The organism is Sedimentimonas flavescens (assembly GCF_019264375.1).
Lineage (GTDB): Bacteria > Pseudomonadota > Alphaproteobacteria > Rhodobacterales > Rhodobacteraceae > Rhodobacter > Rhodobacter flavescens.
The window spans coordinates 1-57,294 of the sequence record NZ_JAHVAI010000003.1 but is presented as its reverse complement, the minus strand read 5'-3'; the positions used below and the strand labels follow the sequence as shown (position 1 = coordinate 57,294).

53 protein-coding genes (1 of these 53 only partly in view) are annotated in these 57,294 nt (G+C 63.4%); 26 read left to right on the top strand and 27 right to left on the bottom strand.

Annotated features, from left to right (window positions below; translation table 11 throughout):
* The 7 genes from KTQ37_RS05525 to KTQ37_RS05495 form a co-directional block, all read right to left on the bottom strand.
* Positions 1-337, bottom strand: partial view of a C45 family autoproteolytic acyltransferase/hydolase gene (locus KTQ37_RS05525; protein WP_218629497.1) — the beginning only. It extends 662 nt beyond the left edge of the window; the window shows 337 of its 999 coding nt (coding positions 1-337); it begins with the start codon at positions 335-337; its stop codon lies beyond the left edge, outside the window.
* Positions 337-1,797, bottom strand: coding sequence for a biotin carboxylase (locus KTQ37_RS05520; RefSeq protein ID WP_218629496.1), 1,461 nt, complete (start codon positions 1,795-1,797; stop codon positions 337-339). The genes KTQ37_RS05525 and KTQ37_RS05520 overlap by 1 nt, the downstream gene beginning before the upstream one ends.
* Positions 1,798-1,810: 13 nt before the next feature.
* Positions 1,811-4,543 (bottom strand): aminotransferase class I/II-fold pyridoxal phosphate-dependent enzyme, encoded by a 2,733-nt coding sequence (locus tag KTQ37_RS05515; protein ID WP_218629495.1) that lies wholly within the window; start codon positions 4,541-4,543, stop codon positions 1,811-1,813.
* 65 nt (positions 4,544-4,608) lie between these two features.
* On the bottom strand, positions 4,609-5,586 hold the full coding sequence (locus KTQ37_RS05510) for a carbon-nitrogen hydrolase family protein (RefSeq protein WP_218629494.1): 978 nt from the start codon (positions 5,584-5,586) through the stop codon (positions 4,609-4,611).
* Between the two features lie 53 nt (positions 5,587-5,639).
* Positions 5,640-6,071 carry a universal stress protein gene (locus KTQ37_RS05505; RefSeq protein ID WP_218629493.1) on the bottom strand — a complete coding sequence of 144 codons (432 nt, stop codon included), beginning with the start codon at positions 6,069-6,071 and terminating at the stop codon, positions 5,640-5,642.
* Between the two features lie 10 nt (positions 6,072-6,081).
* The gene (locus tag KTQ37_RS05500; protein WP_218629492.1) at positions 6,082-8,844 is read right to left on the bottom strand and encodes a TRAP transporter permease; all 2,763 of its coding nucleotides are present in this window, start codon (positions 8,842-8,844) and stop codon (positions 6,082-6,084) included.
* Positions 8,845-8,965: 121 nt separating this feature from the next.
* Positions 8,966-9,922: a TAXI family TRAP transporter solute-binding subunit gene (locus KTQ37_RS05495; RefSeq protein ID WP_218629491.1), complete on the bottom strand. Its 957-nt coding sequence runs from the start codon at positions 9,920-9,922 to the stop codon at positions 8,966-8,968.
* A 262-nt stretch (positions 9,923-10,184) separates the two neighbouring features.
* Between KTQ37_RS05495 and KTQ37_RS05490 the strand changes: the two genes are divergently transcribed.
* From KTQ37_RS05490 to KTQ37_RS05480, 3 genes are all read left to right on the top strand, one after another.
* Entirely contained in the window at positions 10,185-10,871 is a 687-nt protein-coding gene (locus KTQ37_RS05490) for a cupin domain-containing protein (protein WP_236021095.1), read from the top strand.
* 392 nt (positions 10,872-11,263) lie between these two features.
* Complete coding sequence (locus KTQ37_RS05485; RefSeq protein WP_218629490.1) at positions 11,264-11,593, top strand: hypothetical protein; 330 nt, start codon at positions 11,264-11,266, stop codon at positions 11,591-11,593.
* An 89-nt stretch (positions 11,594-11,682) separates the two neighbouring features.
* A complete protein-coding gene (locus KTQ37_RS05480) occupies positions 11,683-12,114 on the top strand; it encodes a c-type cytochrome (RefSeq protein WP_218629489.1) in 432 nt (143 codons plus the stop codon).
* 40 nt (positions 12,115-12,154) lie between these two features.
* On the opposite strand, the gene KTQ37_RS05475 is transcribed toward KTQ37_RS05480, so the two are convergent.
* On the bottom strand, positions 12,155-12,934 hold the full coding sequence (locus KTQ37_RS05475; RefSeq protein ID WP_236021094.1) for a helix-turn-helix transcriptional regulator: 780 nt from the start codon (positions 12,932-12,934) through the stop codon (positions 12,155-12,157).
* A gap of 124 nt (positions 12,935-13,058) precedes the next feature.
* On the opposite strand from KTQ37_RS05475, the gene speB reads away from it, so the two are divergent.
* Positions 13,059-14,033: an agmatinase gene (gene speB, locus KTQ37_RS05470; RefSeq protein WP_218629487.1), complete on the top strand. Its 975-nt coding sequence runs from the start codon at positions 13,059-13,061 to the stop codon at positions 14,031-14,033.
* 22 nt (positions 14,034-14,055) lie between these two features.
* On the top strand, positions 14,056-15,150 hold the full coding sequence (locus tag KTQ37_RS05465) for an extracellular solute-binding protein (RefSeq protein WP_218629486.1): 1,095 nt from the start codon (positions 14,056-14,058) through the stop codon (positions 15,148-15,150).
* Positions 15,151-15,181: 31 nt separating this feature from the next.
* On the opposite strand, the gene KTQ37_RS05460 is transcribed toward KTQ37_RS05465, so the two are convergent.
* A complete protein-coding gene (locus KTQ37_RS05460; protein ID WP_218629485.1) occupies positions 15,182-16,231 on the bottom strand; it encodes a helix-turn-helix domain-containing protein in 1,050 nt (349 codons plus the stop codon).
* A gap of 321 nt (positions 16,232-16,552) precedes the next feature.
* Here KTQ37_RS05460 and KTQ37_RS05455 point away from each other — a divergent pair, with 321 nt between their 5' ends.
* The 14 genes from KTQ37_RS05455 (at position 16,553) to KTQ37_RS05390 (ending at position 30,940) form a co-directional block, all read left to right on the top strand.
* A complete protein-coding gene (locus KTQ37_RS05455; RefSeq protein WP_218629484.1) occupies positions 16,553-17,140 on the top strand; it encodes a porin family protein in 588 nt (195 codons plus the stop codon).
* Positions 17,141-17,275: 135 nt separating this feature from the next.
* Positions 17,276-17,776, top strand: coding sequence for a DUF1254 domain-containing protein (locus tag KTQ37_RS05450; RefSeq protein ID WP_218629483.1), 501 nt, complete (start codon positions 17,276-17,278; stop codon positions 17,774-17,776).
* A gap of 29 nt (positions 17,777-17,805) precedes the next feature.
* Entirely contained in the window at positions 17,806-18,591 is a 786-nt protein-coding gene (locus tag KTQ37_RS05445; RefSeq protein ID WP_218629482.1) for a transporter, read from the top strand.
* A gap of 295 nt (positions 18,592-18,886) precedes the next feature.
* On the top strand, positions 18,887-19,153 hold the full coding sequence (locus tag KTQ37_RS05440; RefSeq protein ID WP_218629481.1) for a glycine zipper 2TM domain-containing protein: 267 nt from the start codon (positions 18,887-18,889) through the stop codon (positions 19,151-19,153).
* Positions 19,154-19,638: 485 nt separating this feature from the next.
* Positions 19,639-19,995, top strand: a complete 357-nt coding sequence (locus tag KTQ37_RS05435; protein ID WP_218629480.1) for a hypothetical protein — start codon at positions 19,639-19,641, stop codon at positions 19,993-19,995.
* A 92-nt stretch (positions 19,996-20,087) separates the two neighbouring features.
* Positions 20,088-20,714, top strand: a complete 627-nt coding sequence (locus KTQ37_RS05430) for a hypothetical protein (RefSeq protein WP_218629479.1) — start codon at positions 20,088-20,090, stop codon at positions 20,712-20,714.
* A gap of 67 nt (positions 20,715-20,781) precedes the next feature.
* Positions 20,782-22,254: a c-type cytochrome gene (locus KTQ37_RS05425; RefSeq protein WP_218629478.1), complete on the top strand. Its 1,473-nt coding sequence runs from the start codon at positions 20,782-20,784 to the stop codon at positions 22,252-22,254.
* A gap of 14 nt (positions 22,255-22,268) precedes the next feature.
* Positions 22,269-24,833, top strand: coding sequence for a molybdopterin-containing oxidoreductase family protein (locus KTQ37_RS05420; protein WP_218629477.1), 2,565 nt, complete (start codon positions 22,269-22,271; stop codon positions 24,831-24,833).
* 15 nt (positions 24,834-24,848) lie between these two features.
* Positions 24,849-25,517 (top strand): 4Fe-4S dicluster domain-containing protein, encoded by a 669-nt coding sequence (locus tag KTQ37_RS05415; RefSeq protein ID WP_218629476.1) that lies wholly within the window; start codon positions 24,849-24,851, stop codon positions 25,515-25,517.
* A complete protein-coding gene (locus KTQ37_RS05410) occupies positions 25,510-26,283 on the top strand; it encodes a TorD/DmsD family molecular chaperone (protein WP_218629475.1) in 774 nt (257 codons plus the stop codon). Before KTQ37_RS05415 ends, KTQ37_RS05410 begins: the two co-directional genes overlap by 8 nt.
* Positions 26,277-27,266 (top strand): 4Fe-4S binding protein, encoded by a 990-nt coding sequence (locus KTQ37_RS05405; protein ID WP_218629474.1) that lies wholly within the window; start codon positions 26,277-26,279, stop codon positions 27,264-27,266. The genes KTQ37_RS05410 and KTQ37_RS05405 overlap by 7 nt, the downstream gene beginning before the upstream one ends.
* Positions 27,263-29,173: a sensor histidine kinase gene (locus KTQ37_RS05400; protein ID WP_218629473.1), complete on the top strand. Its 1,911-nt coding sequence runs from the start codon at positions 27,263-27,265 to the stop codon at positions 29,171-29,173. The genes KTQ37_RS05405 and KTQ37_RS05400 overlap by 4 nt, the downstream gene beginning before the upstream one ends.
* Entirely contained in the window at positions 29,170-30,513 is a 1,344-nt protein-coding gene (locus tag KTQ37_RS05395) for a sigma-54-dependent transcriptional regulator (protein ID WP_218629472.1), read from the top strand. Before KTQ37_RS05400 ends, KTQ37_RS05395 begins: the two co-directional genes overlap by 4 nt.
* An 85-nt stretch (positions 30,514-30,598) precedes the next feature.
* Entirely contained in the window at positions 30,599-30,940 is a 342-nt protein-coding gene (locus KTQ37_RS05390) for a hypothetical protein (protein WP_218629471.1), read from the top strand.
* Between the two features lie 59 nt (positions 30,941-30,999).
* Here KTQ37_RS05390 and KTQ37_RS05385 read toward each other — a convergent pair whose 3' ends face one another.
* The 10 genes from KTQ37_RS05385 to glpD form a co-directional block, all read right to left on the bottom strand.
* On the bottom strand, positions 31,000-31,734 hold the full coding sequence (locus KTQ37_RS05385; RefSeq protein ID WP_218629470.1) for a hypothetical protein: 735 nt from the start codon (positions 31,732-31,734) through the stop codon (positions 31,000-31,002).
* Between the two features lie 133 nt (positions 31,735-31,867).
* Complete coding sequence (locus KTQ37_RS05380) at positions 31,868-33,016, bottom strand: iron-containing alcohol dehydrogenase (protein ID WP_218629469.1); 1,149 nt, start codon at positions 33,014-33,016, stop codon at positions 31,868-31,870.
* A gap of 25 nt (positions 33,017-33,041) precedes the next feature.
* On the bottom strand, positions 33,042-34,526 hold the full coding sequence (gene glpK / locus KTQ37_RS05375) for a glycerol kinase GlpK (protein ID WP_218629468.1): 1,485 nt from the start codon (positions 34,524-34,526) through the stop codon (positions 33,042-33,044).
* Positions 34,527-34,627: 101 nt separating this feature from the next.
* Positions 34,628-36,340, bottom strand: coding sequence for an ABC transporter substrate-binding protein (locus KTQ37_RS05370; RefSeq protein WP_218629467.1), 1,713 nt, complete (start codon positions 36,338-36,340; stop codon positions 34,628-34,630).
* An 83-nt stretch (positions 36,341-36,423) separates the two neighbouring features.
* A complete protein-coding gene (locus KTQ37_RS05365) occupies positions 36,424-36,696 on the bottom strand; it encodes a DUF2160 domain-containing protein (RefSeq protein WP_218629466.1) in 273 nt (90 codons plus the stop codon).
* Positions 36,697-36,720: 24 nt separating this feature from the next.
* A complete protein-coding gene (locus KTQ37_RS05360; protein ID WP_218629465.1) occupies positions 36,721-37,590 on the bottom strand; it encodes a carbohydrate ABC transporter permease in 870 nt (289 codons plus the stop codon).
* Positions 37,591-37,592: 2 nt separating this feature from the next.
* Positions 37,593-38,462 carry a carbohydrate ABC transporter permease gene (locus KTQ37_RS05355; RefSeq protein ID WP_218629464.1) on the bottom strand — a complete coding sequence of 290 codons (870 nt, stop codon included), beginning with the start codon at positions 38,460-38,462 and terminating at the stop codon, positions 37,593-37,595.
* Between the two features lie 94 nt (positions 38,463-38,556).
* On the bottom strand, positions 38,557-39,633 hold the full coding sequence (locus tag KTQ37_RS05350; RefSeq protein WP_218629463.1) for an ABC transporter ATP-binding protein: 1,077 nt from the start codon (positions 39,631-39,633) through the stop codon (positions 38,557-38,559).
* 11 nt (positions 39,634-39,644) lie between these two features.
* Positions 39,645-40,733, bottom strand: coding sequence for an ABC transporter ATP-binding protein (locus KTQ37_RS05345; RefSeq protein ID WP_218629462.1), 1,089 nt, complete (start codon positions 40,731-40,733; stop codon positions 39,645-39,647).
* Positions 40,734-40,746: 13 nt separating this feature from the next.
* Complete coding sequence (glpD, locus tag KTQ37_RS05340; protein WP_218629461.1) at positions 40,747-42,345, bottom strand: glycerol-3-phosphate dehydrogenase; 1,599 nt, start codon at positions 42,343-42,345, stop codon at positions 40,747-40,749.
* A 252-nt stretch (positions 42,346-42,597) separates the two neighbouring features.
* Here glpD and KTQ37_RS05335 point away from each other — a divergent pair, with 252 nt between their 5' ends.
* Complete coding sequence (locus tag KTQ37_RS05335; protein ID WP_218629460.1) at positions 42,598-43,359, top strand: DeoR/GlpR family DNA-binding transcription regulator; 762 nt, start codon at positions 42,598-42,600, stop codon at positions 43,357-43,359.
* A gap of 38 nt (positions 43,360-43,397) precedes the next feature.
* Here the strand turns inward: KTQ37_RS05335 and KTQ37_RS05330 are convergent, their stop codons facing one another.
* The 4 genes from KTQ37_RS05330 to KTQ37_RS05315 form a co-directional block, all read right to left on the bottom strand.
* On the bottom strand, positions 43,398-44,606 hold the full coding sequence (locus tag KTQ37_RS05330; RefSeq protein WP_218629459.1) for an HlyD family secretion protein: 1,209 nt from the start codon (positions 44,604-44,606) through the stop codon (positions 43,398-43,400).
* Positions 44,599-44,982, bottom strand: coding sequence for a hypothetical protein (locus KTQ37_RS05325; protein WP_218629458.1), 384 nt, complete (start codon positions 44,980-44,982; stop codon positions 44,599-44,601). The genes KTQ37_RS05330 and KTQ37_RS05325 overlap by 8 nt, the downstream gene beginning before the upstream one ends.
* A gap of 642 nt (positions 44,983-45,624) precedes the next feature.
* Positions 45,625-45,858, bottom strand: a complete 234-nt coding sequence (locus tag KTQ37_RS05320) for a hexameric tyrosine-coordinated heme protein (protein ID WP_218629457.1) — start codon at positions 45,856-45,858, stop codon at positions 45,625-45,627.
* A gap of 401 nt (positions 45,859-46,259) precedes the next feature.
* Positions 46,260-46,676, bottom strand: coding sequence for an RrF2 family transcriptional regulator (locus KTQ37_RS05315; protein WP_218629456.1), 417 nt, complete (start codon positions 46,674-46,676; stop codon positions 46,260-46,262).
* 258 nt (positions 46,677-46,934) lie between these two features.
* On the opposite strand from KTQ37_RS05315, the gene KTQ37_RS05310 reads away from it, so the two are divergent.
* The 3 genes from KTQ37_RS05310 (at position 46,935) to KTQ37_RS05300 (ending at position 48,921) form a co-directional block, all read left to right on the top strand.
* Positions 46,935-47,279, top strand: coding sequence for a carboxymuconolactone decarboxylase family protein (locus tag KTQ37_RS05310; protein ID WP_218629455.1), 345 nt, complete (start codon positions 46,935-46,937; stop codon positions 47,277-47,279).
* 202 nt (positions 47,280-47,481) lie between these two features.
* Entirely contained in the window at positions 47,482-48,177 is a 696-nt protein-coding gene (locus KTQ37_RS05305) for a 5-formyltetrahydrofolate cyclo-ligase (protein ID WP_218629454.1), read from the top strand.
* Between the two features lie 351 nt (positions 48,178-48,528).
* Entirely contained in the window at positions 48,529-48,921 is a 393-nt protein-coding gene (locus tag KTQ37_RS05300) for a cupin domain-containing protein (protein WP_218629453.1), read from the top strand.
* A 555-nt stretch (positions 48,922-49,476) separates the two neighbouring features.
* Here the strand turns inward: KTQ37_RS05300 and KTQ37_RS05295 are convergent.
* The 4 genes from KTQ37_RS05295 to KTQ37_RS05280 all read right to left on the bottom strand — a co-directional run bounded on the left by KTQ37_RS05295 (position 49,477) and on the right by KTQ37_RS05280 (position 54,218).
* Complete coding sequence (locus KTQ37_RS05295; protein ID WP_218629452.1) at positions 49,477-51,804, bottom strand: heavy metal translocating P-type ATPase; 2,328 nt, start codon at positions 51,802-51,804, stop codon at positions 49,477-49,479.
* Positions 51,788-52,177: a hypothetical protein gene (locus KTQ37_RS05290; protein WP_218629451.1), complete on the bottom strand. Its 390-nt coding sequence runs from the start codon at positions 52,175-52,177 to the stop codon at positions 51,788-51,790. Before KTQ37_RS05290 ends, KTQ37_RS05295 begins: the two co-directional genes overlap by 17 nt.
* Before the next feature lie 126 nt (positions 52,178-52,303).
* A complete protein-coding gene (locus KTQ37_RS05285) occupies positions 52,304-53,782 on the bottom strand; it encodes a multicopper oxidase family protein (protein ID WP_218629450.1) in 1,479 nt (492 codons plus the stop codon).
* 73 nt (positions 53,783-53,855) lie between these two features.
* On the bottom strand, positions 53,856-54,218 hold the full coding sequence (locus KTQ37_RS05280) for a hypothetical protein (RefSeq protein WP_218629449.1): 363 nt from the start codon (positions 54,216-54,218) through the stop codon (positions 53,856-53,858).
* A gap of 104 nt (positions 54,219-54,322) precedes the next feature.
* On the opposite strand from KTQ37_RS05280, the gene KTQ37_RS05275 reads away from it, so the two are divergent.
* The 3 genes from KTQ37_RS05275 to KTQ37_RS05265 form a co-directional block, all read left to right on the top strand.
* A complete protein-coding gene (locus KTQ37_RS05275) occupies positions 54,323-54,772 on the top strand; it encodes a c-type cytochrome (protein ID WP_218629448.1) in 450 nt (149 codons plus the stop codon).
* A gap of 836 nt (positions 54,773-55,608) precedes the next feature.
* Positions 55,609-56,940 carry an FAD-binding oxidoreductase gene (locus KTQ37_RS05270; protein ID WP_328799697.1) on the top strand — a complete coding sequence of 444 codons (1,332 nt, stop codon included), beginning with the start codon at positions 55,609-55,611 and terminating at the stop codon, positions 56,938-56,940.
* 36 nt (positions 56,941-56,976) lie between these two features.
* The coding region (locus KTQ37_RS05265) for a nuclear transport factor 2 family protein (protein WP_218629446.1) at positions 56,977-57,294 on the top strand (318 nt) is incomplete at its 3' end.

The following is a 57,294-nucleotide window of genomic DNA, read 5'->3' as shown; positions in this document are numbered from 1 at the left end:
ACGCGCGCGGGTCATAATCATAGTTGCGCACCAGCACGGGCTCCTTGCCCGGCCAGATCGCCTGACTGCATCCCGATAGATAGGGTGGCGGGCGATAGAAGCTGAGAAACCGCGCCGCCAGATCACCGCCCCCCGCAAGGGCGCAGAGCTGCTCGTAGATCGGCACGATCTCGGGCATGTGCCGCTCAAGCGCACGCAGGCATTCAAGGTAGGTCGGCCGCGCATCCTCGCCCTCTCGCAACCACCAAGCCTTGTAGGCGGGCCAAAGCTCAGCGAAAAGCCCGGCCCATTTCGGGCCAGGCTCCGCCTCTCTTATGGCGCGCCACCAAAGCTCCATCAGAGGATCTTGAACGCCGGATCTGCCAGCGCCGGGCCGGCCTCGGCCATCGGCAGGGGCTGCGCGGCGAAGGCCGACTTGATGCCGTGGATCCACTTCTTCGCGCGTTCGTTCAGCTGGAAGCCGTTCGTCATCGAGCGCCCGCGCGTCACCAGAATGCCCAGATCGGCGCCCTCATAGCGGTAGTCGCCCGGCTTGAGGATGCGCAGGAAGAAGGCCTCGTTCTCGGATTCGACCGCGCGGCGGTGATAATCGAAGCGGTCGAAGACCACGCGCCCGTCTTCCAGCATCCGGTAGATCCCGGATTGCGGAGCGGCGGTGACGATATCGACATTGTCCTCGGTATGCTTGATGACCATCTGACTCCAGCTGTCGATCATGTCGGGATCGGCCCAACGGGCGTTCAGCTCATCCACATCCAGCTTGAACTTCGCTTTCGAGAACTCGAGCAGGTGGAACAGGAAGAGCGGCGCATCGGCATGGGCGAAAGCCGCGTGGTTCGTCATGGATGAGGCGCCGGTGATGCGCGGGTTCAACTCACCCAGCCAGATATCTCCGGATTTCTTGTCGATCAGGAAATCGAGTTCGAAATAGCCCCGATAGCCCTCCTTGCGCAGTTGCTCGCCGAATTTGAAGGTCAGATCGCGGGCCTTCTGACGCACCTTGGGCGGAAAGGCGGTCGAGAAGATCTCGTTGCCGCACCAACCGCCGCGATAGGGCGTCAGTTCCTTGAAGCCAACCAGTTCGGTCATCAGCGGACCGACGATGGTGCCCTTGCTGGTCGCGCAACCCTCAATCGCCGACCCGCGACAATCGATGCGCTTCATGATCTTGATCTCGCCCTCGCCGACAATTTCATGCTCATGACGGCGGAAATCGGCCTCGGATTTGATGAAAAACGTCGTGTGGCCGCTATCACCATAGGCCGATTGCAGCACAAGATCATGGCCGAGCCCCGCCTTGTCGCAGGTCTTCATCAGGTCGTCCCAGGATTTGACCTCGGCCAGCGTGTTGGGCACCGAGGGCACCCCCGCCTTGTTACCGACGCGCACCGTCTCGATCTTGTTGTCCATCTTGGTGCGCAGCTTGGCCTTGGGGAACCAGACCTCGGCGCCCAGTTCCTTGGCCAGCCGCTCGGTCTCTTCGTCGAACATCAGGAAGACGAACTTGGGCTTGCCGCCGCGCCGCTTCACAAGGTCGATGACCTCCTTGTGCTGGAGCAGGTAGTTATTGATCTCTTCGATCGATTGGAACTCGGCATGGGGCTGCTCGGAGGGGCAGAACACGTTCGGATGGCGCCCGTCATAGCAGTCAATGTAGCAGATATACTTGAAATTCTTGCACCACTCGTCGATGCCCAGCAGGTTGAAGTTGGTCGCCGAGATGAAATAGATCGGCTCTTCGTTCCTGTGGAAGAAGCGGCGGATTTCGGAAATGTTCTTCAGATCTGTCTTGCTCACGTGACTTCCCCCTTCATTCCGCCGCGGTGGCGAGTGTTTCAAGCTGTTTGGCAAGTGCCTCGTCGGTAAAGACCCTCAGGCCCAGATCGGCGCGGTAGCCGTGGATCTCGTTGACGTCCAAGGCCCGCATGAAGGCCAGGATTTCTCGGCTGACGACCTGCCCGGGCACCAAGATCGGGAAGCCGGGCGGATAGGGAATGATGAACGAGGCCGAGACGACCTCGCGCCCCTTGTCCATCTCGGCTTCGATCCCGCCCTGCAAGTCGAGGTAGTCGCAGTTGTTCTCATCATAGGCCAGGAAGAAGGGCGTGCGGATGTCCCCTTCGCCGGTGTCGGGATCGGCGCAGAACGCCTCATGGAAATGCGAGAAATCGGGCAGAGGCGGCAGGTCCTGCATCAGGTTCTTCACGCGCCGCTCGAAGGCCAGTCGCTCCATCTTCGAGGCATCGTCAAGCCGGTCGTCCAGCTCCTTTGCGATCTCGACCAGCACCTCGATCAGATAGGCGACCGAGGACCGCGTGGTACCGATATTCGTCATGAACAAAACGGTATTGCGCGAGGTCTTGTTGATCTGGATGCCGTATTTGTCCATCAGCACCTGGGTCTTGAACGTATCGCCATCCCAGCCCGTACCGCCCACGGCCAGCGTCACGCGCGTTGCGTCCAGAACGAATTCGTCCTTTTCCCAGCAGTTCCAGATATCGGTCCAGCCCTGCTCGGGGTCGTAGTAACTCTCGACCCCGCTTTCGCGATGCTCCTCGGGGATCATGTCGCCCGCGGTCAGCACCTTGAAATACTTCTGCAACAGCGGATGGGTCGAGATCGCGCGGCGCATCGCCATGGCCGCCTCGACCTGACGCTGGACGAATTCGAAACCCTCCAGTTCGACCTGCCGCCGCCCGACATCGAGCGAGGCGATGATCTGGTAATTCGGGCTGGTCGAGGTATGGGTCATATAGGCTTCCTGGAACGAAGCCTCGACCTCGCCCTTGAAGTCCTGATCGTTGACATGAATCATCGACCCCTGCCGCAACGAGGTCAGCGTCTTATGCGTCGATTGGGTCGTGTAAACGCGCACCCGCGCATTCGGCGGCGGGATCAGGCGGGTCTTGATCAGCGTCGCCTCATCTGCATCCTGCAGCTTTTCCACCTGCTTGGCATGGGCCTTGGCGTGCTCGGGCGAGCGTAGCCGCTCTCGCAGGTTGTTCGCGGCATTCATCCCGGTGCGCGGCCGATAGGTGGGACCAAAGCGCGCGAAAGCAAACCAGGCTTCGTCCCACAGGAAGATCAGGTCGGGCTTGATGGCAAGGCATTCCTCCATCACCCGCTCGACGTTATAGACGATCCCGTCGAAGGTGCAGTTCGTCAGCAAGAGCATCCGCACCCGGTCGAGCTTGCCCGCGGCCTTCAGCTTGAGCAGGTGATGCTTGATCTCTTTCAGCGGCACCGCGCCATACATCGAGTATTCATTGAGCGGATAGCTGTCGAGGTAGCGCACATTCGCGCCGGCCAGCACCATGCCGTAGTGATGCGACTTGTGGCAGTCGCGGTCCACCAGAACGATGTCGCCCGGTCGCACCAGCGCCTGCACCACGATCTTGTTGCAAGTCGAGGTGCCATTCGTCGCAAAGAAGGTCTGCTTGGCGCCAAAGGCGCGTGCAGCAAGCTCCTGCGCCTCCTTGATCGGCCCGTGCGGCTCAAGCAGGCTGTCAAGCCCGCCCGAGGTCGCCGAGGTCTCCGCCAGGAAGATGTTCGGGCCGTAGAACGCGCCCATGTCCTGAATCCAGTGGCTGCGCGTGATCGACTTGCCGCGACTGATCGGCATGGCATGGAATACACCGGTCGGTTGCTTGGAATATTCCTTGAGCGCGGTGAAGAACGGCGTCTTGAACCGCGCCTGAACGCCGCGCAGGATGTTCAGGTGCAACTCCATGAAGTCTTCCTGATTGTAGAAGACCCGCCGGCAGATCCCCAGATCAAGTCCCGCGATATCCTCGACCGAGCGATCGGTGACGAGATAGGCGTCAAGCTCGGGGCGCACCTTCGCGATCAGGCGGCACAGTTCGGGGCCATAGTCCTCGGGTGGGATATCCTCGATCTCCTCGGCCCCGCCCGCACGGTTGAGATAGCGCGTCAGGATCGCCAGCTCGACCTCTGACTCGAGCCGCAGCCCCGGACGCACGATGATTGCCTGGATGTTGTGATTGAACAGAACGCCGATCAGCGCATCCTGAAGGCTGGAGACGACGACCGGCTCATAGGTGAAGGCGTCCTCGCTGCGGCGCATCGAGAGCATGTTGGATTTCAGCCAGCGCTCCTGATGCTCGTTCACATCATCGACGATCATCACCTCGAAATAGGGCTTTGTAAGCGCCCGCGCATCCGGCGGCAGCAGGGCATCCTCTTCCTGATCCTCGTCAAGAATTCCTTGCTCCAGCGGGATCTTGCGGCGCCGATACGCCCCGGTGGTCAGGGCGCGGTTGACCCGAGTAACCGAATAGGTGGCTTCGGAAAGATGTCCTGCCTCGAACTGGCGGCGGATGTGTTCGAATGCCGCCATGCCGGGAAAGGCCCAGTATCGCTCAACGATCGCCAGCGACCCGAACAGCTTCTGCGCCTCGGCATGGGCAGCCTTGGCGCGCCTCCCCTGCGGCTCTCGCTCCAGATGAACGAGTTTTTCTCGCAGGGCGCTCCAACGGTCTGCGCGCAGCTGCACGGCAGAGTAGTAGTCGCTCATCGATTGCATCGGTCCGTTCCTCCCTGAGGCCGACCAACCAACGATGCGCGCATCAAGCTTATCGTTCGGTCAAGTCAGCCCGTTGAAATCGTGCCCGCCAGCGGCGGCGTACCGTCATCGTCACGGAACGGCGGGCCCATCGTCAGATGCTGCTCCCCCGTCACCGAAGTATCCCGCAAATTCATCCCCGAGCGCGATCCCTGGCGCGGCATCTCAAGCGCGCCAAGGCTGTTCAGATAGGCGTCGGTCCCGCTCGTGCGGTCATAGACCGGGAAATCGACCGAGCGGTCGCGGAAGCTCTTCAGCACCTGCCCAAGCCCCTTGATGCCGGTCTCACGCTGACGCCGTACAAGATCGAGGTCGATCTCGATCGGGAACATGTCCTCTTGCCCGGCGGACTGGTGCAGCACCGTGGCCGAAGGATCGACCACGCAGGATCGCCCGTTGCCACCCGCGCCAAGCCCGTTCACGTCGAAAACGTAGCATTGGAACTGCGCGGCGGTAGCCCGCGCGATGGCCAGTTCGGCGTCGCGGTCGGCCGTACCCGTCAGAACCGGATGCAGCAGCACCTCAACGCCCTGCGCGGTCAGCTGGCGCGTGGTTTCCGGGAACCAGATGTCATAGCAGATCGACAGGCCGAACCGCCCCACCCCCGGCACGTCGAAGACGCAAAACTCGGTCCCGGCCTCGACCTCGGTCTCATAGGGCCGGAACGGAAACATCTTGCGGTAGCTGGCCACGATCTCGCCCGCCGGGTTGATCACCGCCGAGGTGTTGTAGATCTTCCCATCCTCGGCACGTTCGAACATCGAGCCGGGGATCAGCCAGATATTGTGCTTGCGCGCGGCCTCCTGGAACTGGCGCAGACTGTCGTTATGGAAAGGCTGCGCGAATTTCGGCAGCGGCCCGAAGGGGGCAAGTTCGGAGAACAGCACCATCTGCGTCCACGGGAACCGCGCCATCAGAATGTCGAGCCGGTGCAGCATGCCATCTGTGTTGGGATGCAATGCGTTGACGTACATCTGCACACCGGCAATCGCGAAGGGAGTCATCTCGGTTCCTGCTCTCACTTGTTCAGCCCCCCTTGACGGGACCGCCGCACTGCCTAGCACCGCACAACGTGAATGGAAACAGGCGAGCGGCGCACCACCCGGTCGGCGTTGGACCCGACCAGGAACTCGCGTACGCGATCCGGTGCATGGCTGGCCATCACGACCAGATCGGCGCCCGAGCTGTCGATATACTCCAGGATCACCTCATGCACCCGCCCTGCCCCGACATGGCTGATTGCCTTCACCTGCGCCGGAACATGCTCGGCCACCATGGCCGCAAGCTTGGCCTTGGCCTTGGCCAATGTCTTCTCAAGATAGCTTGACGGGAACTCGCTCGCGACCAGCGCCGAGCCATAATTCGGCACCACCGCGAGGATATGCAGCGTCGCCCCGGGCGCCTTGGCGAAGTCGATCGCCACCGGCAGCGCCTGTTTCCACGAGGCTTCGTGCTCAAGGTCGATCGTCAGGAGGATGGTCTTGTACATGGCGCCCTCCTCAGGCTTTTGCCGTGCGCGGCTTTGACCCGCGCCCGCGTTGCATCATCACGACCAATGCCAGCAGCAACAGCGCGGGCAGGAACATCCAGTACTTGGACGGCACCGAGACGGGTTGCAGCACGCGCAACACCTCCTGGTCCCAATCCAGACCCGCCCGTTGCGCGGCCGAACCGTAGGCGACATCGTCGATGATCATCCGCTCACCGTCCTGCCGCAGCGCGATCCCGGCCGCGGCCAGACGATCCTCTCCTGTGGCTTCGTCGCCCATCGGAACAAGGGCCACGAATTCAATCGGGTCGCCAAGATCGTTGACCCCCGCCACCCGGACGCGCAGATCCTCGCCTTTCGGCGTTGAGGCGGCAGCGAAGCTTATTTCGGCCGGGGCGGCCTCGGTATAGGGCGGGAAGATCATGTCCATCCAGAAACCCGGGCGGAACAGCGTGAAGGCGATCAGAAGCAGCAGCACCGTCTCATGGATGCGGTTGCGCGCCAGGAACCAGCCCTGTGTCGCCGCGGCAAACAGCAGCATCGCTATTGTCGCAATCACGAAGACAAAGACCCCCTGCGCCATCGTCACGTCGATCAGCAGAAGCTCGGTGTTGAAAATGAACAGGAACGGCAGCGCGGCGGTGCGCAGCGAGTAAAAGAAAGCCACGACCCCGGTCTTGATCGGATCGCCGCCCGACACTGCGGCGGCGGCAAAGCTGGCAAGCCCCACCGGAGGGGTCACATCGGCCATGATGCCGAAGTAGAAGACGAACAGGTGCACCGCGATCAGCGGCACGATCAGGCCGTTCTGCTGCCCGAGCGTCACGATCACTGGCGCAAGCAGCGCCGATACGACGATGTAATTTGCGGTGGTCGGCAGGCCCATGCCAAGGATCAGCGACAGGACGGCTGTCAGCACCAGCATCGCCAGCACCTTGCCGCCCGAGAGCACCTCGACCACATCGGCCAGCGCCGAACCAACGCCGGTCTGACTGACGGCGCCCACGATGATGCCTGCGGTCGCGGTCGCGATACCGATGCCGATCATGTTGCGGGCACCGGTCACAAGGCCGTCGATCAGGTCAGTGAACCCGCCCGAGATGGCCGCCCCCAAGGCACCTTCCCCCCGCAGGATCGCCATCAGCGGTCGCTGCGTGATCAGGATGAAGACCATATAGGCCGTGGCCCAGAAGGCCGAAAGGCCGGGCGACAGGCGATCCACCATCAGCGCCCAGACCAGCACGACAACCGGCAGGATATAGTGCAGCCCCGCGCGCACGGTCGGCCCCGGCAACGGCAGCTTGCTCACCGGCGCGTTCGGGTCGTCCAGACGCAGCGGAGCCTCACGCGAGGCAACCCAGAGCAGCGCCACATAAACCGCCGTCAGGAAGCCGAAGATGATATAGCCCGCCGCCTGTGGGAAGGCCGGGCGGATCCAGCCCATCCCGTAATAAACAGCCAGCGACAGCGCGCAGATCGCGGCGATCGTAAAGGCGATGCCGATCAGACGCTGCACGATGGGCTTGGGCGTATAGGCGCGCGGCAGGCCCTCCATGCCGGCCTTCATCGCCTCAAGATGCACGATATAGACCAGCGCGATGTAAGAGATCACCGCAGGCAGGAACGCGTGGCGCACCACATCGAAATAGGGAATGCCCACATACTCGACCATCAGGAATGCCGCAGCACCCATCACTGGCGGCATGATCTGGCCATTGACCGACGAGGCCACCTCGACCGCGCCCGCCTTCTCGGCCGAGAAGCCCACCTTCTTCATCAGTGGAATAGTGAAGGTGCCGGTGGTGACCACATTCGCGATGGACGAGCCCGAGATCAGCCCCGTCATGGCCGACGATACAACCGCCGCCTTGGCAGGCCCGCCGCGCATGTGCCCCATTAGTGAAAATGCGACCTGAATGAAGTAGTTCCCCGCCCCGGCCTTATCGAGAAGTGAGCCAAACAGCACGAAGAGGAACACGAACGAGGTCGAAACCCCAAGCGCGATGCCGAACACGCCCTCGGTGGTGATCCACTGGTGGTTCACGATCTCGGACAGGTTGTTGCCCTTGTGCGCGATGATGGCGGGCATATGAGGGCCGAGCACCGTGTAGGCCAGGAAGACCGCAGCGACGATCATCAGCGCGGGGCCAAGCGCGCGGCGTGTCGCCTCGAGCAGGATGATGATACCGACCACCGAAACCACGAAATCCTGCATGATCGGCGCGCCCACGCGCGAGGAGATGTCGCGGTAGTAAAGATACAGGTAAAGCGCGGTGGCCGCGCCCACGATGGCCAACGCCCAGTCCCATGGCGGGACATGATTTTTAGGGGAACCCATCAGGATCGCTGCGACCACCGCGATGGAGATCAGCGGAATCCACCAGACCGAAGTTCCTTCTTTCGCCGAGATGAAGAACAGCAGCCCCAGGATCAGCGGCACCGCCACGCCCAAAACGACCTGAACGCGCGTTTGAGCTGCGGGGAAGGCCGCGAAGGCAAGGAAGATCGCAAAGCCAAGGTGGATCGAGCGCGCCTCGGTGTCGTTGAACACGCCAAAGCCCACCATGAACGGGATCGGCGAGGCGATCCACAGCTGGAACAGCGACCAGGCCAGCGCGACGATCATCAGGAAAGCGCCGACCGGACCGGTCGATCCGCGCGCGCCGGTATCCGAGGACGCCACGAGTTCGTCGAGTTCTTCCTGACTCAACGTCCCGACCCCGGGCTGATCTGCGCGCATTCCACCCGCTTCGTGATGATCGTTCTGTGCCATGAAGTCCCCCAGTCCCTACGGCGCGCCCTTGCCAGGTCATTGCCGAGTGCTCGACGCGCGCACCATCCGCGCGCTGCGCCTGAAAGGGCCGCCCCACCGTAAGCAGGGCGGCCCGAGCAGCTTACATCCAGCCGCGCTCGGTGTAGTACTTGATCGCGCCCGGATGCAGCGGGGCGGACAGACCGTCCTTGATCATCTCTTCTTCCTTGAGATTGGCAAAGGCGGGGTGCAGGCCCTTGAAGCGGTCGAAATTGTCGAACACTGCCTTGACCACGGCATAGACCACATCATCGGGCACATCGGCCGAGGTGACGAAGGTGGCCTTCACGCCGAAGGTCTCGACGTCATCGGGCGTGCCGGCATACATCCCGCCGGGGATCATCGCCTTGGCGTAATAGGCATTTTCGGCCACAAGCTTGTCGATCGCCTCGCCGGTTACCGGAACCAGATTTGCCTCGACTGTCGAGGTCGCCTCCTGGATCGAGCCGTTCGGGTGGCCCACGGTGTAGATGATCGCGTCGACCTTGTTGTCACCCAGGGCTGCGGCCTGCTCGGCGGGCTTCAGCTCGGATGCCAGCGCGAAATCGCCATCGGTCCAGCCCATTGCGTTCAGCACGACCTCCATGGTCGCCCGCTGACCCGAGCCGGGATTGCCGACATTGACGCGCTTGCCCTTGAGGTCTTCGAAGCTCGCGATATTCGAGTCCTTCCGGGCGACGACGGTGAAGGGCTCACCATGCACCGAGAAGACGGCGCGCAGCTTGTCCACCGTCTTGCCCTCGAACTCCGAGCTGCCGTTGAAGGCGTGATACTGCCAGTCGGATTGCGCAACGCCCATGTCCATATCACCCGCCGCGATGGCGTTGATATTGGCGATCGAGCCGCCGGTCGAGGGCGCGGTGCACTTGAGGTTGGTCGTCGGCGTGTCGCGGTTCACCAGCCGGCAGATCGACTGTCCGACCACGAAATACACGCCGGTCTGGCCGCCGGTGCCGATGGTGATGAACCGCTCCTCGGCGGCGGCAGTGGTCGCAAGCGCCATGGCACTGACGAACGAGAGTGTCTTGAGATATGTCATTTTTCAACTCCGTGTCGCTAACTGGACATTTGACCCGCGGATTCTTGTTGCCCCGCTGAATCACTCCTTCGCCGAACCGGGTCCGGCCGATCGGGCCGCGCGCAGACGCCTCGACGGGCGTCTCCTACATGGGCCACAGGATACCTTCGCTCAGGCTGCCCCCACACAAGGGCGATGCGCCCAACTGCGAAACCGGGAACGGTCGCATAGAAGGAGGTAAAGTGTCATGAAAGCGTAGTTCCGTTTAAAATAGTAATCAAGCTTGTTCGGAAATCTCTTCGCGTTAGACTTCAGTGAATCCAGTTCACAACAGCCCATCATCAGCCCGCGAGAAGTCAGCCGGGGGACCGCCGTGCCCGTTCCAGCAAAGCAACCCAATCTCGATATCGGTCATCGCCTTCGGGCGGTGCGCACACAAAAGCGATGGTCGCAGCGTGAACTCGCGCGCCGCTCCGGCGTCACCAACGGCTTGATTTCACAAATAGAAACAAACCACTCATCGCCATCTGTCGCATCGCTCAAACGTATTCTGGATGCAATCCCGATGAGCCTGGCAGAGTTCTTCGGCCCCGACATTGAAGACCGGGAACAGATCTGCTTCCGCGCGAGCGAACTGCTTGCCGTTGACCCTAAGATGGTCTTTCGCAACGCGCCGCAAGCGGCCAGAATCGCCCTGCATCAGGTGGGCGCAGGCTCCAACCGAATGCTGCAAATTCTGCACGAGCGATACGAACCCGGAGCCGACACCGGCGTGGAAAACTACAGCCACGACGGGGAGGAAGGGGGATTCGTTCTCTCGGGATGGATCGAGTTGACCGTCGGCGAAGCGGTGAACGAGTTGGGCCCCGGCGATGCCTATCTCTTTGACAGCCGCGTCCCGCACAGGTTTCGAAACATCCGCGACGAGGTCTGCATCCTGATCTCCGCCTGCACCCCGCCAAGCTTCTAGGCGCGCGGGCTTTTTGCGCGCGTAACCGGTCGCCTTTGTGATCAGGATCGGGGCCGCCTCGACCGGCACGATCTCGTCGGCGAACACTCCGGTCGCCTGTGGCGCAGCGCGATGACGCAAGCAGGCGGGTTCGACTGCTGCCGCCCGACGAGGCGCTGCCAGTGGCCAACATCTCTCTGCCGACCAACCCGCAATGGAAGCAGCCGAACTCCCGGGTGGCGTTTCGGGCCAACTATGGCAACGCGCACCAACCTCAACGAGCGGATCTATCGCCAGGGCTGGCCCGTTTGACCAATGTCATGGCCGGCGCATGCACGATGCGCGATCACTTGCGCGACAGGCCATCGGCGGAGCGATTGACAGCCCCCGCCGGTCGCGCAAGATAGGAAACCATGCGCCAGATCGTGCATCTTCTCGTTATCGGGCTGGTCTTGCTGATCGGCTCCGTGCAGCTGGGGGCTCCGGCTGCCGCGATGAGCCATGCACAGGCGATGGCCGCAGTTTCAGATATGGCCGACTGCCCCTCTTGCCCGGATTCCCATCATTCCAAGATGCCGAGCGCCCCCTGCCCCCATGCCGAGGCCATGCTGTCCGCGCCCCTGCCCTTTGCCCCGGCGCTGACGCTGCGCCGGGCGGACCTGCCGCTTGAACTGCGGCACGGCGACCGGCCCTGGCCCGCGGCGCATGAGCCAGCGCTGGACCTGCCTCCACCACGTTCCTGACCGATCTCACACCGACGCGCGACCGCCAGAGGCGCCCGCGCCCGCTTGTTTGCGCCCCTTTGCGGGCCCTGATCGAATTGGAACCTACGATGAAGAAATACCTTGTTGCCGCCGCAGCCCTGGCCATTGCCGGAGGCGCCTATCTGGCACTCGGCCCCGGCGGCACGCCCGATGTTCAGGCCAAGGCGCCTGCCGAAGGCGATCCGATGGTGGCGGTCTCGCTCCCCGACAGCCTCTCGCCCAATGCCCAGATGGGGCAGCGCGCCTTCGATGCCGTCTGCGCGGCTTGCCACGGCGCGAATGCTGGCGGCAAGTTGGGCATCGCGCCGCCGCTGATCCACGTGATCTATGAACCCTCGCACCACGGCGACATGTCCTTCCTTGCCGCCGTACAAAACGGGGTGCGCGCGCACCATTGGAAGTTCGGCGACATGCCCCCGGTCGAGGGGCTGACCCCCTCCGACGTGGTCAACATCGTCGCCTATGTGCGCGAGGTGCAGCGCGCCAACGGCATTCAGTAACACAACAACACGCCGGTAGCCCGCGCGGGCTACCGGCGCCTCAACCCACGAAATGCCGCGTCGCGAGCGAGAACAGTTCGGCCTGCGAGGCAATGCCGAGCTTGGCATAGGCGTGATGGCGGTGAACCTTCACCGTGCCTTCGGAAATACCCAGATAAGCCGCTGCAGAGGGGGTTGAGTGCCCCTGAAGGATCAGGCGCACGATCTCGGCCTCGCGCGGGCTGAGGATATCCGCGCCGAAGCTTTCCAGACGGTCCTCAAGCAGCCCTGCGGGTGCGGTCTCGGGCTTGTCACCCCAGTGGCGCAGCACGGCTGCGGACAGGATCGGGAAGATCTGGCGCAGTTGCATCAGTTCCTGTTCGGTGAAGCGTGTCTGGCGCACCCCGCGCGCCAGCGAAACGATGATCCAGTCACTCCCACCCTCGCGGATTAGCAGGCCCACCTCATCGCCGATACGGATGCTGCGATAGAAAGCGCGGTAGTATTGCGAGCGGTAGAAGGCCTCGGGCGCGAGGTCGAGCAACCGATAGGCGCCCGGCGCGCTGCCCCCCTTGCACGCCAGATAAAGCGGGTCGAGCAGATAGGGCCCGGTGGCGTAGAACTGCACGGTGATGGCCGCCTGCACATCGTCGAGATCATGAAACAGCGAGACCGGCGGCTGATTGGCCGGGTAGCGCGTGGCGATCAGAGAATCAAAGCTGCAGATCGACCTGACAAGCTGCCGGAAAGCCGTCGGGAACCGGTCAGAGCCAAGCGACTCGAGCAGGGCCGCCACTGCCTGGATGCGGCCGTCGTCAAGAGTTAGCACTTTGTTTTCCATCGACATTCCTGCGTGGCCGCACTGACCTTATATATCCAAGGGTATATATCCATACCCGAATTTACCAGCATATGCATTCTCGGCCAATCTCTTCGGATGCCAATTTGAACCGGGAGACAGATCAATGGCGAAGGATTCCAGCGTTAACCCCTCGACGGGCGATCAGGCCTTCACACGCCTGTCGGATCGCGGCACCGTGACCGAGGCCTCTTATGCGGGCGCGCTGAGCTTCATGCGTCGGCGCTACACGCGCGACCTCAGCACTGCCGATGTGGCAATCATGGGCGTGCCGTTCGACCTTTCGGTGTCGAGCCGCTCGGGCGCGCGCCTTGGGCCGCGCGCGGTGCGTGGCGCCTCGGCGCATATCTCGTGGTCGGCGCCCTGGCCGTGGGAGCAAGACCCCTACGAGCAGCTTGCTGTGGTGGATTACGGCGATTGCCGGTTTGACTCGGGCTATCCCGCGAATGTGCCCAACGAGATCGCCGACGAGGCGCGGGCCGTTCTGGCCACCGACACGGCGCTGCTATCGATCGGCGGGGATCACTTCATCACCTATCCGCTGCTCAAGGCGCATGTCGAGAAACACGGCGGCCCGCTGAGCGTGATCCAGTTCGACGCCCATAGTGACACCTGGGCGGACGAGGAAGGCCGCATCGACCACGGCACGATGATGTTCCACGCGGTGCGCGACGGGTTGGTCGATCCGGCCCGGTCCGTTCAGGTCGGCATCCGCACGCACAACCCCGACCCGCTTGGCTTCAACATCATCGACGCCATCGAGATGCATAAGACCGGCCCCCATGCCGTGGCCGAGAAGATCCGCAAGATCGTGGGTGACAACAAGACCTATGTCACCTTCGACATCGACGCGCTGGAACCTGCCTCGGCTCCGGGCACCGGCACGCCGGTCATCGGCGGCCTCAGCCCCTATCAGGCGCAAGAGACGCTGCGCAGCCTCGCGGGGATCAACGTGGTGGGCATGGATATCGTTGAGGTCGCCCCCGCCTATGACGTGAGCGACATCACCGCACTTGCGGCCGCCACCCTCGCCAATGACCTGCTGTGCCTCTACGCCGCCGCGCGTAAGCAGCACGGCTGACCCCAAAAGGGAGAACAAGACCATGTCCAACAGGAGAACCACAGTCACGATCACCACCCTCGCGCTGGCCTTGGCCGGCGCGGGGAGCGCACAGGCCGGTGACCTCGCAATCTACAACTGGGCCGACTACCTCGGCGAAACCTCTCTATCGACTTTCGAGGCGGCGACCGGCACGTCGGTCACGCTCGACTATTTCGACTCGAATGAGATTCTTGAGACGAAACTGCTGACCGGGGCTTCGGGCTATGATCTGGTCTTCCCCGCGGCCTCGAACGCCGAGCGCGAGTTTCAGGCCGGGGCGTTGCTGGCCATCGACCCCGCGCGGCTGAGCAATTACGCCAATCTCGACGCCGATATTCTGGCCGCGCTCGACAAGGTTCCGGGCGGGCGGCAACTGGGTGTGCCCTATACCTGGGGCACCATCGGCATCGCCTATAACCCCAAGCTGGTCGCCGATCGCCTTGGCGATCAGGACATGTCCACCTGGGACGTTCTCTTCAACCCCGAGATCGCCTCCAAGCTGGCGGATTGCGGCATCGGGATGCTGGACTCCCCGGTCGAGATGGTCTCGGTCACGATGAACTACCTCGGGATCGACCCCTATTCGAACGATGCAACCGATCTGGAGCGGACCCAGGCGGCGCTGAGCGCGGCCTCGGATCACATCCGCTATTTCCATAACCAGAAGGCCACCAACGATCTGGCCTCGGGCGATGTCTGCATGGCGGTCATCTACAGTGGCGACGCGGGGATCGCGCAGGCCCGTGCGGCCGAAAGCGACAACGGCGTCGAGGTGCTTTATACTATCCCGAAAGAGGGCACGCTGATGTGGATCGACCTCATGGCGATTCCGAGCGATGCGAAGAATGTGGCCGAGGCCTATGCTTTCATCGACCACATGCTGCGCCCCGAGATGATCGCCGAGGTGTCGAACATGGTGTTCTTTGCCAATGCAAACAAGGCCGCCGATGAGTTTGTCGACCCCGCGATCCTCTCCGATCCGGGCATCTACCCCGATACCGAGACGCTGAACCGGCTGTTCCCCGACAAGAGCGTGGACGCGAAGACCCTGCGCAACCGAACGCGCCTTTGGACCTCGGTGAAATCTGGCATCTAGTCACGAAAACCCGCGAAGGGCGCATGGCCAACTACTGCGCCCGAGCAACTCCCGGCCCCAGGGCCGGGACTTTTTTTCCGGCATCGCGATAGGCCCCCGGCGACTGGCCAGTCCAGTTCCGGAAGGCGCGACGGAAGCTGTTGGGCTCCTCATAACCCAGAAGACCGGCGATCTGGTCGATCGACAGATCGGAGTCGCTCAGATACTTGCGCGCCCGCTCCTCGTTGAAACGCGCCTTGACCTCGCGAAAGGATGTGCCCTCGGCGCGCAGCGCGCGCTGCAACGTGCGCGGCCCGACAGACAGCATCCGCGCGACGCCATCCTCGGAGGTATCCCCGGCAATCAGTTGCAAGCGAAGGAAATTATCGACCGTGTCGGCCACGCTGCGTAGCGGCGACAAGCCCATCAGCGCAGGCAGGTCGTCAATCAAAAGCCGTGCCCCGCCAACCACCGGTTGGGGGTTCGGGCGCATCAGATCTTCCATGCGAAGCGCAAGCGCCGACATATCGGCCCCGGTCCGGATCGGCGCGCCGATCAATGTCTCCATATCGTGCAGACGCGCATGAGGCGCCCCGGTCAGTTCGATCCATTCGGGCGCCCAGTCGTCGCCCAGAAAATGCCGGATGGCATGACACACCACAAGGATCGCGCCTTCATCGAGATGCCGGTGACCGACGACCGAGGACAAGCCGGAGCAGAACGAAATCAGGATCTTGCCATCTTGCGCACTGGTCCGGATCGACGAACCGGGATGCAACAGCGGCAGGGCCTGCTGACTGCGAAACAGCGCCGAAACCAGCGTCGGCGCGCCAAGCACGTAATCGGCGTAGGGCCCGTAGGCGGAATAGTCGAACGCATGACCCAGACGCGCACCAAGATGCCGATCGCCCACCGCGCGGGCCACCTTTTCCAGCACGATCGCCTCGATCGCATAGGGCAGAAATCCGCTGACCTCCCGAAGCACCTTGCGGCTGACACCCGCGGATCTGAGCGCCCGGTCCACCACCGAGGGCGATGTCATCCGGTCGAGAGCGGAAACCAAATGCTTCAATTCAATAATGTTCACCAGCGGGGCAATCATGCGCGAAGTTTGTCGCAAAATGATCACCGACGCCATGCCAAAATTCGCGCAGGAAGGCGGATGGGCGGCAATAAACCCGTGACGCAGCGAGATCAGGGTGCCCCGATTGTCTCCGCGCGCAGCGCTCTGCATTCCCGTAGAAATTTGGAGGACTCCATGCGGTCATCATTCATTTTTTATCTGACAATTTCAGCAGTTTCTGTCGCTGGCGCCGCAAATGCCCAGTCGGCATCGGACTGGCAGTGGCAGGCAACGCCCTACGCATGGATGTCAGGCCTCAAGGGGAATGTCGGAACTGTCGCGGGGCTACCGCCAACCGAGGTGGACATCCCCTTCCGCGATATCCTTGACGATCTCGATTTCGCCGGGATGTTCATGGCAAGCGCGCGCAACGATCCTTGGGTGTTCTACCTCGACTCCACCTATGTCAAAACCTCGACAACCGAGGCGCTCGGCGGGGTCGTGTTCGACAGCATCGGGATCCGGAGCAAAACGACGACCTTCGCGCTGGCGGCCGGTCGCACGGTTGCAAGCTCGCCCAAGGGGCACCTTGACGCCTATGTCGGTGCCCGCGCCTGGTGGCTGAGCAACAGCTTCAAGCTGCACGGCGTGAACGGCGGCACCACCAGCCAGACCGAGAAAGCCTCGTGGGTCAATCCGCTGATCGGTGTTGCCGGGCGCTATCGGGCGGATGATCGCTGGACGCTGTTCGGCGCGCTTGAGGTCGGCGGCTTTGGCGTCGGGGCCGATAGCGAATGGTCGGTGCTTGCCGGCGCTACCTACTCGGTCTCTGACAGCTTCGGCGTGTCGATGGGATGGCGCCACATGGAGGTCGATTACGACAAGGGCGGTGTTCTGTTCGATGTCGAACAGTCCGGCCCGGTTCTCGGCGCTACTTTCCGCTTCTAAGGACGGGAGAGCACGCTGCACGTTTTCACCCGACTCTCGAAACTGGCGCTTGGTGTTGCGCTGGCTGTCGTTCTGCTTGGCGGCGGCGCCCGCGCGCAATCGTCAGATGGACAGGGCGACGCGGCCGTCATTCCGGTGACGCTCGGCAGTTTCCTGCGCGCCGAGACTGACCACATGTTCCGCGTTTCGATGCAGATGCAGGGCGTTCAGGCCGAACAACTGGTGCATCTGCGCGAACCTACGACCGCCCAAAACCAGACGGTCACCCGCAGCAACCAGGACAAGCTTTATTCCTCGGTCATCCTTGACCCGTCGAAACCATTGAAGTTCACCCTGCCCGAGATCGGTCGGCGGTATATGTCGAAGCATCTGATCGATCAGGATCGCGACATGCTCGTCGACGTGAAGCCCGGCACCTTTGCCGCGCAGGACAAGATCACGATCGAGGGCGGCGGCCTCGGCCCGTTCGAGGCGCCCGACTGGGATACCGAACGGCTGGCCGTCGCGCGCAAGGCGCTGAACGACATCGCATCGCTCGACCTCAGTTCGGACTATGCCTTTGGCCGCAAGGAAGAAACGCGCCCCGAGATCCTCGACGGATCGTGGAAGTTCCCGACCATCGTGCCCGCAAGCTAACCCAGGCAGATATCTGAAAGGAATTGACCATGAAATCGTTTATCCGGGCGGCCGCAATCGCGCTGACGCCCCTGATCCCGATGACCGCGCAGGCGGATGAAACCTCGGATCTGGCGCAAGAGCTTGCTAACCCGATCGCCGCCATCATCTCTGTGCCACTGCAGTTCAACTATGACGAGAACCTAGGCCTGAATGGCGACGGCACGCGCAAGACGCTGAATCTTCAGCCTGTCGTACCCTTCGCGCTCGACAATGGCGCGACGATCGTCACGCGCACCATTGTCCCCTATATCTGGCAAAAGAATGTCATCCCCGGCACGTCGCAGAGCGGTCTGGGCGACATCATGCTGAACGCCTGGTATACGCCCGCCAATCAAGGCGGCCTGATCTGGGGCGTGGGTCCGATCGTGCGGATCCCGACCCGCACGAACGTGTCTTCCGACACCTGGGCCGCGGGCGTGACCGGCATCGCCTTGAAACAGAGCGGGCAGTGGACCGTGGGCGCTCTGGCGAACCATCTGTGGGATCTGGAAAGCAATCCCAAGACGCCGACCAACGCCACCACCATCCAACCGTTCGTCTCCTACACCACGGCGAGCGCGTGGAGCTACTCGCTCCAGACCGAAGCCACCTATGACTGGGAGAGCGAGCAGTGGTCGATCCCGATCAATGCCTCGGCCTCGAAACTGGTCATGATCGGGGGCAAGCCCGTCAACCTTATGGGCGGCATCGGCTACTGGGCAGACTCGCCCACTGGCGGCCCCGAGGACTGGCGCCTGCGCCTCCAGGCCCAATTCGTGTTTCCCAAGAAATAAGCCACCACTGCAATCACGCTTGAGAAACACGGCAAAGCCCCCGGTGCTGTCTGCCCGGGGGCTTTGATTTACCTTTTGGTCGCGCGACAGTGAATTGTGTCGCAAAATGATTGACGTCATCATGGCATCCTCGAACGCGGATCGCTTCAGGGCTCGGTGTTTTCGTGAATCGGAGGCGTCGGTCCTGCGCTATTCGTTGAGGACAACCCCGTTCGCGACTAAGACGGGCGGGAGAGAGTAATCATGTGTCCCACCCCGACGAGGGCGGATCGGGCACCGAGTGAAAGGAAGTACCATGCGGAAGACGGCATATATCGGTATGTTGGCGTTGATCGGGTTCGTGGCTGGTTGCACCAACGACCAAGGGATCAATGCCGCCACGGGCGCGCTTGCCGGTGCAGCTGTTGGCAGCCAGATTGGCGGCGGCAAGGGTTCGACCGCTGCAACGCTTGCCGGGGCAGCGATCGGGACGGCGATCGGCGCCAACGCGACGCCCACCAACAAGGTGTGCACCTACCGCAACCCGCAGACCGGCGCGCTCTACGAAGCCCCCTGCAACTGATTCAGGCCTCGGCGGCGACGTGCCGCCGAGGGGCGCGCCAAAGCGGTCGCGCCGCTCACCCGCCGCAGGTCACTCTGCGGCGGGTTTTCTTTCGGGCCGAAAGCACCCCGCGGTTTCGCCCCTGCACTAGGCTTCTCTGAACGTTTTCGAATCGCAACCACGCCGGTTCGCACCGCCTCCAAAGCGATTTCACGCCATGCGAGCGCCGGAGCGCCAAGACGAGGCCGCCCGCGTCAATGCGCCGCATGACAACCCGTCACCCCGACTTCTGCCAAATTGGCAGGATCGCGCCGCGCTATCTTGGCCGGGTCGCGCGATGCCGCGACGCAGCGTGCCAAATTGGCAGCCCAGAATCCCCCACGCAAGCCAGTCAAGACACTGTATTTAAAGACTTAATACTCATTCGCGCATGATCTTTTGCTAAGGTCTCGCTGCCAGCCTGGACCTCTGAATACAAAGGCCGGGCCCCAGCGAAAGTGAGTGCAATGACCTGTCCTGCGGCCAACCCGAAATCGACCAAGCCCAAACAACTCATCCGGTCTCTGGTGATCACCGGTCTCGCATCAGGCCTCGGTATAGCCGTGGTTCCCGCAGCACATTCGCAGGACGCGACCGGATTTATCGCCGGTGTCGCATCAAGCGCGCGCCCCGAGGGTGCACCGGCCATCGTGCAATTCACGCCCGACGCCGCCTGGCAGGAAAACGCGATCCACGGGATCGAGACCCCGGTCCCCCCGACCATCCTCGCATGGCTCGACGATCAGGGCGCCTGGTTCAACCCCTTCATCCATCCCGGAATGACCGGGCCTTACGACCTGCGGCACTGGCACGACATCGAATGAGAGCGGCGCGCGGCGCTGCCCATCCGGGGGGTTCCCCGGGCAACAGGCCCTGACGGGCAACCCCGTGAGCGGCCATCACCAAGGAGAGTGAAATGAAAGCTATGGTTAAGGGAGCTCTGGCCATCCTGCTGTGCGCTGGCGCCGTCGGCGGCGTGGCACTGGCCGACAGCATGTCGGGTATGAGCGGTATGTCCGGTATGGGCGGCATGTCGGGCATGTCCGGTATGGGTGGCATGTCCGGTATGAGCGGAATGTCGGGCATGAGCGGTATGGCCGGCGGCGAAGGCGTCTGCGTGCAGTGGACCTACGCACCCGCAATGCAAGGCATGAGCGGCATGTCGGGAATGTCCGGTATGGGCGGCATGTCCGGTATGGGCGGCATGTCGGGCATGAGCGGCATGGGTGGTATGTCCGGTATGGGCGGTATGTCGGGCATGAGCGGCATGGACGGAATGTCCGGTATGGGCGGTATGTCGGGCATGAGCGGCATGGGTGGCATGTCCGGTATGGGCGGCATGTCGGGCATGAGCGGCATGGACGGAATGTCCGGTATGGGCGGTATGTCGGGCATGAGCGGCATGGACGGAATGTCGGGGATGTCCGGTATGGGCGGCATGTCAGGCATGAGCGGCATGGGTGGCATGTCCGGTATGAGCGGAATGTCGGGCATGAGCGGCATGGGTGACGGCTGGGTCTGCACCTCGTTCATGGCCAAGTAACCCACGCCTTGCCAATCGTGGGAGGCGTTCGCGCCTCCCGCACCTCCTCTTGCACGGATAGCCTGCGATGACGAAACTCGAATCCATTCTCGGTCTGGCATTCGGCGTATTGCTCGGTTCCACGTCGCTGGTGGCTTTGAATGCCGTCGGCGCCTTGCTTTACTCGATTTCAGTTGATGAACCGGCCAGCGCGCCGAAGGCGACGGCCGAGGCCGCGCCGTCCCAAACCGCATCCGCGACCGACCCGGCACCGGTCGAGGCTCAGGTCGCCGCGCTCGACCCCGAGGCTGGCGCCAAGGTCTTCAAGAAATGCGCCGCCTGCCATACGGCGGATCAGGGCGGCGCCGCTCGCACCGGTCCGAACCTCTGGAACATCGTCGCGCGTCCCGTGGCCTCGGCTGCGGGCTTCTCCTATTCCGAGGCCATGCAGGGTCAGGCAAATGAGGTCTGGAGCCCCGAGCGGCTCGACCAGTATCTGACCAAGCCAAAAGAGATGGTCCCCGGCACCTCGATGGCCTTTGCCGGCCTGTCCAAAACCGCTGATCGGCACAACCTGATCGCCTGGCTTGCCGCCCAGAGCGATGCGCCGATCGCGCCGGGCGATCTGCCCTTCGCGCAGTCAGATGCGGCGTCATCCGAAGCGCCGGCCGCGACCGAGGCACCCGCCCCCGAGACGCCCGAGATCGCGCAAACCCCCTTCACCAACCCGCCCGCGCCGAGCGCCGAGCAGCAGGCCGAGATCGCCGCGCGTGTTGCGGCCCTTGAGGCCGAGGTCGAAGGCCTCAGCTACGACGAGGCGCGCTATCACCCGATCCATTTCCCGCCGCGCATCGAGACGACCTCGAACGCCGAATGCCTCGTGTGTCACCAGGAAATCACCGATGCCAAGCCGCGCGAGGAAAGCCCCGCCGGGGTGCAGGCCGAGACGAGCCTGGCCTGGTATCAGACGCTGGATACCTACACAGGCCCGCAGGCCGACCTGCACTGGCGCCACCTGCAAAGCGATTTCGCGCAAGAGGTGATGAACCTGCAGTGCAATTTCTGCCACCAGGGCAACGACCCGCGCGAGGAAAGCCCCGACATGATGCCGGGCCGCCCCTTCTTGAGCGCCTCGGCCAGCCCCGAGTTCACCAACCGCAAGATGGTCAACCCCGAGACCACCTGTCTGCGTTGCCATGGCGCGATGCCCGACCCGGTCGAGATCATGGGCCTCGGCGGTCCGTGGCACGAGGTGCGCGGCGATATGGAAGACCCCACCGATCCGGCGACCGCGAATGGCTGCCTGAGCTGCCATAACGAGTTGTTCCGCACCAACCGGCACAACGTGAGCTACCTCAACGCCGCCAATATCGAGGCACTGGCGCAGGAGGTCTCGTCGGACACCTGCTACGGCTGCCACGGCGGGCGCGCCTGGTATCGGATCTCGTATCCCTATGCCCGGCATCCCTGGCCCGGAATGGACCCCGAGACCCCCGCCTGGGCTGCTGACCGCCCCACCGCCTCGGACGAGAAATACCGTCTGCCCGAAACTGCCGAGTGAAGGAGAGCAGAACCATGACCACCCGGTTCAACCCCGCAGCCTGGACACGGCTGTTCACCCCCACCCGGCGCCAGTTCCTGCAAACCGCCAGCGCCACCGCGGCCACCGCGCTGGTGATGCCCGCGGGCGCGCGCAAGGCCAATGCCTTCGCCTACGAGCCCTATCCGCGCGACGACGATCTTGAGACCGTCGTGACATCCTGCGCGCATAACTGCGGCTCGCGGCACATGCTGGTGGCGCATAAGAAGGGCGACGTGATCGTGCGTCTGTCCACCGACAACGGCACCTATCAGGGCGATGCCTATGGCACCGATACCGAGGAAAAGCCGCAGCTGCGCGCCTGTCTACGCGGGCGCAGCTACCGCTCGCGGCTCTACTCGCCCGAGCGGCTGCTGTATCCGATGAAGCGCGTGGGCAAGCGCGGCGAGGGCAAGTTCAAGCGCGTCAGCTGGGATCAGGCGCTGACCGAGATCGCCGAGCGCATGGTCTATCTGCGCGACAAATACGGGCCGCAGGCCCTGCTGGATCAATCCTATGCGGGCGCCTCTTACGGGGTTCTGCATAAATCCGACCAGATCGAGGGGCTGTTGGGCCGGTTCCTGGGTATGTTTGGCTGCCGCACCTCGAGCTGGTCGGTGCCCTCCTATCAGGGCACGACGTTTTCTAGCCGGATGACCTTCGGCACGATCGAAGATGGCAACGAGGATGACGCCTATGCGCATTCCAAGCTGATCATCATGTGGGGCTGGAACCCCGCCTACACCTTCCATGGCGGCAACACGTTCTACTACATGCGCATGGCCAAGCAGCGCGGCTGCAAGTTCGTGCTGATCGACCCGCAATATACCGACTCGGCCGCCGCCTATGACGCCTGGTGGATCCCGATCCGCCCGAATACCGATGCCGCGATGATGGCAGGCATGGCCTATCACATCTGGGACAATGGCTGGCACGATCAGGGTTTCATCGACCGCTTCGTACAGGGCATGGATCCGGGCACGACGCCGCAATGGGCCTATCAGCGCGGCCATGAAAGCTTCAAGGAATACATCCTTGGCACCAATGACGGCGTGCCGAAGACGCCCGAATGGGCCGCCGATATCTGCGGCGTGAAGGCCGAGGATATCCGCAAGCTGGCGGAGATGTACGCCACCACCAAGCCCGCCGCACTCAAAGCCAGTTGGGCGCCAGGGCGCAATGCCTATGGCGAGCAATATAACCGCATGGCCGCAGCGCTTCAGGCGATGACCGGCAATATCGGCATCCTCGGCGGCTGCGCCGAGGGCGTGGGCAAGGCCTGGCACTCCGAGGCGGTGGCCTATCCCTATGACCAATATGCCAACGTCTGGTATGCCTCGATCAAGTCCGACCGTTGGGCGCATATCGTGCTCAATTACCCCAATGTCACCCGGCAGGAGGCCGGTCTGTGGCCGCGCAGCGACCAGTTCGACGGGGTGGTACCGAATATCCGCGGCATCTTTTGGCAGGGCTCGGACTGGTTCAACCAGCTGACGAACATCAACAAGGAGATCGCGGCGATCCGCAAGCTCGATGAGCAGGGCGAGGGCGAAAGCCTTCTGGTCTGCTCGGACAGCACGATCACGCCGACCGGCATCTGGGCCGACTACCTGCTGCCCATCGCCACCCATTTCGAGCGCCACGATGTCGCCCTGCCCTGGTACAAGGGACATTACTACATCCACCGCCCGAAGGTCATCGAGCCCCTCGGCGAGAGCAAGACTGACTTCCAGGTCTATACCGAGCTTGCCTGGCGCCTTGGCTTCGGCCCGGCCTACAACCCGAAGGCCGCGCGCGACTATTTCGACAATCCCGATGCCACGGACGAGGCCTATCTGGTCGACTGGTGGCACAAGGTGCAAGACCACCAGCATGTCGAATGGAGCTGGGAAGAGTTCAAGAAGCGCGGCGTTTACAAGTTCATCCTGTCGCAGCCGCATGTTGCCTTCCGCGCCCAGATCGAGCAGGGCCTGCCATTCCAGACCCCCTCGGGCAAGATCGAGATCCTGTCCTCGCAGCTGGCGCAGATCGACGACTGGACGCGCACGCAATACGGCTATGAGATTCCCGCGATCCCGAAATGGATCGAGCCTTGGGAAAGCCTCAACCATCCGCTGACCGAGACCTATCCCTTCCACCTGATCAGCCCGCATCCGCGCTGGCGCACGCACTCGATCTTCAACAACATCCCCTGGCTGCGCGAGACCTTCAGTCAGGAAACGACGATGAACGCCGCCGATGCCAAACGGATGGGTATCAAGCATGGCGACATCGTCGAGCTGTGGAACGATCGCGGTCGCGTGGTGACCCCGGTCTATGTGACCGAGCGTTGCATGCCCGGCGTTCTGGTGCTGCATGAGGGCGCCTGGATGGACCTCGACAAGGATGGCGTGGACCGCGCGGGGAACCCGGACTTCCTGACCAAGGACGATCCCTCGCCCGCCGGGGCCTTCGCCTACAACACGGTGCTGTGCGACATCCGCAAAACCGACCTGCATCACCGCCCCGGATGGGATCAGCTGGCCACGGCGCGCTCCCATGTCTTCCGGCGCGATCAGTAAAGGGGGCAAACCATCATGGCCAACAAGATCGACAAGGAAGCCATCAAGGCCAATGCCGCCAAGCGCAAGCGCGAGGGCTACACCCCCGTAGTCCCCGAGCAGCAGTTCGGCTTTATCCACAACAACGTGGATTGTATCGGCTGCCGCGCCTGCGAGATCGCCTGCAAGGACAAGAACGGGCTGGCGGCCGGTCCGCGCTTTCGTCGCGTGCAATATATCGAGGGCGGCACCTTCCCCGAGGTCTTCGCCTTCAAGATCAACATGTCGTGCAACCATTGCGCGGAGCCGGCCTGTATCCCGACCTGCCCGACCGGCGCGATCTTCAAGCGTCCCGACAATGGCGTGGTGGACATCGACACCACGCTGTGCATCGGGTGCCGCAAATGCGAGGCCTCGTGCCCCTATGGCGCGCCGCAGTTCGACCCCGAAGAAAACGTCGTCAAGAAGTGCAACATGTGCATCGACGAGCTGGAGGCGGGGCGCAAACCCTATTGCGTCTCGGCCTGCATGATGCGGGTGCTCGACATCGGGCCGATCGACCAGCTGCGCGACGGCAGCTACGAGACGAAAGCACGCGGGCCGAACGATGAGGTCGTGCGGCAGGTCAAATCCATGGCCGACCCGGAACTGACCAATCCCTCAATCGTGTTCATTCCGCATTCGAAAGGGCGGGTCGATGGGTAAGCCGCAAACCAGTCTCCCCTCCCCGCCCCTGCCCCGTGCCGCCCCTGATACGGCACGGGGCACCCTTGATACCGCCGCCGAGGCGCTTGGCCTATTGATCCGCCTCTTTGATCGCGAGGCGGACAGCGATCTTCTGTGCGGGCTACGTGCCATTCAGGCGCCCGATCTATTTGAGGCGTTGCTGCCTTCGGCTGAGGGGCGAGCGGGGTCGCAGGTGCTGCGTGTGGCCCTGTCGGACCTGCCCGAGACGGTTCCCGCCCGCGTTCTGGACGCGCTGGCCGCCGATTACGCAGATGTCTTTCTGACCCATGGCTACCGGCTGGCGCCCAACGCCTCGGTCTGGCTGACCGAAGAAAAGCTGGAACGCCAGGGCCCGATGTTCGAGGTGCGCGACTGGTATGCGCATTACGGCGTGAGCGTCCCCGACTGGCGCAAGCGCGCCGATGATCACATCGTGCATGAGCTGCAATTCCTCGGGCTGCTGCTGAACCTCGGCACCGAGGCGGGCATGGCAGACGCGGCGCATTTCCTTGACGCGCATCTGCTGCCCTGGGTGCCCGAGTTCGGTCGCCGCATGGCGCTTCGTGTGGCCGAGCCGCTCTATGCCGCCGCGGGGCTGCTCTGCGCGGCCTACCTGGAGGCCCTGCGCGACCAGCTTGAGGAACTGACGGGCCTTGCGCGTCAGCCGCGCAAGGCGGTCCCTGCCTCCAGCCAGCCCGACCCCGAGGCCGCGCCTTTCGTTCCCGGAGCGGCCGAGAGTTGGTAGCCGCCGCCCTGCCCCGGCTGGCCGCGGGCAGTTGCACTGCGGCCCGTCTGTCGGCCAGTTCCTGCGCGGCCTGCATCGAGGCCTGCCCGCAAGGCGCGCTCGAACCGATCCGCGGCGGATTGCGGATTGAGCCTGAACTCTGTTCGGGCTGCGGGCTCTGCGTGGCGGCCTGCCCAGAAAGCGCGCTCTCACTGCCCGGCCCTGCCGCTGTTGTCGCGCAGCGCGCAGAGGTTGCCCTGGCGCTCTGCTCGCGCCACCCGCAAGGCGATGCGGCCCGCCCCTGCGCCCACGCGCTCTCGTTGAACGATCTTGCGGCGCTCCGGGCTGCAGGCGTGCGCCTGATCGCTCTGGCCAGCGGTGATTGCGCAACCTGCCCCGACCAGCCCCCCGAGGGGCATGACCTGTCGGCGCGTGTCGCGCAAATTTCGGCGCTGGCCGAGGCCCGCGGGTTGGCAGCGCTGGACATCGCACCCGCCAGCCGGAGCCAGGTCGCCACTTTCCTGCGCGATGCCCCAGAAAACCCCGCGCGCCGCAACCTCTTTGCACGCGTCGCCGCGCCCGAGACACACAACGACGCGCTGGCCCGGTTGCAGGCGGAGCCATGCCTCGATACCGGCCTCTTCGCCACCGTTCCCTGCATTGAGGCCGGAAAATGCACGGGCTGCGGGGCCTGTTTGTGCATCTGTCCACACGAGGTCCTGATCCGTATCAAAGACGATCAGGGGGATCTGTGCTACCGGACCGAGCCTGCGGCCTGCACCGGCTGCGGGCTCTGTGCCGACGTTTGCGACGAGGATGCCTTGCAACTAGCCGCGATGGTCCCAGCCCCCCCCGACGTGCCGCTGCAGGTCTATGCCTGCTGCGGGTGCGGGGTATCGGTGCAGGAGCCTTCCGCGCATCGTCCAGCAGGCACCGAGGGCGATCTTTGCCCGGTCTGCCGTCGTACCGGACATCACCGCAAGCTGTTTCAGGTGCTGCCATGATCATGGCCCGGTTCCGGCACTGGGCGGGTGCCTCGGTGCAGCGCAAGCTGATCCTCGCCCTCGGGGGGCTGCTGATCGTTGTCTCGGCGCTGTTTCTCGTGGTGCTCAGCTCGCTTTACCGCAACCAGATGATCTCGGTGCACGCCCGCGCGGCCGGCCAGATCAACGAACTGCTTCAGGGCGCGCTGGAAAACGCCATGCTCAAGCGCGACATTCCCGGCCTTGTGCAGATCCTCGACGGCTTGGGCCGGCAGGACGACATCGAGCGGGTGATGATCGTCAATCCCGATTTCGAGGTGCGCTTCTCATCGGACCCGTCGCGCGTCGGGCAGCGACTTGACAGCCCGGCGCTGCGCGATGCGCTGGAAAGCCGCACGCCCCACGCTCGCTACCTTGACGACGGCATGGGCGAAGTTGCCATGCGCTCGATCAACCCGGTGCTGAACCGCAGCGAGTGCCGCCAATGCCACGGCGAAGCGGCCGAGCATCCGGTCAACGGGCTGCTGGTGGTGGATTACCGTGCCGGGGCGATCCGACGCGAGGCGCTGTCCGGCGCAATCTGGCTGGGGCTCCTCGGGATGGCAGTCGTGACACTGGCCAGCGCGGCGATGTGGATCGCGCTGCGCCGCATGGTGATCGCGCCGCTCGAACGGCTGACCGCCGCCAACCGCGCGCTGGCCGAAGGCCATCTTGATACAAGGCTCGATCTGCACGGGCGCGATGAAATCGCCGACCTCGGGCAGACATTCAACCGCATGTCCTCGCAGATCGAGGCGCAACTGGCGACGATACGGCATTCCGAGGCCGAATTGCAGGCGCTGCTCGATGCGCTGCCCGACGGTGTGCGGGTGATCGGCCCCGACTTCCGCATCCTGCGCGCCAACCGTGCCTATTGCCTGCAAACCGGACATGCCCCCGAAACGGTCGCGGGCAGTTTCTGCTACGCCTCCAGCCACGGTCGCGACACCCCCTGCCCGCATACTCTGGTGACCTGCCCGGTGGTCGAACTGATCGAAAAGGGCGCCTCGGCCGTCACCTTCCGCGACCGCCACCATTGCGCCAACGGCGCGCGCACGGTGGAGGTCAGTTCGGCGCGGATCGATCTCGCGGGCAATGGATCGCCCTGTGTGGTCGAGGCGATCCGCGATCTCGACACCCAGGCGCGTATCTCGCAAGAGGAACGGCTGAGCGAGATCGGCCTGCTGGCCGCCGGGGTTGCACATGAGATCTTCAACCCGCTCTCGTCGGTTGAACTCGCGCTTGCGGCGCTCGCGCGCGAATTCGACCAGGGCCGACCGGAGCGCGCCCGGGCCTATTTCGACACGATCCGCTCCGAGGTCGGCAAATGCATCGAGATCACCGACAACCTGCTGATGCTATCCGCCCCGCCCGGCGAGGGCCGCCAACTGATCGAGCTTGACCGCGTCGTCTCGGGCGTGTCGCAGTTGCTCAACTATCAGGCCGAGCAGGGCGGCATCACGATGCAAACCGAGTTGGCCCCCGGATTGCGGGTGATTGCCACCGACGCCGACCTGCGGATGCTGATGACGAACCTGATCATGAACGCCTTCCATGCGATGCCCACGGGCGGCATCGTCACGCTGCGCGGCTGGCGCGAGGCGGGCAAGGTGCGCCTGTCGGTTTCCGACCTGGGCATCGGCATCGCCGCCGCCGATCTGGAGCGCATATTCATGCCCTTCTGGTCTCGCCGCGCCGATTCCAGCATGGGCCGCGGACTTGGTCTGTCAATCGTGCGCGGCATCCTCGACCGTCACGGCGCAACGATCGATGTTGAAAGCAACCTCGGGGAAGGCTCGGTCTTTACCGTGGCCTTCCCCGATCCCGACACCCCGGAACCAGACGTCCCGCAGGCGGATGTCACCCCCTTGCAGGAAACGCCGCCATGACACCTCCCCCCGTCGCCCCGCGCCCGATCCTGGTGGTCGAGGACGACCGCACCCTGAACCGTCTGCTCTGCGACCAACTGGTCGAACTGGGGCATGACGCACGCGGCGCGCGCTCGCGCGCCGAGGCGCTGGAAATGTTGGGCTATTTCGCTCCGGCGCTGGCGATCCTCGACATGCGCCTGCCGGACACCGATGGCATGACCTTCCTGCCCGAACTGCGCGAGTTCTGCCCGGTGGTGATCCTGACGGCCTTCGGCTCGATCGACCAGGCGGTGCGCGCGGTCAAGGCGGGGGCGGTGGAATACATGCTCAAGCCGGTCTCACCCGACAGTCTTGAATTGGCGCTTGGGCGTGTGTTCGAGACGGCGGCTCTGCGGCGCGATCTGGCGTTCTGGCAGGCCAAGGCGCAACGCGCCGACCAGATGACGCTGACAGGCGACAGCCCGGTGATGGTCGAGTTACGCCGCATGATCGGTCTGGTGGCGGCCTCGGATGCGCCCGTGCTGCTACGCGGCGAGGCGGGCACCGGCAAGACCGCCGTGGCCGAGGCAATCCACATGCAAAGCCCGCGCGCCAACGCGCGCTTCGTCACTATCGACTGCGACCCCGAGCTGAGCGCGGCCGATCTGTTCGGCAGCCTGCCGGGCAGCGGCTCTACCCGGCGCGAGGGCCTCTTTGCCGCAGCCGAAGCCGGGACGGTCTTTCTGAACGAAATCGAGAAGCTGCCGCTAACCCTTCAGGCACCTGTGCTGCGCGTAATGGAACAGGGCTGCTACCGGCCGCAGGGTTCGACCATGTCCCTGCCCTGCCCCGTGCGTCTGATCGCGGCCACCGCCGCCGACCTCGAAGGCGCCGCGCGCGAGGGCCGCTTCCGCCCCGAGCTGTTCTACCGCCTCTCGGCGCTCAGCCTGGCCGTACCGGCCCTGCGCGAGCGCGCGCAGGACATCCCGGCCCTGGCCGAGTTCCTGCTTGAGAACCGCTCGTTCCAGCGCGGCGTCGACAAGGTTCTGCCGCGCGAAACCCGCACCGCACTGCAAAGCTATGACTGGCCGGGCAATATCCGCGAGTTGCGCAACGCGATCGAGCGCGGGCTGATCATGTCCGCCGGTCGCGCCGAGATTCTGCCAGCCGATGTCGGGCTGGCCGGTCAGACCGGCGCTCAGGCCGCTGGTGGCAACGGCATCCTGCTGCGTTTCGCCGCGCCGCCCACGCTTGAGGAGATGCGCGACGCCTATCTGCAACTGCTGCTCGACCGCTACGGCGGTAACCGCCAGAAACTGGCCGAGACACTCGGGATTTCCGAGCGCAACACCTACCGCATCCTGCGCAAGATCAACTGACTTCGCCCGAGGCAGCCGCTGCCGTTGTGTGCCGCGGCATTTCTGGCTAAGCATACTTCAGAGCCACAGCTACGGAGTTTTTCCAATGCGATCCCTTCTTTCCCTGCTGGTGTTTGTCGGCCTCTCCGGGATGGCGCAGGCCCAAAGCGTGGCGGTCATGCTGGGCGATTCGGGTCTTACGCCCGACGATATCAAGGCGGTGCTTGCCGAGTCCGAGGCGCTCTACACCAACCCCGAGGTACAGGCCGGCGACAAGAGCACATGGCAAAACGAGGCCAGCGGTGCGAGCGGCTCGATCGAGGTCACCGGCGTCGAGGAAGGTTGCGTCCTGATCACGCATATCTTCGAGACCCAGGAGAAAGCCGGGCAACAGCGCGCCGAATTCAAACGCTGCAAACGGGCTGACGGGCTCTGGCAGCTTGAGTAAGCGCCGATCAGGCTGATCGGCCAACGGCCGGGCGCGACGCGCAGAAGACTTGGCCGCGATCAGAACGGCAGGCTTAGCCCAAGCATCAGACCCTGCTGTTCGACGTCATACTGGAAATCGCCATCCTCACGATCGACGCTCAGGTAGCGGTAGCCGCCGACGATGGCGTTGCGCTCACTGATCCGGTAACCAAGCCCTGCAAAGACGTCGGTGGTAAAGTCCGACCCGCCCGCCCCGACCATTGCCCAACCCGTCACGAAGGTCTTTTCGCTTGTGTCGGCCAGCCAGTTTACACCCGCCAGACCATCGACCCAGTCGTTTGAAGCCGAGCCCGAACGCTCTCCCACCGTGCCACCGCTGAAACGCAGGTCGGTCTCGACGTTCCAGTAGCGAAGCCCCCCGGCCACGCGCAACTCGCCGCGTTGGGATCGCGCGATGACGTAATCGCCGCCCAAGGTGAAGGCGAAATTCTTCGCGTCGAGCGAGGCGCGGCCCAGCACAGGACCAAGCGCCTGCTCGGCCCCGATCTTCACATACATCACATCGCCGAAAAGCCCGAAATTGTCCTTCCGTGCCGTCAGCCCCGCCATAGCGCCGAGATCGAGATTGTCGAGAATTTCGCTGAAAGACTTATCGATATCGGCAGGGGGCACCCCGGGCACCGTGGCCACGCTTCCGCTCAGACCAGAGCCCCAAAGGTAGGGGTTGAATCGCATCTTCCAGTCGCCGCCATCCTGCGCATCCGCACGCCCCGCCGTAAACGCCAGCGCCACGATGCAGGCAATCGCCGGCACCTTTGCGCCGAGACATCTCCCCGACGCACCACCTCTCAAACCGGACTGAGCGACGAACATGGCGTTCCTCCCCCGCGTTATGCAGTCAAGGCAACATTACGCCAATTTTCTTAGAAAACACAGTGGACATGCATCAAAGCGACCGCGCCGCGCCGAGCAAGATTTGCACGATCTCGCCCTCGCTCAGCGCAACGGAGTTCGCCTTGGTCGAGGAAGCACCAAGGGCCGCACGCGCGACAGCGTCGAAATCGCTCTCGGGCAGATGCAGATCACGCAGCGTCGGCAGACCGCGGCGGTCAACGAAGGTGCGCAGACACTCTGGCCCGCTATCGGCCCCGCCAAGCCCTTCGCGCAGCCATCCGTCTACGTCGTCATAGCGCCGGGCGGGCAGGCCCGCGCGCTCCGCTGCTTCGCGGTTCACATGCAGCGCGTCGGCCAGAAGGCGCCCGCAGATGGCGCCATGCGCGCCGCCCCGCCCACCGATCACCGAGGCAAGCCCATGCACCACTCCGAGCCCCGAATTGGCGAGCGCCAGACCGCTAAGGTAACTCGCCCGCGCCATGGTATCGCGCGCGGCCTCTGACGGCCCCTCCATCAGGCAGCGCAGGGCGGCGATCGCTTCGGGCAGCGTGTCGCGGCAGAGCGCATCGCTGACGGGGTTCGCGCGGTTGCACAGGTAGCTTTCGATCAACTGCGTGATCGCATCGAGCCCGGTGGCAAGCGTCAGCGCCTTGGGCAAGCCATCGGTCAGCGCCGGATCGACGATTGCCAGCGTCGGAACCAACCGGGGGTCGCGCAGGCTGATCTTCAACTGCTGCTCGGGCAGGCTGATGACCGCGTTCCGCGTGGCCTCGGCCCCGGTGCCTGCGGTCGTCGGCATGGCAACGAAGGGCAGCGGGTTGCTCAGGCGGCGCGGGGGGGCTGGCCCCAGTTCCAGATACTCCTCCGGGTCGCCCTCAGACCCCGCAAGCCCCGCGATGGCCTTGCCAAGGTCGATACTCGCGCCCCCGCCGATGGCGACCACGCACGCCGCGCGAAAGCGGCGTGCGGCGCTGACGCCATCTCGCACGTCGCCCAAGCTGGGTTCGCCCGCGGAATAGTGCCGCGCGACGGCAAGGCCCAAGGCCCGCAATTCGGCCGCGAAGGTCTCGACCCAGGGAACCGAGCGGCCGCTGACCAGCAAGACGCGTGCGCCCAACCGCGCCACATGCGTAGCGGCGCCGAGGCGACTGTCGCGGCCAAAGATGGTTTGGGCCGGAGCCGTCACGGAAAAGATCGTCATCGCTCCCCCTCAGACCGCCAGCGGCCTAGAACCGCATCGTCGCATCCACGGCGCGGCGCCAGGCCGCGTATTTCTCTTCGCGGGTCTCGGCGGCCATCTGCGGCTGGAAGCACCGCTCCAGCGCCCATTGCGCGGCAAATTCCGACTGGTTCGGGTAAAGCCCCGCGCGCTGCCCCGCCAGCCAGGCTGCGCCCATTGCCGTTGTCTCAAGCACCTTGGGCCGGTCCACCCGCGCGTCGATAATGTCCGACAGAAACTGCATCGCGAAGTCCGAGGCGCTCATGCCGCCATCGACCCGCAGCGCGGTCTCGCCCCCGCCGGTCCAGTCCGCGCGCATCGCCTGCAACAGGTCGCGCGTCTGGTAGCCCACGCTTTCCAGTGCCGCGCGGGTCAGCTCTTCCGGGCCCGAATTGCGCGTCAGCCCGAAGACCGCGCCGCGACACTCGGCGTTCCAATAAGGCGCACCAAGCCCGGTGAAGGCTGGCACCAGCACCACCTGTTGCGTCGGGTCGGCCCGGTCGGCCAGCCCCTGCGCCTCTTTCGCCTCGCGGATAATCTTGATCCCGTCGCGCAGCCACTGCACCACCGCGCCTGCGATGAAGATCGAGCCTTCGAGCGCATAGGTCGGCTTGCCGTCCAACTGGTAGGCGATGGTCGTGAGCAGCCGGTTTTGCGAACGCACCGGCGCCGCACCGGTATTGAGCAACGCGAAACAGCCGGTGCCATAGGTGGATTTCATCATACCCGGCGCAAAGCAGGCCTGCCCTACGGTGGCGGCCTGCTGATCCCCCGCGATCCCGAGGATCGGGATGGCGCGGCCGAAGAGGTCCGGGCGGGTCTGGCCAAACTCGGCGGCGCAGTCGCGCACCTCGGGCAGCATACCCATCGGGATGCCAAGGCGCTCGCAGATGGTCTGCGACCAGCGGCCCTTGCGAATATCGTAAAGCATGGTCCGCGCGGCATTGGTGGCATCGGTGACATGCACCGCCCCACCCGTCAGGTTCCACACCAGCCAGGTATCGACCGTGCCGAAGACAATCTCTCTGGCCTCGGCCCGTGCCCGCGCACCTTCGACATTGTCGAGGATCCAGGCGAGCTTGGTGCCCGAGAAATAGGGATCGAGCAGCAGGCCTGTGCGATCCGTCACGACCTCTTCGAACCCTTCGGACTTGAGCGCCTTGCACAGCGCCGAAGTGCGCCGATCCTGCCACACGATCGCGTTATGGATGGGCTTTCCGGTCTTGCGGTCCCAAACCAGCGTCGTCTCGCGCTGGTTGGTGATACCGATGGCCGCGATCCCCTCGGCGCCTGTGCCCGCGCGCTCGATGGCGGCGCGGCAAGTGGCGGCGGTGGTGGACCACAGATCGGCCGGGTCATGCTCAACCCAGCCACTGGCCGGATAATGCTGGGGAAATTCTTCCTGCGCCGAGGAGACCACGTTCATCGCCTGATCGAAAAGAATGGCCCGTGTGGACGTAGTTCCCTGATCAATTGCAAGAATATGGGTCATAACCGCTTCTCCTCAGAGCGATGGTTCGCCCGGCATCCTGGCGCCGGGCGGTGTTGGTCAGTTAGCCGAGGCCCCGAGGGGCCCCGGCCGGGGAGGAAGGCTTACTGCCAGGACTTGATCAGCTCATCATAGCTGACGGTCTGCGGGGTTTCGTCCTCGTTTTCAAGCTTGGGATAGGGCGCGCCGGGCTGGTCGAACCAGTACTGGGCGTCCATTTCCTCGTTCAGCTTGGGACCGATGTCGCCCTGGATACCGGCGCGCTCAAGACGCTCCAGCACGCGCTCCTGATCGGAGCAGAGCGCATCGAGCGCCTCTTGCGGGCTCTTTGCGCCCGACATGGCATCGCCGATGTTCTGCCACCACAGCTGCGCCAGCTTCGGGTAGTCCGGAACGTTGGTGCCGGTGGGCGACCACGCCACGCGGGCGGGCGAGCGGTAGAACTCGACCAGACCGCCCAGCTTGGAGGCGCGCTCGGTGAAGCTGTCATGCTGCACGGTCGACTCACGGATGAAGGTCAGACCCACATGGGATTTCTTCACGTCCACGGTCTTCGAGGTGACGAACTGGGCATAGAGCCAGGCCGCCTTGGCGCGATCAACCGGGGTGGATTGCATCAGCGTCCACGAACCGGCATCCTGATAGCCGACCTTCTGGCCCTCTTTCCAGTAAACGCCATGCGGCGAGGGGGCCATGCGCCACTTGGGCGTGCCATCCTCGTTCATCACCGGCAGGCCCGGCTTGACGGTGTCAGCGGTGAAGGCGGTGTACCAGAACATCTGCTGCGCAACGTTGCCCTGCGCCGGGATCGGGCCGGCTTCGGAGAACGTCATGCCAGCCGCCGCCGGGGGCGAGTATTTGTTCAGCCACTCGATCGCCTTGGTGACGGCATAGACCGCCGCGGGGCTGTTGGTCGCGCCGCCACGTGCCACGCACGAACCCGTCGGCTGCGAGTTCTCGTTCACGCGGATACCCCATTCATCGACCGGCAGGCCGTTGGGTTCACCCACGTCGCCCATACCGGCCATCGACATCCAAGCATCGGTGTAGCGCCAGCCAAGCGAGGGGTCTTTCTTGCCGTAGTCCATGTTGCCATAGACCGCGCCCTGAACGCCCAGGTGCGACAGGTCGCGACCGGTGAAGAACTCGGCGATATCCTCATAGGCCGACCAGTTGACCGGAACCCCCAGATCGTAGCCGTAAGCCGCCTTGAAGTCGGCCTTGTTCTTCTCGTCGTTGAACCAGTCATAGCGGAACCAGTAGAGGTTCGCGAACTGCTGGGTCGGCATCTGATAGACCTTGCCATCCGGGCCGGTGGTGAAGCTCAGGCCGATGAAGTCCGCCAGATCGAGCGTCGGCAGGGTCACGTCGGAGCCCTCGCCCGCCATCCAGTCGGTCAGGTTGCGCACCTGCTGATAGCGCCAGTGGGTGCCGATCAGGTCGCTGTCGTTGACATAGCCGTCGTAGATATTCTCGCCTGACTGCATCTGGGTTTGCAGCTTCTCGACGACGTCGCCCTCGCCGATCAGGTCATGGGTGACCTTGATGCCGGTGATCGCGGTGAAGGCCGGGGCCAGGACCTGGCTTTCGTATTCGTGGGTGGTGATCGTCTCGGAGACGACCTTGATCTCCATACCCGCGAAAGGCTTCGCCGCATCGACGAAGAACTGCATTTCGGCTTCCTGCTCGGCACGGCTCAGCGACGACAGATCGCCGATCTCCTTGTCGAGGAAGCCGCGCGCGGCCTCCATGTCGGCGAAGGCCGGACCCGCCAGGATCAGCAGCGCCGCCGTTGTTGACTTGAGTTGGTGGTTCATTTTGTCCTCCCGTATTGAACCGTTCGTTCCTTGAGTACAAAGCGTGGCCGGGCCCTTTCCCGCCTCGGCCGCGCAGCCGTTTCCTAGACCCAGCGGAACACCGCTGCGGCGTAGATCAGGCAGACGACAAGGGCATAGGGCTGCCCCGCGCCCACGACACCAAGCCAGGCCAGATTGATGAAGGCCGAGCCCAGAAGGGTGATGAAAAGCCGGTCGCCGCGCGTGGTCTCGATCCGCAGGATGCCCACACGGGGGGTCTCGGGGTATCTGATCGCCAGCACGGTGAAGACGATCAGCAGCGTGGCGATCACGGTGAAGAAGGTCGCGGTCGGCCAGGTCCAAGCCATCCAGTCCATTGTTTTTCCTCCTCTATCCGGGGCTCACACGCGGCCCAGGGCGAAGCCCTTGGCGATGTAGTTGCGCACGAAGTAGATCACGAGCGCGCCGGGCACGATCGTCAGCACCCCTGCCGCCGCCAGCACCCCCCAGTCGATCCCCGAGGCGCCCTGCGTGCGGGTCATGATTGCGGCGATGGGCTTTGCATCGACCGTGGTCAGCGTGCGCGACAGCAGCAGCTCGACCCACGAGAACATGAAGCAGAAGAAGGCCGCGACACCGATGCCCGAGGCAATCAGCGGCATGAAGATCTTCACGAAGAAGCGCCCGAAGCTGTAGCCGTCGATATAGGCGGTCTCATCGATCTCCTTGGGCACGCCGCGCATGAAGCCTTCAAGGATCCAGACCGCCAGCGGCACGTTGAACAGGCAATGCGCCAGCGCGACGGCGATATGCGTGTCGAAGAGCCCCACCGAGCTGTAAAGTTGGAAGAAGGGCAGCGCGAAGACCGCGGGCGGTGCCATCCGGTTTGTCAGCAGCCAGAAGAACAGGTGCTTGTCGCCCATAAACTGGTAGCGCGAGAAGGCATAGGCCGCCGGCAACGCCACCACGAGGCTGATCACCGTGTTCATCACCACATAGATCAACGAGTTCACATAGCCCATGTACCAGGCCGGATCGTTCAGGATCGTGGCGTAGTTCGCGAAGGTCAGATCGCGCGGGAACAGCGTGAAGGTGTTGAGGATCTCGGTGTTGGTCTTCAGGCTCATGTTCAAGAGCCAGTAGATCGGCAGCATCAGGAACAGCAGATAGATCGTCATCACGACGGCGCGGCTGTTGATGCGCACCTTGCTGCGGCGGGCCTGGCCCTTGGCGGTCGCGCCGCCCGGGATCTGTGCGGTTGCATCGACCATGGTCAGGCCCCTTTCCGGTCAAGGTTCGTCATGACGGTGTAGAACACCCAGCTGATCAGCAGGATCACGAGGAAATACATGATCGAGAACGCCGCCGCCGGGCCGAGGTCGAACTGCCCCAGAGCCATCTTCACGAGGTCGATCGAGAGCAGCGTCGTCGCGTTGCCCGGCCCCCCGCCGGTGACCACGAAAGGCTCGGTGTAGATCATGAAGCTGTCCATGAAGCGCAGCAGGATCGCGATCATCAGCACGCCCATCATCTTGGGCAGTTCGATGAAGCGAAACACCTTCCAACGCGAGGCCTGATCGATCTTGGCCGCCTGATAATAGGCATCGGGGATCGACTTGAGCCCGGCATAGGCCAGCAGCGCCACAAGCGAGGTCCAGTGCCAGACATCCATCGTCACGATGGTGATCCAGGCGGCCAGCGTGTCCTGCGTGTAGTTGTAGCTGACGCCCATCGCATCGAGCGTGTAGCCAAGCAGGCCGATATCGACGCGCCCGAAGATCTGCCAGATCGTGCCGACCACGTTCCACGGGATCAGCAGCGGCAGCGACATCAGCACTAGGCACAGCGAGGCCCAGAACCCGGACTTGGGCATGTTGAGCGCCACGAAAATCCCCAGCGGCACCTCGATCGCCAGGATGATCCCCGAGAACGCAAGCTGGCGCCCAAGCGCATTCCACATCCGGTCAGAACTGAGCATCTCGCGGAACCAGTCGAGACCGGCCCAGAAGAACTGGTTGTTTCCAAACGTGTCCTGTACCGAATAGTTCACGACCGTCATCAGCGGGATCACGGCGGAAAACGCGACAAGCAGCAGGACCGGCAGAACAAGGAACCAAGCCTTTTGGTTGACTGTCTTTTCCATTACCTCGCCCCCTCCCCGGACGGTTGCGCACGGCGGCGCGGGTATTCAGTGACGGGCAGCGCGCCCCTGGCCTTGGCGTAACGGCACCCGGCCATCACGCGGCCTCCCCCTGAACGCGCCAGTCGTTTGCATAGACATTGACGTGCCCCGCATCGAACGAGACGCGGTTCATATCCGCACTGATATGCTCGCCCTCATCGGCGATGATGTTGATATCGTTTCCGAAAAATTCGGCCCGGATGATCTTGTGCCGACCCACGTCCTCGACCCGGCGCACTTTCACCGGCAGCCCCTCAGTCTGTGACAGGCGGGCATATTCGGGGCGCACGCCGATCTCGACCTTGCCAGACAGCGGTCGGTAGCTTTGCGACAGCTCGACAAAGGCGCCGTTCACATAGGCCTTGTTGCCGTCGATCCGGGCCGGGATCACGTTCATCCCCGGCGAGCCGATGAAATAGCCGACAAAGGTATGCTCGGGGCGCTCGAACAGCTCCTCGGGCGTACCGATCTGCACAACGCGGCCGTCGTACATGACCACCACCTTGTCGGCGAAGGTCAGCGCCTCGGTCTGATCATGCGTCACGTAGATCATCGTGTGGCCGAAATCGTGGTGCAGCTTTTTCAGCTGCGTGCGCAGCTCCCACTTCATATGCGGGTCGATCACGGTCAGCGGCTCGTCAAACAGAAGCGCGTTGACGTCCTTGCGCACCATGCCGCGCCCGAGGCTGATCTTTTGCTTGGCATCCGCCGTCAGCCCGCGCGCCTTCTTGTTCAGCATCTCTTCCATGCCGATCATGCGCGCGATTTCCTGAACGCGCTGCGCGATATAGGCTTCATCGCGGCCCCGGTTGCGCAGCGGAAAGGCCAGGTTGTCGCGCACGGTCATCGTGTCATAGACGACCGGGAACTGGAAAACCTGCGCGATGTTGCGCGCGGCGGTGGGGGCATGGGTCACATCACGCCCGTCGAACAGGATGCGCCCCTGCGAGGGCTGCAACAGCCCCGAGATGATGTTGAGCAAGGTGGACTTGCCGCACCCCGAAGACCCAAGCAGCGCATAGGCTGCGCCATCATCCCAGTCGTGGTTGAGTTCCTTGAGCGCGTAATCATCCTCGGATGCCGGGTTCGGCAGGTAGGAATGCGCAAGGTTATCAAGCGTGATCTTGGCCATCGTTTCCCCCCTCAGGCCGCCAGCGCATAGGCCGCCGGGGCCACCAGCTTGCCGTTTTCGCCGAAGATGTAGACGTGTCGCGGGTCGAGCCAGACGCGCAGCTCCTCGCCCAGTGCAAGGTCATGCACCCCGTGCACAAGGCCCACCCAACGCTCACCATGATGTTGAAGATGCACGAAAGTTTCCGAGCCGGTCAGTTCGGTCACGTTGAGCGTCGTGGTGAACTCCAGCGCATCGGGCGTGTGCTTGACGATCTCCAGATGGTTGGGCCGAAAGCCCGCCATGTAGCGTCCGTCAGGCAGTTCAGACAGCTTTCCAGTCGCCGCAGCACTTTGCCCGGCACCGAACATGATCCGGTTTCCGGTCTTGGAGATTTGAAGGAAGTTCATCGGCGGGTCCGAAAAGACCCGCGCGGTCGTTGCATCGAGCGGCTGACGATAGACCGCAGGGGTCGCGCCGAACTGGGTTACCCGCCCTTCCCAAAGGGTCGCGGTATTGCCCCCAAGCAGCAACGCCTCCTCGGGCTCGGTCGTGGCATAGACGAAAATCGACCCCGAGGCCTCGAAGATCTTCGGGATCTCGACGCGCAATTCCTCGCGCAGCTTGTAGTCGAGGTTCGCCAGCGGCTCATCAAGCAGCACCAGCCCCGCATTCTTGACGAGCGCACGCGCAAGCGCGCAGCGTTGCTGCTGCCCGCCCGACAGTTCCAGCGGCTTGCGGCCCAGCATCGGCGTCAACTGCATCAGCTCGGCCGTTTCGCGCACGCGGGCGTCGATCTCGGCCTTGTCCGCGCCCAGCAGTTTCATCGGCGAGGCGATATTGTCGTAAACGCTCATCGACGGGTAGTTGATGAACTGCTGGTAGACCATCGCGACCTTGCGATCCTGCACGCGCTGGCCGGTCACGTCCGCGCCGTTCCAGAAGATCCGCCCCGAGGAGGGCGCATCCAGCCCCGCCATCAGTCGCATGAGCGAGGTCTTGCCCGAAAGCGTCGGCCCCAGCAGCACGTTCATCGTGCCATTTTCCAGCGTCAGATCCGTGGGATAGATGTGGGTCTGCCCCTCCACGGTCTTTGAAACGCCCCTCAGTTCCAGGGTCATCCGGTTCTCCTCCTCATTCCGCGGCCGACGACGCGCTGTAGCGGCACTGAGCCATCCAGCCATCCAGGACAGCGATCTGTTCCTCACCAAGACGCAGGCCCAGCTTGTTGCGCCGCCACACCACATCCTCTGCGGTGCGGGCGAATTCGCGGGCCATCAGCCAGGCAATCTCTTTCTCAGTCAGGGTTGCGCCGAAATCGCGCCCAAGGTCGGCTGCGCTTTGCGCATCGCCCAGCATCACGGCCGCTTCGGTGCCATAGGCGCGCACCAAGCGGCGCGCCCAGAAATCGGTCAGGAACGGGTAGCGGGCGCGCAGTTCTGACGTCAGGGCCGCAACGCCGTCCACCGGGAAATCGCCACCGGGCAGGGGAACACCCGCCGTCCAGGGCCCTTTGGCTACCGGGATCTGCGCTCCGATCTTCTCGAGCGCGCTTTCCGCCAGACGCCGATAGGTCGTGATCTTGCCGCCGAAGATATTCAGAAGCGGGCCGCCGCTGCTAGTATCGACCTTCAGCGTGTAATCGCGGGTCGCCGCAGTCGCGCTGCTCGCGCCGTCGTTATAAAGCGGCCGCACGCCCGAGTAGGTCCAGACGATATCATCGCGGGTCAGTTGGCGCTTGAAATACTGGTTAGCGAAGTTCAGCAGGTAGTCTTGCTCTTGCGGCGTGCACTCGGGCTTTTGCGCGGCATCCGGGTGGTCGGCATCGGTCGTCCCGATCAGGGTGAAGTCGTTCTCGTAGGGGATGGCAAAGATGATCCGCCCGTCCGTCCCCTGAAAGAAATAGCACTTGTCATGATCGTAAAGCCTGCGCGTGACGATATGGCTGCCGCGCACCAGCCGGATCCCCTCGCGCGAGGAGCTGTGCACGGTCGAGTGGATAATGTCGCCGACCCACGGCCCACCGGCATTGACCAGCATCCGCGCATGATGCGTCGCCTGCTCGCCATTTTCGCTATTGCGCGTTTTGATGCGCCACAGGCCATCTTCGAACTGCGCGCTGAGCACCTTGGTGCGCGTCATGATCCGCGCACCGCGCGCCGCCGCATCGCGGGCATTCAGCACCACTAGACGCGAGTCCTCGACCCAGCAATCCGAATATTCATAAGCCTTTGCGAAACGTTCCTGCAAAGGCGCCCCTTCGGGCGCGCCCGCCAGTTCCAGCGTCGCCGTTCCCGGCAGTATTTTCCGCCCGCCGAGGTGGTCATAAAGAAAGAGACCCAGGCGGATCAGCCAAGCGGGCCGACGCCCTTTCATCCAGGGCATGAACAGCCCAAGCAGTTTCGAGGTCGGCGTATCCGACTCAAACCGCATATCTCTATGATAAGGCAGAACAAAACGCATAGGCCAGCTGATATGCGGCATCGCCTTCAACAGTACTTCGCGCTCGATCAGCGCCTCGCGCACCAGCCGAAACTCGAAATACTCCAGATAGCGCAGACCGCCGTGGAAAAGCTTGGTCGAAGCCGAGGAGGTTGCGCTGGCAAGGTCGTTCATCTCGGCCAAAGCGACGCTCAGCCCACGGCCCGCCGCATCCCGCGCGATGCCACACCCATTGATGCCACCACCGATGATGAACAGGTCCGTTATCTCGATGTCTTGCGGATGCGACACGCGATTCCCCCCTTAGCCGCGTTGCTGCATGTTTATCGCTAACATCGCATATTCTCGCAAGTACTTTATGTTCGTATTTTTTCGCTTTTAATCTTTCCGCCAGATCTCAAGCAGTTAGAGAAAATGCCGGGTGCGCTTTTCCGCGCGCATCACTTCGCCGAAGCCTTTGGGGTTGCTTTTTCCGCTCATTCCCCGACTCATGACGTTAGGAAAGCGCCGCAAACCCGACCCAATTGGAAAGGCACGGGAGCCATGTCTCAAACCTTCCGGCACCCGGAAATCCTCGACATCGCGCGCCGCGAAGGCAAGGTGACGGTCGAGGGGCTGGCGGCGCATTTCGGCGTGACGCTGCAAACCATTCGCCGTGACCTGACCGATCTGGCCGAAGCCGGACGGCTGGAGCGTGTTCACGGCGGCGCCGTGCTGCCCTCGGGTACGACGAATATCGGCTATGAGGAGCGCCGCTCGCTCAACCCCGAGGCCAAGCAGGCCATTGCCCGCGCCTGTGCTGCGCGCATTCCGAACGGGATCTCACTGTTTCTCAACATCGGCACCTCGACCGAAGCAGTCGCGCAAGAACTGCTGCACCACGAGAACCTGCTGGTGGTGACGAACAACATGAACGTGGCGAATATTCTGGTGGCCAATTCGTCCTGCGAGATCATCGTCACCGGCGGGCATCTGCGCCGCGCCGATGGCGGGCTGATCGGCAACCTCGCGGCCGAGACGATCCGGCAGTTCAAGTTCGACCTCGCGGTCATCGGCTGCTCGGCGCTGGATCGCGATGGCGACCTGCTCGACTTCGACATTCAGGAGGTCAGCGTCAGTCAGACGATCCTGCGCCAGTCACGCAAGACCTTCCTTGTGGCGGATCACACCAAATTTTCCCGCAGCGCGCCCGCGCGGATTGCCTCGCTGGCCGATGTGGACGTGTTCTTCACCGACCGCATCCTCGCCCCGGACCTGGCCGCAGCCTGCGAAGGATGGGGCACCAAGGTGGTCACTACCCCGTAAAGGCGCGAAACGGCGGGCCGGTTCGGCCCGCCTGTCAATCAATGCCCCGAGAACACGAGCGCCTGAACCGGCAGCACAAGCGCCCGGATGCGCAGCATCGCCGCGTGAACCACGCCAACCGTCTCGACGATATGCATGAAGACGCCACTGTCGTGCGGCGCGGTGGTATAGGCCATCGCGGCACAGGCCGAACCCGGCAGGACGCCCTCGGCCATTTCCGGCCAGATCGGCTCCATCTTGACCGTGATCAGCCCCGGCTGGCGCAGCTGCGCCAGATCCACAAGCTGATCGGTCGGCCGGAATTGCCCGGCCGCAACTTGCGGCTGGATACCGGTGATGCGCATCGGAATGATTGCGAAGGGTTTGCTGAGGCAGGTCATCTCGACCACCATACCCTCGTGCAGCACCTGACCGGCAAGCTGGTTGAATCCGGCCTGGAACACGGCGACCCGGCCCTCATTGCTGGGCACCAGAATACCCGCGGGCCGCAGGACCGGGCTGACGTAGTCACCGACCTGTAGCGCGAATTGCTCCACCCGCCCCGCGACACCCGCGACGATCTCGGTCTGATCCAGCGCGACCTGCGCCTGCTCGATCGCGGCCGTCGCCGCAGCGCGCTGCGCCGGCAAGACCTGGGTAAGCTCGGCCTCGACAGCCGCGCGGTTCGCTTCGGCGGCATTCACGGCTCCACGGGCCGACGTGAGCGCGTTCTCAAGCGCCTCCAGATCCCGCTCGGACACGACCGAGGAGTTGCGCCGCGCAAGATCCTGGCGCAGTTCCAGTTCCTGTTCGGCATTGCGCAGCCCGCCCTGCGCCTGCTCGAGCGCGCCCTCTGCGGCGGCAAGACGCGACGCACCAACGGCGAGCGCGGCATCCACTTCGGCCAGACGGCTCTGCGCCGTGGCCAGGGCCGCTTTCTGAGCATCGCTTTCCAGCCGGATCAACGGTTGCCCCGCCTCGACCACATCCCCGTTGCGCACCAGGACCTCATCGACGCGGCCACCCGTTTGCGGCAGGATCGTTACCGTCCGGAAGAACGACGTCACATTCGTCGTCTCGGGGTGATAGAAGAAGATCAGGGTGATGAGCGCGGTCGTCAGGATCGCGCAGCCCGCAATCCCCCAGCGCAACTCGAACCAGACTGAGTAGAGCGTGATCTCATGGCCAATCCGTTTGCCCTGCACGCGCGAGCGGTACAGGTAGTCGGGCAGGATGGTGACGCAGGCACTGAAAAGGAGTTCAAGCATCGTCGCGCACCTCGTCATCGGTCGAACGGATCGGATCGGGCCTGCGTGACATGCGCGCCAGTGACCGCGCCATGGATCTCAGGGGCGTCAACATATCGGGCGGGTTCAGCGCCGCAACGATCAGTGCAAGCAGCCACAGCACGTTGTTATGCGTCAGCAGTGCGAGCAGAGTCAGTAACCCGATCAATTGGAGCTGGTTGTGATTGACCTTGTGCGCCATGCGGTCCGGAATGGAATGCAAAGACAGAAAGAACGCACCGAAGGCGAGAAAGATGAGCGGCAGCAATATGATCGCCCCGACCAGCAAGACATCCGTCTCACCGGGGCCTGTGACATATGAGGGTAGGTGATCAAGACCCGGAATGTTCTCTGACACGATACGTCCCCCGCTTGCTGCGCTTTAGCCCCTATCGGTCAACTAAACCCAAGAAGTGTTTCATTCACAAGAATGATTTCGCCTGCGCCCTAATAAGCCATCGTGCCTCCGAGCCATATCCGTCGCCGAGACCGCCCGGGCATATCGCCCTTTCCAGGCCTCAGCCGCCATGCCGAACGCACATACCGCCGCATGAACACCTGCGGCTATGTTGCCCGCGCCACGGCCACCCCACCCTGCCGCGGACGGAACCCGTCACGTATCGGTATCGTCGAGCAGTGAGTTCCTATTCGATTTGCGATCCGTTTCCGGGTTGATTGAAGTGAGCTACGGCCCCTGCCGGCCAGCTTCGATCTATTTGAAGGAGGCCACGGCGGGCGGCTGTCCGCGATGGGTCGCGCCGGGTCCATCTCGATCCCACCCGCGGTGCATAGTCGAACGACGACCGCGCGATCGACGGCAGGCGGCAGCCCGCCCCGACAGACAGCGTGGGGTGGTGACATTCGATCGTCTCGCTTTCGGAGAGCCGCAGGTAGTGGATGATAGTTTGCGTCACTGTCCGCCGTTCGGCGGACGGCTCAGACACCCTGCCCCGCGCTCACGCCTCGACGATGAACTGATGGGCGCTTCGCTCAACCTCACTCATGTCCTGTCCCGCCAATAATCATTCGCCGCTGCAACCGTGGCGAAATGCGTAGCGACCACCTGACTGACCGCGATCAAGGCACCAGAGTCTTCGGCGTATTCCGGGCGCAACCGGTCCCGCACGGCGGGATCGGGTTGAGTGAGTTTCACGGCAACTCGTGCAAGCTTGACCGCAAGGTTATAGCCCTCTTCGGGTGTCGCCGTCTTGAGTGTCGGGAGCCAAGTGGTCATCAGGTATTCCTCTCGTTTGAAGCAGGTGTTTCAGTGGATTAACGCGTGTTGCGGTATCAATTGCATCGTCACTACAGACGCTCGTGAGCGTAAAGAAGTCGGCTTTTCTTGCTGTGTCCGATCCCCGCAAACCAGCAAACAATCAGGAACCCGGAGATGGCGGACCAAGCGATTGATCGCGCCACCGGACGAGTGACCCGCCCAAGCGGGCATCACAGCGGGGCCCGGCTGCAGTTCCCCGCAAATGGCATGTGAACAGGGCGTGCGAGGCGGAAGCTCTGTTCGGGAACTCACCAAGCGCGACCCCGTCAGGCCGTTCCGTCCACCAAGAGGCGGGCTTGTCAGCATAGAGGGCATCGGAAACAGACGGCCCTGCGATAAGCTTGCCCCACCTTTTCCCATCACGCGACCGCCTGTTGTGGAAGGGCTATATCGGCAAGAGTCGATCGGTTCAGATCCGCGATGAACCTGGCCTCCGCCTGCCGAAGCCTGAACTTGAGACGGCAACAGCCCTCAATCGTGCAGTCTCCTCCTGTCGGCCCGAGGCACTCGACCAGCGCTTGCCCCTGTTCGAGCAGTCGCACGATGTCGCCAAGCCGGATCTCGGCGGGGCTGGACCGCAAGACCGCGCCACCATTCACGCCGCGCCGGGTCTCGACGATGCCGCCCTGTGCGAGCCGCTGCATGATCTTTGCCAGATGGTTGCGGGACAGCTTGAACTCCTCGGCCATATCCGCGGTCGAGAATGCCTGATCGGGGGCACTCGCCATCCGCATCAGCATGCGGAGCCCATAATCGGTGAAGGATGTGAGGTTCATGCTGTCCCGCACTTTTTAAATTGGTATTTGCAATGCATATTTAGCAGAGATAGCATGAGAGTCGAACTCAAAATCTTGAGAACGCCATGTCATCCGCCGATCCACTGATCATCTCAGCCCTCCCGCGACTGAGCGCCGAGATCACGGCGCGAATGCGGCAGGACGTGGCGATCGTAGCGATGCGGGCGGGTCACGACGACCACGCGCCAGAATTCAGACAAGTGTTATGCCCACAATTTGAAACGCGGAGTGCCACCCATGGCTGAGCTACATCTTCCCAAAGCGACCAGAGACCTTGTCGACCGGCGCCATGCCCTGGCACCGGATATCGAAGACAGCTTTCGCGCCTTCTCGAAAGCGGTGTTTGCCGAAGGCGCGCTGGATGCATGCACCAAACAGCTGATCGCCGTGGCGGTCGCGCATGCGACCCAATGCCCGTGGTGCATTGAGGGCCATGTCAAGGCCGCCCGGCGCGCGGGCGCCTCGGGCGAACAGATCATGGAGGCGATCTGGGTTGCCGCTGAAATGCGCGCTGGTGCATCCTGGGCACATGCGCTGAAGGCAGTGGAGGTGATCGGGGACTCTGACAAGCGAGACACCTGATGCACGTGGCCTAGGTCATCGGTTGACGACGCCCCCTTTGCCGTTAACGCGATCCGAGCCTCGAAACCCCGGTGCTCTCAATCGATCGGGCTGCTGGCGATCCAACGGATGTTCCGCCCGTCGCCACACATCTGGCCATTACGGTCGCGCAGGCCCGGCATGTCCTGAAGGGCTTGGTTCGGAACGGTTTCAAGGTGAAGTCATGAGTGACGAATTCAAGAACTTCCGCTGCCGAAGCGGTTTTTCCTCACCCCCCTGCTACGCTGCCGAGATCGCGCCCGACTATTTCGATCCGCTGGCAGTCGATCCCGAACAGGCACGCGATGTGGCGCGCTGGCGCAAGGCCGAACGCACGCGCCTGCGCAACGCGCGTCTGGCGCTGTCGAGCACTGAGCGCGAGGTGATCGACGAGACCCTGGCCGGGTATTTGCGACAGCTATTGAAAGACCGCTTCGACGGGGCGCGCGGTTTGGTCTTCTCCGCCTACTGGCCGATCAAAGGCGAGCCAGACCTGCGCCCGCTTATGGCCGAACTTCACATGGCCGGAGTGACCGTCGCCCTGCCACTGGTCGAAACCAGGTCAGCCCCGCTCACCTTCCGTCGCTGGACACCCGAGACCCGCATGGCGCGCGGCGTCTGGAACATTCCCGTCCCACCCCCGGAGGCGCCCGCCGTCACGCCCCACATCGCGCTTGCCCCCCTCGTCGGCTGGACGTCGGATGGCTACCGCCTCGGCTATGGCGGGGGCTATTTCGACCGGACATTGGCGGCGCTGCGCCCGAAACCCTTTGTCATCGGCATCGGTTTCGCGGCGGCGCAGCTTGCAACCATTTTCCCACAGCCCCACGACATCCCTCTCGACCTTATCCTGACCGAGAAGGGGGTGGAGGCGACATGAGCAAAGGGGCGAAGCGGATACGCGCGGGATCCGACAACCGGTAGGCGCATGAGTTTCTGCCCGGCTATCCGTCGGCCATCTCGGCCGGCCTCCTGCTGACGGCGGCTCCCGCTTCGGCTAGTCAGGCGCAGACTGTCAGTTGGGCAAAGCAATCCGTTGCCAATCGTTCCGAAGAACCGCCATGGCAGTTAACGCCTTATCCCCGGGGCATCACGGTAGAGACCTCACACAATCGGCCCTGCTGAAACGCACTCGTCTCCATTCGGCTCGCCCCTCTCTTTCCGTTAGGTCATCCGGCAATGTTCGCCTACCCTGAATAATGCGTGAAACAACAAGCAGAGGACACTTGAGATGGCCGATTGCATCAAGCTGCGCCCCGGCGGGACCTATTCCGGGAAACAGGGTTTCGACTACTTCGAAGGGATTGCGAAGGAAACCACCGGCAGTCAGGGCATCTGCATGCATCTCCTGACGATCCCGCCTGGCGGACGCGCGAAGGCGCATAAACACCTCTCGCATGAGACCGCGATTTATATGATCTCCGGCACCGCCAAGATGTATTGGGGGGACAGGCTCGAGAACCTGATGGAAGCAAGCGCTGGCGATCTGATCTTCATACCCGCAGATACGCCCCACCTTCCGTACAACGATGGTGACGTGCCTGCAGTCGCCGTGCTTTCCAGAACCGATCCCAATGAGCAGGAAAGCGTCGTGCTGCTGCCCGAGTTGGATACGCTCGTATAGCCATACGGAGTCAAACAGGCGCCGCCGGGAGGACGTGGCCAGCCGCATTCGAGCCAACCTCCAACTCGGTGCCAACACAGTCCCGAGCCGAACAGATACCGCGCCCTTCTGTGAGCGTTGCGCAGTGCTCGGTCTTAGATGAGGTCTGCTGGCGAGGCTGCCTGCCCGGTTGAGTTGACACAGGCGGCTGGATTGGGGGCCGCGAGTTCCAACGGCTTCATATCCGCTGAGACCGGATCATGGCCCGCCCTCGCCCTCGGAGAGCCAAGCGCGGGAGCGCCGCGGGTTCTTCATCCACTGCCCGGTTCTTGCGCCACGCGCGGTTCATCACCGCCAAGATCCCCGCCGATGGCGCGATCGAGCGGTGGCCTGACAATGCACCCAAACAGCTGCGGGAACCGCTCCCGCTTGGTCTCGGTCAGTCGAATGGTTTCAAGGCCTGCCCTATAACAGCCGAAGGAAGGTGCCCGATCATGCCACGTGATGACCAGAGCACCGTTCCTTCAAATCGAGTTCCTCTGACCAGGTCCGGAGGGTCAGTTCGGAGCGGAAGGACTAAAGCGCGACCCGCCGCAATCGAAGAGAGTTCATGATCACCGAAACCGACGAAAAGCTCATCGCGGCCGCCGCAATCATTGGCGACAGCAACATTCCGGTCAGCGGATAAAGCAGACCCGCTGCGACCGGGATACCAAGAGCGTTGTAGGCAAAGGCAAAGAAGAGGTTTTGCTTGACGTTGCGCAGCGTCGCGCGGGCGAGCTTGCGGGCGCGGACGATGCCCATGAGATCGCCGCCAAGCAAGGTGATCCCTGCACTCTCCACCGCCACATCTGCGCCCGTTCCCATCGCGATACCGACATCGGCGGCGGCCAGCGCGGGGGCGTCATTGACACCGTCGCCTGCCATCGCGATCTTTCGGCCTTCGGACCTCAGGCGATCAATCAACTCTTTCTTGGCTTCGGGAAGCACGTTGGCGCGCACCTCGTCGATCCCGAGTTGTGCCGCCACCGCATGGGCCGTGCGTTCGTTGTCGCCCGTTGCCATGATCACCCGCATCCCCTGGGCGTGCAGTTCTCGAATGGCCTGCGCGGTGGAGGATTTTATCGGATCGGCAACAGCAAACACGCCCGCAAGCAAGTCGCCGACAGCGAGGAAGATCGCGGTCTTGCCCTCCTCGCGCAGCTTGTCCGCCTTCGCCTCCGCCGGAGCGGCATCCAGCCCGATCTCTTGCATCATCGCGGCATTCCCAAGCGCCACAGGCTGATCGTCAATGCGGGCACGCACACCCTTGCCGGTGATCGCCTCAAATTCGACGGCATCTCGACGTGGGCCGCCGTCCAACGTCGCCGCTTCGAGGATCGCTTCGGCGAGCGGGTGCTCCGACCCGCGCTCCAACGCTGCCGCCAATGATAGCAGGTCGGCGGCCGCGATGTCCGCCAGGGCTATCGTGTCGGTCAACACTGGCTTGCCCATCGTCAACGTCCCGGTCTTGTCAACGATCAACGTGTCGACCGCAGCCATCCGTTCCAAAGCCTCGGCATCCTTTACCAAGACCCCCGCCTGCGCCCCTCGTCCGGCCGCCGTCGTGATCGAGATCGGCGTTGCCAAACCAAGCGCGCAGGGGCACGCAATGATCAGAACCGACACCGCAGAGGCGATGGCAAAGACCAGCGCAGGCTCTGGGCCGAACGCCAGCCAGACTACAAAGGCAATGATCGCGATCATCACCACGGATGGCACGAATATCGCCGACACCCGGTCAGCCATGCCCTGGATCGGTGCGCGGGATCGGCGCGCGCTCGACACCATCGCGACGATCTGTGCCAGCACGGTATCGGCGCCGACCTTGCGCGCCTCTATGACCAGAGAACCATTCTTGTTGATCGTCGCACCCGTCACCGCATCACCCGGTCCCTTCTCTACAGGCAGCGACTCTCCCGTTAGCATGGACTCATCAAGGCTCGACCGCCCCTCGAGCACAACCCCGTCGACCGGGACCGCATCGCCCGGGCGCACGCGCAGCCGGTCGCCTGCCATGATGTTTTCCAGTGGCGCGTCATATTCTGATCCATTCGGAAGGATGCGCCGTGCAGTCTTGGGGGCGAGGTCAAGCAGAGCCCGGATCGCGTCCCCGGTGCGCTCACGCGCACGTAGCTCCAGCACCTGTCCAACGAAAACCAGCGCGATGATCACGACGGCCGCCTCGTAGTAAGTGCCTACACCTCCGCCCATCCGGTATTCATCCGGGAAGACCCCGGGCAAGAAGGTGGCGACCAGCGGATAGAGGTAGGCGGCCGCAACGCCAAGGCTGATCAACGTCCACATGTTGGGCGATCTGTTTACCAGGGACTCTCTGCCGCGCCGGAAGAACGGAAGGGCCGCCCAGAGAATGATCGGCGTCGCGAGAGCGAACTCTGTAATGCTCGCTGCCCCATGCCCGATCCAGTCGCGCAACGGCATCCCGACCAACTGACCCATGGTGAGCGCGATGAGCGGAACCGCGACCGCCGCCGATATCCACATCCGGCGGGTAAAGTCGGCCAACTCGTGACTCGGCGCGTCCGAGGGCAACAACGCCTCCAGCGCCATCCCGCAGATCGGGCAACTGCCCGGTTCATCGCGTATGATCTCGGGGTGCATCGGGCAGGTGTATTGCACCTGCGCAGCGGCAACAGTCCCTCGCTCGACCGCCCGACCAGCGGCATAGAACCACGGGTCGGTATCGAACTTGGTTTCACAACCTTCCGAGCAGAAATGGAATGTCTTTCCAGAATACTCTGTGTGCCGCGAGATCGATGTCGCGGCGACGGTCATGCCGCAAACCGGATCCGTTGCGGTCGGCGTATCTGCCGCAGTCGGGTGGGCCTTATGATGATGTTCCATGGCCAGCCTTTCTTTCGATTTTCAATCTCAACCTGATGGCTTCAAGTGTTTGAAGCCCGGGCAGAACCGCTAGCGGCAGGCGCGGCGTTACCGGTGCCTGCGCGGCGGGTTTCCAACGGTGGATCCCTCGCGCGCCCACACGACATGCAGCACGTTGATATGTGCTGCGTTGTGCTCTCCACAGGCGCGCAGATCCGTGCCGGAGCCTTGCTGACCCGCGAAACGGGTCGCCAGAACGTCCGGTGCTTTGCTTGCAAATATCTCTGGTCAGGTTGGCAATGACCAAGGTGACCTGCGCGAGGCTCGGCAAGCCGAGAAGCCAGCCGAGTTCCTCCCCGAAACCCATTGCATTGCTCATGCCGTTCCAGTTCATGCCTCAACTCTCCTAACCGTGGCCAACGCTGCGACTGCGGATCGAAGGACCCTCAATCGCCGCGCGTTGTGGCGCTGTAGGTGGCGCCAGAGGTGTCAGGGCGCACCCAAGCGCGCCCGACCAGCCTCAGGCCGAGGCCTCGACCGCGAACTCGGTCATCATGCCCGTGGCGAGATGTGGCATGTGATGGCAGTGCAGCATCCAGCGCGCGGCCTCGCCCGCGTCGAGCACCACATCGATCATAGACATCGGAGGAACGTAGACCGTATCCCGCGCGGCACCGGAAAGCGCGCGTCCGTTCAAGCCGACAACCTGAAATGCATGGCCATGCAGGTGCATCGGGTGTCCCATCATCGACATATTGTGGAACGACATGACGACCCGCTCACCGCTTCGCGCGACGACCGGGCGATGCTGCCCCCATACCGCGCCGTTGATCGTCCAGACATAGGGCTGCATCGCGCCACCCAGCATCAGCATGTGTCCGCGATCGACCGGCCGAAGCGGCAACGGTGCAAGGGCTGTCAGCCGCGCCTCCTGAGCAAGGTCCGTATCGAAAGCCGGGGCCTCGATCTCGGCCAGCCCGTCGATACGCGCCACCTCTGCGCCGCTTGTCGCGAGGATAAGCCCTGTGCGCTCCCGCGCGCCTTCGCGCAACGCCAGAATGGGCCAGGCGCCACCTTCGCGCGGCAGGTCGATTTCCAGGTCTATGCGCTGCCCCATTGCCAGCCCGAACCGGTTTCCCGGCACCGCTTGAACCGGATTGCCATCGACCGCGACCAAACGGGCCGGAACCGTGCCGGTATCAACCCAGAAAACGGTCGCCGCCGCGGCGTTGATGACGCGAAGCCGAATTTGGCCACCGCGCTCGACCTGCACAACCTCGGGGTCCGAGAGCGTACGGTCATTGGCGAGATACGCATCCCAATCGTAGTCGTTCAGATCCATGGCCATGCCGCTCATGCCCATCATCCCGCCCATCATGTTGCCCATGGGCATCTCCGGGGCAGCTTGCGCGGCGGAAGGCGCGCCCGGCATGCCATGCGCGCCATGGCCAGCACCCGCTTGGCCGCCTGCAATTGTCGCCAGGACTTCCTCGGGTGGCGCAAAGGCGAAATCGTGCAGGAACATCACCACCTCTTGCCGGTCGGCGGCCAGATCTTCGGCGGAGCGGACGATCAGCGGGGCCGCAAGCAGTTGCATCTCCTGAACCGGCACATGGCTATGCATCCAATGCGTTCCCGGCCGCGCCTCAAAGTCGTACGAGCGCGTCTCGCCCGGTGCGAGCAACGGCAAAGGCATATCCGGGACCCCATCCTGCAGGTTGGGCGGGACCTGCCCGTGCCAGTGCACGATCGTGTCAATCCCGAGGTCATTGGTGAGATCGACGCGGAACCTTTGTCCGGGGTCAAGAACAAGGCCCTGGCCTGCGGGACCGACAAGCCCGAAGACCGTGGCGGCGCGACCATTGATATCGAGGGTGCGCGTGGCGGCAGACAGCGCGAGGGGCGCTGTGGTCTGCGCGATGGCCGCGCGAGGAAGCTGCGCAGAGGCAATGGCCGCAGCGCTTGCGACTAGGAAGTCGCGTCGAGAGAGCGTGTTCATTTTCGTCTCCTGGGGACATGCAGTCCCGTTTCTCTAAGCCGATGGGACGCCGCGGGCGTCAGTCCGGGCGCGATTAGAGAGGAAGAGACTTTGGCGGACGCTCGGCGAGCGCGGGCGCGATGTCGGCATGATCCGCTTCGGCCGGGAAAAGATGACCGACAGGATCATGCGCGCGCAGAGTGTTGGTTTCCGCCGGAGCCAAGAAGACCGAGGCATTGGCACAGACGAACGTGCAGATCTCGGAATCCGCCGGCGCGCAATGCGCGCCCCCCTGACAGGCAAGCTCCGCTCCCTCGGGAGCATCCAGAGCCTGACCGAAAGATGACACGTAATCCGGGCCAGTGCTGATGGCCATACGCGCGGCATGCGTGGGCACCACCGAGGTCACCACGGTGATCGCGAGGACGGCAAGAATGGTGACAAGGCGCGAAAGCATGCGTAACGGTAGCCACAGCTCTGGCAGAATGTCCAGTGCCCGCCGCGCCGCACCGCAGGCGGGACTTTGCTCAATAAACCCCAGGGATTCTGGGGCGATCGGAGATGAAGGCCTTGAAGAACACACCTCGAATCACTGGCGCGATCGTTTGGCTCGCGGGCGGTCTGAGCCTCATCGGCCTTGCGGCATCCGATGCCTACGCCTCGGCCGATATCATCGCGCAGGGGCAGCAGATCTATGTCGCGCGCTGCGCCTCTTGCCATGGAGAAACGCTGGAAGGCCAACCCGACTGGCGCTCGCCGCTCCCATCCGGAAGGCTGCCGGCACCACCGCACGACGCCAGCGGCCACACATGGCATCACGCCGACGATCTGCTGTTTCGCATCGTGAAGGAGGGTACCGCCGCTGTCGTAGGCGGTGGATACGAGAGCGACATGCCCGGCTTTTCGGGGGAGATGAGCGACACGGAAATCCGCGCTGTCCTCGCCTATATCAAAAGCACGTGGCCCGAGCGTGAGCGCAGCTATCAGGAAAGCGTGTCGCAGGCGAACTAGGATCGGGCCCCACCCATCTTGCTTTTGCAGCGTGCTTCAGGCTCTGCAACGAGGCTGAAGCTGAACACCCTCTTCGGTCAGAGCGGCGCGCGCATGGCGTGGCGGTTGCCGTTCCTCCCCAAAAGCCGGGCAAGCCGCGCATCGATGGCCTTCAGGTTCTGAGTGGATCTATCTTCGCCAATCGCAATGACATCCGGTGGCGCGATGCGGGACTTCGCCCAGAGGCTGCGCAGACCCCGCAAACGCTTCAGGCCCGCTGACCACAGTAGGCGAAATGGCCTTCTCGCCCGGATGAAGGACCATCTGGCGTCCCAAACCACCACACGACAGATGCGTGTAGGTTTTCCTCTCCGCGTCTCCGACGCCGCATTCGTCACGCACCGGCTATGAGCGCGACACGAAACCTGACTTCATCCCGCGAAAATGCGGGTGAGGCTTCGCTGGACTAGAAGCATCAGCACAATCGCGAAGCGCAGCGGGAGCTCCGGGTCTGATTGCTGCGCCATCTCCTCCGATGACACCGCGCAGAAACGCTGCCTGCTCAACCTGAGCCAAGACCTGCGCGCCCTGCTGTCTATCAAGGCCTGATTGCCTCCCGCCCTGCCCTCGCAAGCCGGACCGCGCCCTTGACCTAAACGACAAGTCGCCGCTCGTGGCCGAATACGCTATATTCGAGCAGGCGGAGAATACCGCGACAATGGCAATGCCATGGCAAGAAACCCCGAAATCAACCCGGGAGGAGCTCAGCCATGACTATGCTAAAATCACTCCAAGGAACAATTCAACCAGTCGACGAAGACGCGGTCGCGGCTCTTGCTTCCGGGCTGCGTGGAGGCGTGTTCACCGACGGAAGCGCCGAATACGACGAGGGCCGCACCCTCTGGAATGCGATGGTGGACCGCAAGCCGGGGGTCGTGATCCGCGCAAAGGGAACCTCAGATGTCCAGAAAGCGGTCAACTTTGCTCGGGAAAACGGCCTGCTGATTGCGGTCCGCTCCGGCGGACATCAGATCGCCGGACATGCGGTGGCCGAGGGGGCGCTTCTCCTCGATTTGTCGCACATGAACTCGGTCCGGGTGAACAGAGCCGAGAAGACGGTTCGGGTCGAGCCGGGGGCGAGCCTAGGCGATATCGATCGCGAAACACAGGTGCACGGCCTCGCGCTTCCCGTCGGGATCAATTCGACCACCGGGATTGCTGGCCTCACGCTCGGGGGCGGGTTTGGATGGCTCACGCGCAAGTATGGCATGACCATCGACAACCTGATCTCGGTCGATATCGTGACGGCAGATGGCAAGATCCTGATCGCGAGCGAGGATGAAAACGCCGACCTTTTCTGGGCCATTCGCGGCGGCGGCGGAAACTTTGGCATCGTCACCTCATTCGAGTTTGAGGTTCACGACATCGGCTCCGAGGTTCTGTCCGGCCTGATCGTTCACCCGATCGAAGCGGCGCCCGAGCTGCTGCAGGAATACCGCAAGATTGCCGACACGGCGCCAGACGAGCTGACGGTCTGGGTTGTGATGCGAAAAGCCCCGCCCCTGCCATTTCTACCCGAGGAATGGCACGGACGCCCTGTTCTTGTCTTTGCGGCCTGCTACACCGGTGATCTATCGAAAGGCGAAGAGGCGCTTGCAGGGCTGCGTGCGTTGGGAGAGCCGATTGCCGATGTGATTGGCCCGACGCCTTACATCGGCTGGCAGTCAGCCTTCGATCCTCTGCTGACGCCAGGGATGCGCAACTACTGGAAAAGTCATGACTTCAAAGGACTTCCGGAGGAGGCCGTTTCCACTCTGCTGAGCGCGATCGAAACGTTGCCCGACCCGAATTGCGAGGTGTTCATCGCGCATGTCGGCGGCGCAATGGCGCGCGTACCTGTCGAGGGAACAGCCTATCCAGAGCGGGCGTCACACTTCATCATGAACGTACACACGCGCTGGCAAGACCCCTCGGGCGACGCTGCATGTATCGGTTGGGCGCGCGAGCTGTTCGATGAGATGGCGCCCTATGCAACCGGCAGCGCCTATATCAACTTCATGCCCGACGACGAGGCCGACCGCGTCGCAGGGGTCTATGGTGCGAACATGGCCAAGCTTGGCCGGATCAAAGCCAAATACGACCCCGACAACCTGTTTCGCGTGAACCACAACATCGTTCCCGCCGCTTAGTCGGGAGAGAACTGACAGACAACTAGGGAGATCAGCATGTCTATGTTCGAAAAGGTCGCCAAAGCGACGGAAAGCCGTGATGTCGATGCCTACGCCGAACTGTTAGCCGAGGATTTTGTCTTTGTTCGGCATCAGAACGGCACCCAGATGAACAAGCCAGAAACGATTGCGATGCTCGAGAGGATGATGTCAGCCAGCCGTACGAATATGGGGCAACGCCGCTGTCTCTACGAGAACGATGATATTCTGGTCTTACATTCCATAAACGACTACCCCGGAGAGTGTCAGGTCTTCTGTGTATGGGTGAACGGGTCCATGCTTCTTGAGAGGAGCCAGGACGATGACGATTTCCAA

Excerpts from the sequence above, each read along its gene's own strand:
- KTQ37_RS05515 (WP_218629495.1), bottom strand. The coding sequence starts at position 4,543 with ATGCAATCGATGAGCGACTACTACTCTGCCGTGCAGCTGCGCGCAGAC.
- KTQ37_RS05510 (WP_218629494.1), bottom strand. The coding sequence starts at position 5,586 with ATGACTCCCTTCGCGATTGCCGGTGTGCAGATGTACGTCAACGCATTG.
- KTQ37_RS05505 (WP_218629493.1), bottom strand. The coding sequence starts at position 6,071 with ATGTACAAGACCATCCTCCTGACGATCGACCTTGAGCACGAAGCCTCG.
- KTQ37_RS05500 (WP_218629492.1), bottom strand. The coding sequence starts at position 8,844 with ATGGCACAGAACGATCATCACGAAGCGGGTGGAATGCGCGCAGATCAG.
- KTQ37_RS05495 (WP_218629491.1), bottom strand. The coding sequence starts at position 9,922 with ATGACATATCTCAAGACACTCTCGTTCGTCAGTGCCATGGCGCTTGCG.
- KTQ37_RS05485 (WP_218629490.1), top strand. The coding sequence starts at position 11,264 with ATGCGCCAGATCGTGCATCTTCTCGTTATCGGGCTGGTCTTGCTGATC.
- KTQ37_RS05480 (WP_218629489.1), top strand. The coding sequence starts at position 11,683 with ATGAAGAAATACCTTGTTGCCGCCGCAGCCCTGGCCATTGCCGGAGGC.
- KTQ37_RS05475 (WP_236021094.1), bottom strand. The coding sequence starts at position 12,934 with ATGGAAAACAAAGTGCTAACTCTTGACGACGGCCGCATCCAGGCAGTG.
- speB (WP_218629487.1), top strand. The coding sequence starts at position 13,059 with ATGGCGAAGGATTCCAGCGTTAACCCCTCGACGGGCGATCAGGCCTTC.
- KTQ37_RS05465 (WP_218629486.1), top strand. The coding sequence starts at position 14,056 with ATGTCCAACAGGAGAACCACAGTCACGATCACCACCCTCGCGCTGGCC.
- KTQ37_RS05460 (WP_218629485.1), bottom strand. The coding sequence starts at position 16,231 with ATGATTGCCCCGCTGGTGAACATTATTGAATTGAAGCATTTGGTTTCC.
- KTQ37_RS05445 (WP_218629482.1), top strand. The coding sequence starts at position 17,806 with ATGAAATCGTTTATCCGGGCGGCCGCAATCGCGCTGACGCCCCTGATC.
- KTQ37_RS05440 (WP_218629481.1), top strand. The coding sequence starts at position 18,887 with ATGCGGAAGACGGCATATATCGGTATGTTGGCGTTGATCGGGTTCGTG.
- KTQ37_RS05435 (WP_218629480.1), top strand. The coding sequence starts at position 19,639 with ATGACCTGTCCTGCGGCCAACCCGAAATCGACCAAGCCCAAACAACTC.
- KTQ37_RS05430 (WP_218629479.1), top strand. The coding sequence starts at position 20,088 with ATGAAAGCTATGGTTAAGGGAGCTCTGGCCATCCTGCTGTGCGCTGGC.
- KTQ37_RS05425 (WP_218629478.1), top strand. The coding sequence starts at position 20,782 with ATGACGAAACTCGAATCCATTCTCGGTCTGGCATTCGGCGTATTGCTC.
- KTQ37_RS05420 (WP_218629477.1), top strand. The coding sequence starts at position 22,269 with ATGACCACCCGGTTCAACCCCGCAGCCTGGACACGGCTGTTCACCCCC.
- KTQ37_RS05415 (WP_218629476.1), top strand. The coding sequence starts at position 24,849 with ATGGCCAACAAGATCGACAAGGAAGCCATCAAGGCCAATGCCGCCAAG.
- KTQ37_RS05410 (WP_218629475.1), top strand. The coding sequence starts at position 25,510 with ATGGGTAAGCCGCAAACCAGTCTCCCCTCCCCGCCCCTGCCCCGTGCC.
- KTQ37_RS05400 (WP_218629473.1), top strand. The coding sequence starts at position 27,263 with ATGATCATGGCCCGGTTCCGGCACTGGGCGGGTGCCTCGGTGCAGCGC.
- KTQ37_RS05395 (WP_218629472.1), top strand. The coding sequence starts at position 29,170 with ATGACACCTCCCCCCGTCGCCCCGCGCCCGATCCTGGTGGTCGAGGAC.
- KTQ37_RS05390 (WP_218629471.1), top strand. The coding sequence starts at position 30,599 with ATGCGATCCCTTCTTTCCCTGCTGGTGTTTGTCGGCCTCTCCGGGATG.
- KTQ37_RS05380 (WP_218629469.1), bottom strand. The coding sequence starts at position 33,016 with ATGACGATCTTTTCCGTGACGGCTCCGGCCCAAACCATCTTTGGCCGC.
- glpK (WP_218629468.1), bottom strand. The coding sequence starts at position 34,526 with ATGACCCATATTCTTGCAATTGATCAGGGAACTACGTCCACACGGGCC.
- KTQ37_RS05370 (WP_218629467.1), bottom strand. The coding sequence starts at position 36,340 with ATGAACCACCAACTCAAGTCAACAACGGCGGCGCTGCTGATCCTGGCG.
- KTQ37_RS05365 (WP_218629466.1), bottom strand. The coding sequence starts at position 36,696 with ATGGACTGGATGGCTTGGACCTGGCCGACCGCGACCTTCTTCACCGTG.
- KTQ37_RS05360 (WP_218629465.1), bottom strand. The coding sequence starts at position 37,590 with ATGGTCGATGCAACCGCACAGATCCCGGGCGGCGCGACCGCCAAGGGC.
- KTQ37_RS05355 (WP_218629464.1), bottom strand. The coding sequence starts at position 38,462 with ATGGAAAAGACAGTCAACCAAAAGGCTTGGTTCCTTGTTCTGCCGGTC.
- KTQ37_RS05350 (WP_218629463.1), bottom strand. The coding sequence starts at position 39,633 with ATGGCCAAGATCACGCTTGATAACCTTGCGCATTCCTACCTGCCGAAC.
- KTQ37_RS05345 (WP_218629462.1), bottom strand. The coding sequence starts at position 40,733 with ATGACCCTGGAACTGAGGGGCGTTTCAAAGACCGTGGAGGGGCAGACC.
- KTQ37_RS05335 (WP_218629460.1), top strand. The coding sequence starts at position 42,598 with ATGTCTCAAACCTTCCGGCACCCGGAAATCCTCGACATCGCGCGCCGC.
- KTQ37_RS05330 (WP_218629459.1), bottom strand. The coding sequence starts at position 44,606 with ATGCTTGAACTCCTTTTCAGTGCCTGCGTCACCATCCTGCCCGACTAC.
- KTQ37_RS05320 (WP_218629457.1), bottom strand. The coding sequence starts at position 45,858 with ATGACCACTTGGCTCCCGACACTCAAGACGGCGACACCCGAAGAGGGC.
- KTQ37_RS05315 (WP_218629456.1), bottom strand. The coding sequence starts at position 46,676 with ATGAACCTCACATCCTTCACCGATTATGGGCTCCGCATGCTGATGCGG.
- KTQ37_RS05310 (WP_218629455.1), top strand. The coding sequence starts at position 46,935 with ATGGCTGAGCTACATCTTCCCAAAGCGACCAGAGACCTTGTCGACCGG.
- KTQ37_RS05305 (WP_218629454.1), top strand. The coding sequence starts at position 47,482 with ATGAGTGACGAATTCAAGAACTTCCGCTGCCGAAGCGGTTTTTCCTCA.
- KTQ37_RS05300 (WP_218629453.1), top strand. The coding sequence starts at position 48,529 with ATGGCCGATTGCATCAAGCTGCGCCCCGGCGGGACCTATTCCGGGAAA.
- KTQ37_RS05295 (WP_218629452.1), bottom strand. The coding sequence starts at position 51,804 with ATGGAACATCATCATAAGGCCCACCCGACTGCGGCAGATACGCCGACC.
- KTQ37_RS05290 (WP_218629451.1), bottom strand. The coding sequence starts at position 52,177 with ATGAACTGGAACGGCATGAGCAATGCAATGGGTTTCGGGGAGGAACTC.
- KTQ37_RS05285 (WP_218629450.1), bottom strand. The coding sequence starts at position 53,782 with ATGAACACGCTCTCTCGACGCGACTTCCTAGTCGCAAGCGCTGCGGCC.
- KTQ37_RS05280 (WP_218629449.1), bottom strand. The coding sequence starts at position 54,218 with ATGCTTTCGCGCCTTGTCACCATTCTTGCCGTCCTCGCGATCACCGTG.
- KTQ37_RS05275 (WP_218629448.1), top strand. The coding sequence starts at position 54,323 with ATGAAGGCCTTGAAGAACACACCTCGAATCACTGGCGCGATCGTTTGG.